This is a genomic window from Paraburkholderia elongata, assembly GCF_013177735.1.
GTDB classification, from domain to species: domain Bacteria; phylum Pseudomonadota; class Gammaproteobacteria; order Burkholderiales; family Burkholderiaceae; genus Paraburkholderia; species Paraburkholderia elongata.
The window spans coordinates 172865-230154 of the sequence record NZ_WOEZ01000043.1; the positions used below are offsets into that span (position 1 = coordinate 172865).

A 57290-nucleotide genomic window follows, 5' to 3' on the forward strand; every position below is an offset into this window, starting at 1 on the left:
GCTGGCGATACGCCTACGGTGTGAGCCGAACTGTGGCCCGGCATAACCGCAAACAGGCGTGTCGTCTGTTGATTTTAACCGTCATGGGGCCTGACGCCACCGTTATTGCGGGAATGCGAAGTACGTCCGCCGCGCCCATCAGATCCTTAACGGCAGCGCATCAGCTTTCTGAATGGTGGTGCGGGTTTTCAAGGTGTTTGAAACGCGATTCCGGCCGCGATCGCGATTGCTGGGAAAGTGGCCGGCGCACGACAGTAGATGATTCGCTCGCGCCTGGGCGACGCCGGTCGAAGGCCGTCGCCGCGGCGCACGCCGCTATCCGCTGCTATTTGGCGTGAAAGGTTGTGCCTGAAACATAGGATGGTGTAGTGTCGTGCCGTCCAAAACAAGGAAAGTTCGCCGGCCTTCGGGCGGCGCCCGCGGCGACAGAGGAGTCCGGCTTCGCGGTACCGGTCCCGGGCATGCCCCGAGGACACGTCCGTCACCGGTCTACGTGTCTCCAACGCTAACGATTTACCGCGCACACGCGTTTTGCCATGCCTGATTTCCGCTTTCCGGACCGATCTTCAGACTGCCGCGCCGAAGTTGCGGCCTCCTTTGTGCACTTGAACACCTGTAACAAAAGGGAGGGCGCCTGATGGACTTCAGTTTCGACCTGAAACGCACCGCCAATGCCTCGGCGTGGCGATTGCTACCTAACGGCTGGGATTTCGTCGCCTTCCCGTTGATCATCTGCGTGATCGCGATGGCCGCCATCGGCTTTCATCAGACGCTGGCGCCGATGTCGACATTGAAGACCCAGGTCATCTCGCTCGACCCGTCGAACCTGCCTGAATACGCGATGCGCACCACGCTGCGCATGCTTGCGGCGATGGTGGCGTCGCTGACCTTCACGCTGGTTTACGGGACGCTCGCCGCGAAGAGCCGCCGTGCGGGCCTCGTGCTGGTGCCGATTCTCGACATCCTGCAGTCGGTGCCGGTGCTGGGCTACATTTCGTTTACGGTCACGTTCTTCCTCGCGTTGTTCCCGGGGCGCGTGCTGGGCGCGGAGCTCGCGGCGATCTTCGCGATCTTCACGAGCCAGGCGTGGAACATGACCTTCAGCTTCTATCAGTCGCTGCGCACGGTGCCGCGAGATCTGGATGAAGTCTCGCGCGGCTTCCATCTGACGGGATGGCAACGCTTCTGGAAGCTCGAAGTGCCGTTCTCGATGCCCGGCCTCATCTGGAACATGATGATGTCGATGTCGGGCGGCTGGTTCTTCGTGGTGGCATCCGAAGCCATCACCGTGGGCAACAACACGATCACGCTGCCGGGGATCGGCGCATATCTGGCGCAGGCAATCTCCGATAAGAACTTGCACGCGATCGGCTGGGTGATTCTGGCGATGACGGTCGTGATTCTGGCCTACGACCAGTTCCTGTTCCGTCCGCTCGTCGCGTGGGCCGACAAGTTCCGTATGGAAACGACCAGCTCCGGCAATGCACCGGAGTCGTGGCTGCTCGACCTGATCCGCCGTACCCGCCTGATTCACCGCCTGCTCGTGCCGATGGGGTGGATCTTGGCGAACGCCGCGCGCGTGCCGATGCGTCTGCCGGCATTTGACCGCGTCCGCTTCGTGATTCCGCAGCGCCAGAAATCGTCGCGCGTGGGCGACATTGTGTGGGGGATCCTGGTGATCCTCCTCACCGTGTATGTCGTTTATAGCGTCGTGGCTTATGTGCGCACCGGCGTGACGCTAGACGAAGTGGGGCACGTGTTCGTGCTGGGCCTCATCACGCTGCTGCGCGTGGCGCTGCTGATTGCGATCTCGTCGCTGATCTGGGTGCCGCTCGGCGTGTTGATCGGGCTGCGTCCGGCGCTCGCCGAGAAGATCCAGCCGCTCGCGCAGTTTCTGGCGGCGTTCCCGGCGAACCTGCTGTTTCCCGTATTCGTGATCGTGATCGTGCGCTTTCACCTGAACCCGGATATCTGGCTGTCGCCGCTGATCGTGCTCGGCACCCAGTGGTATATCCTGTTCAACGTGATTGCGGGCGCCAGTTCCTACCCGAACGATTACCGCGAGGCGGCCACCAACTTCGGCATCCGCGGCTGGCAGTGGTGGCGCAGGGTGATGCTGCCGGGCATTTTCCCGTACTACGTGACGGGCGCGATTACCGCATCCGGGGGCGCGTGGAACGCGAGTATCGTCTCCGAGTTCGTTCAGTGGGGCGATACCAAAGTCGCCGCACACGGTTTGGGTGCGTATATCGCGCAGACTACCGCCGCCGGCGACTTTCCGAAAATTATTCTCGGCATTGCCGTGATGTCCCTGTTTGTGACCTTGTTCAACCGCCTACTGTGGCGTCCGATGTACGCCTATGCCGAGGCCAAGCTTCGGCTCGATTGACAGTAAATTTAAGGCAAACCGCGATGCAAAATCCTAAAGCTGCCATAACCGCTGCGCCGGTCCAGACGCCGCCGATGCCTCCGCGCCTGGGTGAAGAGATTCTGTGCGTCAAGGACGTGTGCAGAGGGTTCAACAAGACTCAAGGTGAGTTGCTCGTCCTCGACGATGTGAACCTGTCGCTGCGCGAAGGTGAGATCGTCGGCATGCTAGGCCGTTCGGGCTCCGGCAAGTCGACGCTGTTGCGTATCATCGCCGGTCTGATCGAGCCGACCGACGGCGAGGTGACGTATCTGAGCAAGCCGCTCGACGGTCCCGCGAAGGGCGTCGCGATGGTGTTCCAGACCTTCGCGTTGTTCCCGTGGCTGACCGTGCTGCAGAACGTGGAAGCGGGCCTCGAAGCGCAAGGCGTGGGTGCGCGCGAGCGCCGCGAACGCGCGTTGGCCGCGATCGACCTGATCGGTCTCGACGGTTTCGAAAACGCGTATCCGCGCGAATTGTCGGGTGGCATGCGTCAGCGCGTCGGTTTTGCGCGCGCGCTGGTGGTCGATCCGACGCTGCTGCTGATGGACGAGCCGTTTTCCGCCCTCGACGTGCTGACCGCCGAAACGCTGCGTACCGACCTGCTCGACCTGTGGACGCAGGGCCGCATGCCGATCAAATCGGTGCTGATCGTCACGCACAACATCGAGGAAGCGGTGTTCATGTGCGACCGGATTCTGGTGCTGTCGTCCAATCCGGGCCGCGTGATCGCCGAGATCAAGGTGCCGTTCAAGCATCCGCGTAACCGCCTGGACCCGGCGTTCCGCCGGCTGGTCGACGAGATCTACGCGAAGATGACCGCGCGTCAGACAGACGAAAAGACCAAGAAGGGGCTGGAACTGCACAGCTGGCTGCCGCATGTGTCGACCAACTTGATGGCCGGTCTGATCGAAACACTGGCCGCCGCGCCGTACCACGGCCGTGCCGACATGCCGGAAATCGCCCGCTCGCTGCATCTGGAAGTGGACGATCTGTTCCCGGTCGCCGAAGTGCTGCAGCACCTGGGTTTCGCCGACGTGCGCGAAGGGGATATTTTCCTGACGCCGCCGGCCCGTGTGTTCGCGGAATTCGGCACGCAGGAACGCAAGATGATGTTCGCCGAGCACCTGCTGCGCCACGTGCCGCTCGCCGCCCGGATCAAGAAGGTGTTGAACGAACGGCCGGGACACCGCGCGCCGCGCGTGCGCTTCGAGCAGGAGTTGGAGGATTTTCTGTCGGACAGCGCTGCGGAAGAGACGCTCGACGCAGTAATCAACTGGGGCCGTTATGGCGAGATCTTCTCGTACAACGACCAGACGGAAATTTTCAGTCTGGAAGACGTGGAGTCTTAAACCCGGTCGAGCGGATTAAGACGTTTCAGGCAAAAAGCGGCAGGGGAGACCCTGCCGCTTTTTTTATTGCAGATTGCCCCAGCGCTCGACCGCCGGTTCCGCCGACGCCCACTTCCAGCCCTTGTCCTGCCGGCACGCGCTCGCCGTGTACCAGTCTTCGTGCGCGGTCGGGCCGTCGCCGTCCTGAACCGAGAACACGAAATCCTTGCACAGCGCGAGCGCCGAGCTGAACGCGCGCGTCACGCGCACCTGGCCGTGGCCGTTCTCGATCGGTAGCGTGTGCTTGACCGCCCAGGGCCGCGTCTCGCCGACCGGCATCGCGCCCGCCAACGCGGCGATCAGGTTCTGCTGATCGGTGTGCATGGTGCGCATATAGCGGCCGACGGCTTCGTCGGTCGCGGCCTGCACGGCGATACCGACGCCGATGCCAACTGCCGGGTTGGAGGTCACGAGGCCCGACGCGACACCGGCTGCGGCACCGCTCGCCGCGCCGACCGACGAGCAGCCGCTCGTCAGGAGACTGGCGCCGACGCAGATGGCACCGGCCAGCACGAGCCGCAGCCGCTTGCCGGAAAGCACCGCCGCAGGCGTGCGCGCGACCAGGGCTGCACGCGCGCCATCGACGAAGCGTAGTCCGGACAGCGCGCGTTCATTCCGGGGACGTGGAAGCGTCAGCACCCTCATTGCAGCGCGCCCCAGCGTTCGGTGGCGGGTTCGGCCGACGCCCATTTCCAGTTGTCGCCGTCACGGCAGATCGATGCGACGTAGAACGCGCTGCTCGCCGGCACATTCTTGGTGGCGGTCTGATCGACCGAGAAGACGATTTCCTTGCAGTCGAGCGCGCCGGCGCTGATCGTGCGGCTGACGGTGACGCGGCCGTGTTCGTCGTCTTCGATCGGCACCGAGTGGGTCACGCTCCACGGTGCAATCGCGCCGACGTCGAGCGGCCCCGCGATTTTGGCGATACCGTCCTGCGTATTCTTGTGGACTACGCGCTGAGAGTACTGAACGCCGGCGCGCGCTGCGGCCACTGCGCCGAGACCGATGCCGGTAGCGACTGCCGCATTGCGGGTGACTTTGGCCGCGAGCGCGGCGCCTGCGATACCGGCGCCGGCGGTGGCGCCTTCCGAATAGAGCGAACTACATCCGCTCAACGCCGACGTGATCGCCACTGCCAACGCGACGAGCGCTGTTGCATTCGGACGTCCGCGTTTGGTTGCTGTAGACGCTTTGGTTGTTTGTTTTACCCCTTCGGCCCACACCATACTTTTTTGCATTTCCCTGTCTTTGCTCCTGCAAGTGCTTTTCGTTCACGCATCGTTCACAAACGCGAAGCACATGTTTGAACGATGCTTGAGCGAAAGGCACGTCTTTTTCATCGTTGTGCCGTGCGCTGCCGCATTTTGCAGGATGCTATTTGTAATTGGCAGTGGGAAAGTGCAAGCAATTGAAAAAGATGGTGCGAGTCAAATCGGTTTCTGGTGAGAAAAAGCCGATTTGATTGGTGGTGCGAAGGGATTAATTATGAGATGGCAGGTGCGCAGAACGAGCCGTTTCAGCAGAGAGGGAGCGCACAACTAGCGCACAAGAAGGGCGCAAAAAAGTAGACGGCGAGCACGCAGAAAACACACGCTCACGCGAACGAACCGCGTGAGCGCCTGGCACGGCTTATAGCTCGGTTTCTTCTTCCGCGCCATCGTCGCCGCCGTACACGCTCAAACGGTTGTACAGCGTTTTCAGACTCACGCCGAGCGCTTTGGCCGCGCGCCGCTTGTCGCCACCGCAATACTTGAGCGTGCCGAGAATGATCTGCTTTTGCGCATCGGCGAGCGGGGTACCGATCCACACGCTCATCGCGTCGCCCTGCGTCACCGGCTTTTTCACGCGCGACGCGAGATGCGGATGTGGCAGCTCGACCGTTTTCTCCGCGAGAATGAACGCGCGATACACCGCGTTCTTCAACTCGCGCACGTTGCCTGGCCACGACCAGGTCCGCAGTGTTTCGATCGATCGTTTGCTGAAGCTCTTGCTCGTGCTTTCCTGCTGATTCAGCAAGGCGAGAAAGTGTTGCGCGAGCAGTTCGCGATCGTTCTCGCGCTCGCGCAACGGCGGCGCGCGCAACGGGAAAACCGCGAGCCGGTACATCAGGTCTTCACGCAGACCGTTTTCCTTCACCGCTACCGCGGGGTCGCGATTGGTCGCCGCGATCACGCGCACGTCGCCGCGAATCAGTTCGTTGCCACCGACCCTGAAAAACGTGCCGGTCTCGAGTGCGCGCAAGAGTTTGACCTGGCGCACCGGCGCCATTTCAGTGATTTCGTCGAGAAACAGCGTGCCGCCGTTCGCATGTTCGAAGTAGCCGACCCGGCCCTGGATCGCACCGGTGAAGCTGCCTTTTTCGTGGCCGAACAATTCGGCTTCGATGAGTTCGTCGGGAATCGCGCCGCAGTTCACGGCGACAAACGGTGCGTCCCTGCGGCTGCTTTGATCGTGAATCGTGCGCGCAATCAGTTCCTTGCCGGTGCCGGATTCGCCGATGATCAGCGCGGTCGCGTCGGTGCTGGCGACGCGCTCGATCTGTTCGTACAGATCGAGCATCACCGGCGACGAGCCATACAGCAGCCCGTACGATTTCAGCCCCGCGACGCCGTCCGCGACGCGCTGCTTCGTCTGTGCGACGGAGACGGTGGGCGGGTCCAGATCGATTGACGCCATAAACGGGGAGTCCTGTGCAAATGGGATTCGGCATTGCGGCGCGCAGGCCTTGAAGCCCTTGGAGCAAGATGGACCAGTGCGGTCACTATCTCACAAAAGTCGATTTAACCACTTTGACCCCGCTTCCGGCAATCCATGCGACGGCCGGCGAAATAGCCCGGCGCACGCTCGGTCGAAAGTGACTGAGCCCGTACCGGTATTGAATGGGAGTGGCAAATTTACCGGGCACGGCGTTTGCGGAGTGGACTCGACATACGTGTGCTTTTGAGCGACTCTGTTCAAAGCGCGCCGACGGCGGATGTGGTTCTCCGATTGGTCGCTACGCGCCGGAAACAGGACGCAAAGCGCTACGTGCGGTGCAACCCGTGGCGCTCGATCGGCATTGCCGCGGGCGCCGGCTTCCTGCTCGGCGCTCTCAGCGCTCGCTAACGAGCAGTGCGCGACGCCGATCCGCTTGACGATAACAAGGAGAGTTCACGATGGCACGACCTAAAATTGGCATCTTCGGCGCGCTGGTGGCCCTCGGTGGGTTTCTGGCTGTGCGCCACATGCAGCGGAACCGTGCCGCGCAGGCTCAGGCGGCGCGTGAACTGAGCCGCTGGGAAGGCGAGGGCGGCACGGTGGCGACGCCGGCTACGCCGTCCGGCAGCGTGAGCGCGGCGAGTGCCGGCCCATCTACGCCAGACACCGCACATGGTGTAAATGGCTCGGCGCATCCGAACAGCCAAGGCGGCGCATGGCCGTTTCCGCGTAGCTGAGGGCTGCAATGGTGACCTTGCGTGCGCCGCTGCGCCGGCGTGCCGTTTCGACAAGCGGCACCTGGCACGCATTTCAAATTTGTCTCAATAAAGCCGTATAATAGACAACAATGTCGCACTTTGGTGGGGGATTTTCCCGTAGATTGTTGCGATATTGAATCAAGTCAGGGGTTCGGCGCTGTCGTGGAACGTTAGCGTGTGGTCACATCAGGGGCGTACACGCGACGCAGCGGCAAGCCGCCGGCCGGCAATTCAGCATTCGCTTTGCATGTTTCCCCATTCACGCTTTCGGACTTTCGAGACGCGATGCCACACGTACTGATTGTCGATGACGATGCCGGTACCCGCGAGACGCTTTCCGCCATCATCGGGGAAGACGGTCTGACTACCGCCACTGCGGGCGATTTGCGTGAAGCGCGCATTCAACTGGTCCGGCAGATGCCGGACGTCGTCTTTACCGATTTGAAGCTGCCCGACGGCAGTGGAGTCGATTTGTTTGAAGATCTCGATCCGCGCTCCGGCGTGGAGGTGATTGTGATTACCGGCCACGCCACGGTCGAGTCGGCGGTCAACGCGCTGAAGATGGGCGCTACCGACTACCTGGTGAAGCCGATCAACATGCAGCGCGTGAAGGCGATCCTGTCGCGCCTGCCGCGCGCCGGCGACCTGAAGGCGGAAATCGGCACCTTGCGTGGCGAGTTGCGGCGCATGGGCCGCTTCGGTTTGATGCTCGGCAATTCGCCGGCCATACAGGAGGTCTACGACCAGATCGGCCGGGTTGCGCCGACGGCGGCCTCGGTCATGCTGATGGGCGAGTCGGGCACCGGCAAGGAAGTCGCTGCGCAGACGCTGCACGCACTCAGCTTGCGTCGCAAGCATGCGTTTCTCGCGGTGAATTGCGGCGCGATCTCGCCGAACCTGATCGAATCGGAAATGTTCGGCCACGAGCGCGGCTCGTTCACCGGCGCGGACCGTCAGCACAAAGGGTATTTCGAACGCGCGAACGGCGGCACGCTGTTCCTCGACGAAATCACTGAAATGCCGATCGAGTTGCAGGTGAAACTGCTGCGCGTGCTGGAAACCGGCATGTTCATGCGGGTCGGCACGACCAAGGAAATCGAAACGGACGTGCGCCTGATTGCGGCTACCAACCGCGATGCTGAGCAGGCGGTGCTGGAAGGCAAGTTGCGGCTCGATCTGTACCACCGCCTGAACGTGTTTCCGATCAGTCTGCCGCCGCTGCGCGAGCGGGGTAAGGACGTCGAGTTGCTTGCGCAAGCGTTCCTCGACGAACTCAACGAGCGTCACAGTACGAAGAAGCATTTCCCGGCCGCGGTGAAGGAAATGTTGATGTCGTATCCGTGGCCGGGCAATGTGCGCGAGCTAAAGAACTATGTGCAGCGCGCGCACATCATGTCGGGTTCGGATTCGGATAGCACGGCGACGGTGCCGTTGCAGATCACGTTGTCGAAGCCTGCCGCCGGCACGGCGATCACGATTCCATTTGGCACTTCGCTTGCCGAAGCGGATCGTCAGTTGATTCTGGCTACGCTCGAGCAATGTGGTGGGGTGAAGACGCGGGCTGCTGAGATTCTTGGTATTAGTCTGAAGACGCTTTATAACCGGCTCGTTGAGTATGGGAATGACGCGCGTGATGATGGCGATGTTGCTGATGAATCGCGGGCTTTGGGGAGGGCGGACGCTTAAGGTGGGGGTTTAGCCTTTGGCGGTGGTTGTTGTCTGTACGCCTGCGGCGTTGGCCTTTCCTTGAATTCTTATTGGTTTATTAGCGTCGCCCCTGTGCGGGGCAGGCACTTACTTTCTTTGCCGCGGCAAAGAAAGTAAGCAAAGAAAGCCGCTTCACACCGCTAATTCTTAAGCGGGTCCCCTGGCTTGGAGGGGGCAGTGGTGCATCTGGAATCTGTGCCCTCGCGCATTCCGCGTGAGTGACAAGGCCGTCATACTTCCGGCGGCGCTGCGCGCGCCGACGCGGTAGTTCATCAAACCGCGTGCTGCTGCCGGCGCTTGGAGGAAATTCGGCAACCCACCAGCTATCGCCGCGCTCGCCGTTGCTTCACGAGGCCGTTAGCTGCTTCGGGTGTTAGGGGTGCGTAAGTGGCCGCTAGCCGCTAGTGCACCCGGCGGCACGCCCAAAGCCATCCGGCGTTTTCAGCACATCGCCGAGGCGAAGCCGATGGCTCCCACCCAAGCAAAACCAATCCGGCGGTTTTTAGCGGACCCTTCCGGCGAGCACGTAGTGCGAGGCGGGAAGTATGAGCGCCTTGTCACTAACGCCGAAGGTGCGAGGGCACAGATTCCAGATGCACCACTACCTCCTCCAAGCCAGGGGACCCGCTTAAGAATTAGCGGTGTGAAGCCGCTTTCTTTGCTTACTTTCTTTGCGGCAAAGAAAGTAAGTGCCTGCCCCGCACAGGGGCGACGCTAATAGACCACTAAGAAATCAAGGAAAGGCCAACGCCACAGGCGCACAGACAGAAAGCGCCGAGTAGGCCAAAACCCTAACCCCGGAGGGGCATATAATGTCGAACGCACTCGCCGTCCTCCCAAAAAATGCCCGATCTGCTAGCCAATCTAAACCCCGAACAACACGCCGCCGTCACGCTCCCCAACGAGCCAGCGCTCATCCTTGCAGGCGCGGGCAGCGGCAAAACCCGCGTCCTCATCACGCGGATCGCGTGGCTGGTCCAGCACGGTCTGGCGTCGCCCGCCACCATCCTCGCGGTGACCTTCACCAATAAAGCCGCCCGCGAAATGATGGCGCGTCTTTCGGCACTCTTGCCGATCGATACGCGAGGCATGTGGATCGGCACCTTCCACGGCCTGTGCAACCGCATGCTCCGCGCGCACCATCGCGACGCCGGCCTGCCCGCTACCTTCCAGATCCTCGATACCGCGGACCAGCTCTCCGCGATCAAGCGTCTTATGAAGGGCCTTAACATTGACGATGAAAAGTATCCGGCCAAAAATCTCCAGTACTTCATCAACAACTCCAAAGAACAAGGCCTGCGGCCGAAAGACGTCGACGCCACCGACAACTTCAACCGCAAATTCGTCGAACTCTACGAAGCCTACGACCAGCAATGCCAGCGCGAAGGCGTCGTCGACTTTCCGGAACTGCTGCTGCGCTGCTTTGAACTGCTCGCGCACAATCCGCCGCTGCGCGCCCACTATCAGGCGCGCTTCAGGCATATTCTCGTCGACGAGTTCCAGGACACCAACAAGCTGCAATATGCGTGGCTGAAATTGCTGGCCGGGCAGACCAACTCGATCTTCGCCGTCGGCGACGACGACCAGTCGATCTACGCGTTCCGCGGCGCGAACGTCGGCAACATGCGCGACTTCGAACACGAGTTCAACGTCCGGCACATGATCAAGCTGGAGCAGAACTACCGTTCGCACGGCCATATTCTCGACGCGGCCAATCAGCTGATCGCCAATAACTCGCGGCGTCTGGGCAAGAATCTGCGTACCGACGCGGGTCACGGCGAACCGGTGCGCGTCTACGAGTCCGCCACCGATACGCAGGAAGCCGGCTGGATCGTCGAGGAAATCAAGGCGCTGATCAGTACCGGCACGTCGCGCAGCGAAATCGCCATCCTGTATCGCAGCAACGCGCAGTCGCGCACGATCGAACACACGCTGGTCAATGCGGGCATCGCGTACCGGGTTTACGGCGGTCTGCGCTTTTTCGAGCGTCAGGAAGTCAAGCACGCGCTCGCCTATCTGCGCCTGATCGACAATCCGAACGACGATACCGCGTTTGCCCGCGTCGTCAATTTCCCCACGCGCGGCATCGGCGCGCGCTCGATCGAGCAACTTGCCGATGCGGCGCGTCTGTACAACTGCTCGATGGCTGCGGCGATTCCGTATGTCGCGGGTAAGGCGGGGTCGAGCCTCGCCAGCTTCGCGAACCTGATCGGTAAAATGCGCGCGGAAACGCAGCAGATGAGCCTGCCGGAAACGGTCGAATACGTGGTTCGCACGAGCGGTCTCACGGAGTTCTATCAGAACGAACGCGAAGGCCAGGATCGGCTGGAGAACTTGCAGGAACTGGTCAACGCGGCCGCTGCTTTCGTCAGCGAAGAAGGCTACGGCATGGATACGCCGGCGCGCTCGATTCCGCTGCGCCCGGGCGCAACCGCGGCGCCCGAGTTGGCCGTCGCCACCGACGATCCGAATACCGTCGTGCTGGACGCCCCCAGCATCGTCGATCCGGCGCAAAACCCGGACACGATGACGCCGCTCGCCGGTTTCCTGTCGCACGCTTCGCTGGAAGCGGGTGACAACCAGGCGCAAGCCGGTCAGGAAGCCGTGCAGTTGATGACGGTACACGCGGCCAAGGGCCTCGAGTTCACGGCGGTGTTCATCACCGGGCTCGAAGAAGGGCTGTTCCCGCATGAAAACAGCGCGATGGAGTCGGACGGCCTGGAAGAAGAGCGTCGTCTGATGTATGTGGCGATCACGCGGGCCAAGGAGCGTTTGTATCTGTCGTTTGCGCAGAGCCGGATGCTGCACGGCCAGACGCGCTACAACATCCGCTCGCGTTTCTTCGACGAACTGCCGCAGGAAACCCTCAAGTGGCTCACGCCGAAGGTCGAGGCGGGCGCGCGCTGGGGCGGACGCTCGGATAACGCCGGCTACGGTCGCGACTGGTTCGCTCGGCCTGGCTACACGGGTGCTTCGTCGTCGACACCGGCGCCGTTGCCGGCGTTCGCGAACGAACAGCGCGCGGCTGAAACGGGTTTTCGCGTCGGCCAGCAGGTGTTCCACACGAAGTTTGGGGAAGGCACGATCACGGCGCTGGAAGGCAGCGGCACGGATGCCAAGGCCCAAGTCAAATTCAAGCGGCACGGCGAGAAGTGGCTGGCGCTTGCGGTCGCTAAATTGCAGGCGGTTGAATGAGCACGGGCGGGCTAAACGCAGGGGTAGGGGCGGACGGCGCAGGCGCACTTGTCTCGCATCGTCCGCTCGGCATTCTGGCGGCCTTGCCGCAGGAACTCGGCGATCTGATCGAAGCGATGCGCGCGGAATCCGGCGTACGCACCATCACCCACGGTCAGCGTGACTATCACCTCGGCACCGTCCACGGCGCGCCTTGCGTCGTGACACTGGCGCGCGTCGGCAAGGTCGCGGCGGCGGCCACCGTCAGCGCCTTGATCCATGCGTTCGATGTCGAGGCGGTCGTGTTTACGGGTGTCGCCGGCGGCGTGGGGACTGAGGTGCGGGTCGGCGATATCGTCGTTGCCAACGCGCTTATGCAGCACGATCTCGACGCGTCGCCGTTGTTTCCGCGATTCGAGGTGCCGCTGCTCGGCGTGTCGCGCTTCGCAGCCGATGGGGCGCTTGCCGATCAACTGGCCGCGGCATGCGAGCGTTTTATCGCCGAAGAGGGCGGCGCGTCGGCGGCGCGCTTCGGCACGCACGAGCCGCGTGTCCATCGCGGCTTGATCATCAGCGGAGATCAATTCGTCGCGAGTGCAACGGGCGTCGAGGCCTTGCGCGATGCGCTGCCGGATGCGCTCGCGGTCGAGATGGAAGGCGCGGCGATCGCCCAGGTCTGTTACGAGTACGGCGTGCCGTGTGCGGTAGTGCGTACCATCTCCGACACCGCCGACGATCACGCGCCGCAATCGTTCGCGTCGTTTCTCACGGAGATTGCCGGGACGTATTCGAATGCGATTCTGAGGCGGTTTTTAGAGGCGCGTGGCGCGGTCTGACTCTTCGTGCGCGCAACAAGTTCACATTGCTCGCGCTTCGCGAGCTAACCCCGTCCTGAACCGCCCAGCGCCTCGCGCACCTGCTGCAATGCCGACGGATCCTCGATCGTCGGCAGATCGCCCGGTTCGCGTCCTTCCGCGAGTGCCGCAATCGCGCGGCGCAGCAGCTTGCCCGAGCGCGTCTTCGGCAGCATCGACACCACCACTACGCGCGCCGGCCGCGCAATCGCGCCGAGCTGGCGGTCGACCGTCGCGGTGAGTTCGGCTTCCAGCTTGGCTCTGGCCTTATCGTTCGCATAGGCTTGCGCGTCGCGCAGTACCACGAAGGCCATCGCCGCCTGACCCTTCAGCGCATCCGCTACGCCGACCACGGCCACTTCCGCGACTGCTGCGTGGCTAGACAACGCTTCCTCGATTTCCCGCGTGCCGAGCCGATGGCCGGCGACGTTGATCACGTCGTCCGTGCGGCCAAGGATCGTTACGTAACCGTCGTCATCCTGAATGCCCCAGTCGAAGGTCGAGTAGACCTGCTGGTTCGGAATGCTCGACCAGTACGTGCTGATAAAGCGCTTGTCGTCGCCCCACACCGTCGACATGCAGCCCGGCGGCAGCGGATATTCCAGCGTGAGCACGCCTTTTTCGCCGGGCGGGCAGGCCTCGCCCGTCAGTTCGTTGCGCAAGGTCAGATTGAAGCCGGCCGACGGCACGCCCGGCGAGCCGAGCTTGGTGGGCAGCGCCTCGACGCCGCGCGGAATCGCCAGCATCGGCCAACCGGTTTCGGTCTGCCAGTAGTTGTCGATCACGGGCTTGCCGAGCGCGTCGGTGATCCATGCGGCGGTCGGTTCGTCGAGCGGCTCGCCGGCGAGGAACAGCGTGCGCAGGCTCGATAGATCGGATTTTTTCAGCAGCGCCGGGTCCTGTTTTTTCAGCACGCGCAATGCCGTCGGCGCGGTGAACATCAGATTGATCTTGTGGTGTTCGACGAGGCGCCACCAGATGCCGCCGTCCGGACGAATCGGCGTGCCTTCGTACATCACCGTAGTGAGGCCCGCGATCAACGGCGCATAGACGATGTAGCTGTGGCCGACCACCCAGCCCACGTCCGATGCGGTGAACATCGTGTCGCCGGGTTTGCCCTGAAAGATGTGTTCCATCGATGCCGCCAGCGCCACCGCATAGCCGCCGACGTCGCGCTGCACGCCCTTCGGCTTGCCGGTGGTGCCCGAGGTGTACAGCACATACGACGGCTCGTTCGATTCGAGCCATTCGCATGGCACATGCGCATCGAAAAACTGTTCGCGCAGCGGCTCGTAGGCGACGAGGTAGCTCGCGTTCAGGCGCTCGGGCGCGAGCTGGCGGTCGATCAGCAGCACGTGCGGCGTCTTGTGGGTCGCGCGCGCGAGCGCCTCGTCCACCAGCGGCGTGTAGTCGATCACCTTGCCGCCGCGTGCGCCGGCGTCGGCGGTCACGATCAGCACAGGTTTCGCATCGTCGATGCGCGCCGCCAGGTTGGCGGCCGCGAAGCCGCCGAACACCACCGAGTGAATCGCGCCGAGCCGCGCGCACGCGAGCATCGCGAACAGCGCTTCGGGGATCATCGGCAGATAGAGCAGCACGACGTCGCCGCGCTTGACGCCCAGCGAGCGCATCACCGCGGCCATGCGGTTGATTTCGGCGTACAGCTCGGCGTAGGTGTAGCGCCGCTCGATGCCGGTTTCCGTCGACACATACACCAGCGCGTTCTGCTGCGCACGTTCGGCCAGATGCCGGTCTACCGCGTTATGGCACAGATTCGTGCGGCCGCCGACGAACCAGCGCGCGAACGGTGGATTCGAGCGGTCGAGCACGGTATCGAACGGCGTTTGCCAATGGATCCGCTGCGCCTGTTCACGCCAGAATGCTTCGGGTTGCTCGATTGAACGGCGGTGGAAGTCGCGGTAGCGGGTCATCGGCGGCGATCCTTCTGCTGCGTGAGTGAACGGATGGCGAGTGGTACGGCTTGGTACGGCTGCTGGGCGCGGCGAGAGAGCCGTGCGTACGTCCGCACAAGCATAGTGCACGCGTGGCTTCGCGGACAACGCGGGTTCACCATGAGCGCCACCGCACCCGGCGTAGCGCGACGCAGAGCCGACTCGACCCAAGCTGCGGCTACGGCAGCGCCGTGCGATCCACGCGAAGACCACCGGCAAACCCGCGAGGCCAAAGAAAAAGGCGCCGCAGCGCCTTTTCCCTCATTCATGTCCGGATAAGCGCATCACGCTTTCGCGCGCTTGCCTTCGACATCCGGCAGAAACACCGTCAGCACGCCGATGAGCGGCAGGAACGAGCAGACCTTATACACATAGGTGATGCTGGTGGCGTCGGCCAATTGCCCGAGCACGGCAGCTCCGATCCCGCCCATGCCGAACGCGAAACCGAAGAAGAGGCCCGCGATCATCCCCACCTTGCCGGGGATCAGTTCCTGTGCATAGACGAGGATTGCCGAGAACGCCGAAGCCAGCACGATACCGATGATCACCGTCAGCACGCTGGTCCAGAACAGGTTGGCGTACGGCAGCAGCAGCGTGAACGGTGCAACGCCGAGGATCGACACCCAGATCACATACTTGCGGCCGATCTTGTCGCCGATCGGACCACCGATCACCGTGCCTGCCGCGACCGCCGCGAGGAACACGAACAGATGGACCTGCGCGGCCTGCACCGGCAGATGGAACTTGTCGATCAGATAGAACGTGAAATAGCTGTTGATGCTGGCGAGGTAAAAGTACTTCGAGAACACCAGCAGCATCAGCACGCCCATCGCGAACATGACCTGGTTGCGCGACAAGGTCGCGTGACCGGTCTGGCTGCGCACTTTCTTCACAGCGGGATGCTGCTTGTACCAGCGGCCGATCTGCGTGAGCACGACGATCGCGACCAGCGCGGCCACCGAGAACCACGCGATGCTGCGCTGGCCGTGCGGAATCACGATCAACGCAGCGAGTAACGGCCCGAGCGATGAACCCGCATTGCCGCCCACCTGGAACAGCGACTGCGCCAGGCCGTGGCGGCCGCCCGACGCCATGCGCGCCACCCGCGACGATTCCGGATGGAACACCGACGAGCCGCAGCCGACCAGCGCCGCCGCTACCAGCAACACGCCGAAACTCGGTGCGACCGACATCAGTAGCAGGCCGGCAAGCGTGAAGCCCATGCCGACGGGCAGCGAATACGGCTTCGGATGCTTGTCGGTATAGCTGCCGACCAGCGGTTGCAGCAGCGACGCAGTGATCTGGTAGGTCAGCGTAATCAGGCCGATCTGCCCGAACGACAGCGAAAAGTTGTCTTTCAGCATCGGGTAGATCGCCAGAATCAACGACTGGATCATGTCGTTGAGCAGATGCGAAAAGCTGATCGCGCCCAGCACGGAGTAGACCGTGCGCTGAACCTTAGCGGGCTGCGCTGTGGCAGCGAGGTTGGCAGGACTGGCGGGAGAGGCTGAGGCGCCGGCGAGGGCGCTTTTATCGAGGCTCGTTTCCATACGCTAGATGAGAGAGAGGAGAGGGTGAAAGGTCATGATTTCAGGCTGCCGGCGCGTCGTCGTTCTTCATGTTCGCTTGCCTGTTCGACTGGTGCGGCATTTCGACGCGTCGTTCGGCGTTGTCAGCCATTTGTCGGAGTTTAATGTGGCTTCCATGAAATGTAAGGACAAGTTTTGTCGCGAATCGGACACCTGCGGGTCCGTCCGGGCGCCACGGCTGCGCGGAAATCGGGCGTCTGGTGCACCGCGGCGGTGCTCGCGGCGAGTGTGTTGCCATTACCACGCGTGGCTGGCAAGTCATCTGATAAATGCGGTTCGGGGATTTTTGGCCGTGTATAAAACGGTCGCGGGCGCGAAGCTTACAAAGTGACGCGTCGAGGACCGGGCGCGACGGTCGGCATGACGCGAGCGGCGTTAAAGATCGCAGACGTTTATGCCGTAGACCCGAAGAGATAAGCATTAATGCTGGAACCGACCTTTCCGGCAGTGCGATACGTGGGGACGAGGAATATGAAAGCAGTTTCACTGAGCGGCCAGACGGGCGCGGGGTTCGTACCGGAAGGGGAAGCGACGGGCAAGCCGTCGCCATCGCATGGACAGGGCAGCCGCTCGCGTGCCGTGCGGCTCAAGGGTTTGTCGGTGAAGGCCACGCTACGGCTTGCGTTTGCCGTGCTGTTGATCGGCACGCTCGCGATCGGCGTGTTTTCGCTGACCCAGATCAGCCGCCTGAACGCTTCCGCACAATCGATCTACGACCAGGGCCACGTGGCGAGCCGCGCTGCCGAAGAGGCGCGTGGCCACCTGCTGCGCGCAAGCCGCGCGCAAAAGATGCTGCTCACCGCCACCACCGCCAAGGAGCGGGACGATCTCGGCGCCGACATCGACAAGGGTTTGAGCGGTCTGACCACGGAACTCGGCACGTTGCAACGGTACGTCGACACGTCCGACGCGAAGGCGGTCGACCAGCAGAAGAAATTTGCCGCTGCCGTCGCGGTGTGGAGCGGCCACTTGCGTGACTTCGTGACGCTTGTGAAAGCGCAGCCGCTCGATCTTTCGCAGATGAACTGGCAGGTCGGCACGCAGGACGTCTCGCTGCTGGTCGAGACCGGCAAGCTCGAAAAACTCGTCGACGAACTCGTAGCACAGCGCGGCACGGCCGCGAAGGCGACCATCGAAGCGTCGGGTTTTATCTTCCATTCGTCGTTCGTGATGATCGCGGTAATGACGGTCGCGCTGATCGCGCTGGCGTTCGGCATTAGCGAGTGGGTGGTGCGACGCCTTGCCGGCCAGCTCGGCGGCGAGCCGGCGTACGCAAAGGAAATTGCCAGCCGGATTGCGGCGGGCGATCTGTCGAATCAGATCGCGTTGGGCCGCAAGGACAAGTCGAGCATGTTGTACGCGCTGCACGACATGCAAAGCGGCCTCGCGACGACCGTCTCCGATATCGCGTCCAGTGCGGACGCGATTGCAACGGCGTCGGGCGAAATTTCGATGGGCAATCTCGACCTGTCGCAGCGCACCGAGCAGCAGGCGATGGCGCTCGAGCGGACCGCGAGCAGCATGGAGCAGTTGACCTCGACGGTGCGGCAGAACGCCGACAACGCGAAGCAGGCGAGCACGCTGGCCAACAACGCCTCGGAGATTGCCGAGAAGGGCGGCGCGGTGGTGAACCGCGTGGTCGCGACGATGAACGAGATCAACGATAGCGCGCGGAGCATTGGCGACATCATCGGCGTGATCGAGGGGATTGCGTTCCAGACCAACATTCTGGCTTTGAACGCGGCGGTGGAAGCAGCACGAGCCGGCGAGGAAGGCCGTGGATTTTCTGTCGTCGCAGCCGAAGTGCGGAATCTGGCTCAGCGCAGTGCCGCGGCGGCCAAGGAGATCAAGGGCTTGATCAGTACTTCTGTCGAGCGCGTGAGCAATGGGTCGACGTTGGCGCAAGACGCTGGTCAGACGATGGATGAAGTCGTTAAGGCCGTGAAGCGCGTGACTGACATCATGGGAGAAATTTCAGCGGCTTCTTCCGAACAGAGTGCAGGGATTGAAGAGATTAATCTTGCAGTGACGCAGATGGATTCCGGGACTCAGCAGAATGCCGCGCTGGTGGAGCAGGCTACCGCGGCTGCCAGATCGCTGGATGATCAGGCTCGCGGGTTGAAGCAGATGGTTGGGAAGTTCAGGTTATAAAACGGTGAAGCACCGCGACTGACGGACCGCGTCGGCGCGCGCAGCGCCGCCGGAAGAATGACTGCTTTGTCACTAGCGCGGAGTGTGCGAGAGCACAGATTCCAGATGCACCACTACCGCAACTGTGCGAGGGACCCGCTTAAGAATTAGCGGTTTGAGCCGCTTTCTCTTGCTTACTTCTCTTTGCGGCCGGCAAAGAGAAGTAAGTGCCCGCCCCGCACAGGGGCGACGCTAATGAACCAATAACAAATCAAGGAAAGGCCAAAACCGTAAGCGCACAGAAAAAACGCGCGGAGTAGGCTAACAAATCAAGGAAAGGCCAACGCCGCAGGCACACAGCCAACAAGCGGCGCGAAGGCAAATTACTTAGCTTGGCTTAACAACAACAGTACAAGTAATCCCTGCTGCAAGCACAACCCCATCAGGCACAGAATCGATCCTCACCCGCACGGGTACGCGCTGCGCCAATCGAACCCAATTGAAAGTCGGATTCACATCAGCCAGCAGTTCGCGGCTTTCGGGATTGTCCCGATCATAGATCCCGCGAGAAATACTCTCAACGTGCCCCTGCAGCGTTCCGCCGCTCATCAACCGAACTTCAGCCTTATCGCCGACGCGAACATGAGGAAGCTTCGTCTCCTCAAAATACCCATAGACCCAGAATGAGTGGCTATCGACGATCGCCAGCTTGGCTGAGCCCGCAGTCGCGTAGTCGCCGCGAAACACATTCAGGTTAGTGACATAGCCATCAACCGGCGCGACGACCCGAGTCCGTTCGAGATTCAACTTGGCCGCATCGAGCGCGGCCAGCGCTTGCTGATACGAAGCCTCGGCAGCAGAGGCAGTATGCGTCGCATTCTCACGGCTCTCTTTGGACACGACCAAAGCATCCATATCGGCACGCCGCTGCGCATCATCCCGCTTCATCTGCAACTCAGCCTTGCGCGCAGCAACGGCAGCTTGCGCCTGCTCAACGGCAATCTGATAGTGCGACGGATCGATCTGCATCAACAGATCGCCTTTCTTGACCAGTTGATTGTCCTTAACAGGCAGATCGACCACCGCGCCTGAAACGTCCGGCGCCACATTCACGATTTCAGCGCGCACGCGCCCATCACGTGTCCATGGCTCATCCATGTAATGAACCCACAACGCGCGCCCAATCAAAATCGCGACGATAAAAATAATGGCTGTCGCGACAAAGCCAACAATATTTCGGATGGTCATTTTCGACTCTGATCAACGATAAACGGCGAGACCCAGCACGCCGCACACACACACGAGCAAGCTGGCCCGGAACAAGGACGGATGCCACACCACGTGATACAGGCCCGTGTAGGCAATCACGCGGTCCAACACCCAGGTAAGCGCGGCGCCCGCGATAAACAGCAGCACAATGGCCGGCACGTAGGCGTCGAAAACGGCGATATCACGTGGCATGACGAACTCCTTCTGACGCGTCGGCACGTCCGCTCATCAGCGGTTCAAGCGGCGATTGCGGATCGAGCAGCGCGGTACGAATGAAATGCAGTTGACTCAAAATGCGTTGCAGCTGATGCCGCTCTTCACGCGGTGGCGTGAAGGTGGCCAACATCTGTTGAACCGCGGCAATCGCATCGGTGGTGGCGGCGAGCGCGCGGTCGAAGCGGTCTGCGCGGGGCCGTTCGAAGAGCGTGGTCACCGCATCGCGCATTGCGCGCAATGTGACGCGCCACGGCATCGACTTCGCATAGCGCGCGTCGCGGGGCAGCGCCGCCACTTCGCGGCGCAGATCGATCATCGCGTTGCCCACTTCGAGCACCGAGAAGAGCCAGCGCAAGGTGTCGCGTTTGAGCTCGGGTTCGTTCTGCGCGAGCGCGTTGATCTGGAACATCAGATCGCGCGCGCCGCTCTCGAAGCGTGAACGCACCCGGCGCATGCCCGCACGGCTCGCCAGCGCAACCTGGCGGCGCAGATCCACCAGCAGACGGTTGCGCAGCCATGGCGTCGAAGGTGGCAGCAGCACGGCAAAGGCGATCGCGCACACCAGCATCGAAAGCACCAGCGCAATCGCATCGTTAATGGTGCCGCTCGGATCGTAGTGAATCAGGTTGTCCGGGCCGGCCAGGAAACAGAAGAAGATGCAGTAGCCGACACCGTAGCCGGCCAGTGCGGGCCGCGTCGTCATGAACACACCGAGCAGCAGGAATGGTGTGAGCGCGGCGCACAGGAGCGGAAAGCCGTCGATGTGCGGATACGCGCCGTACACCGCGATCATCCCCATCACCGAGGCGACCAGCGTTCCGCCGGCCATCTGGAACGCCGTGCGCTTCGGATTCGGCGACGACGAGGCCAGCGCGCACACCGCCGCGGCGTCCAGCGTCAAGGTCGAGCCGCTCGGCCACGCGGTGGCGATCCAGAATGCGCCGAGCACGATCATGACGATGGCCGCGCGCACGCCGGCGACACCGGCGGCGATCGCGTTGGTCTTCGGCTCGTAGCGCTCGATCCAGCGTTCACGTTCGTGCGTGTCGACGGCAAGAGACGCATAAGTGGCCGCGTACGCATGCAGATCGTCGATGAAGCGGTACAGCAGTTCAGCGCCGGTGTCGAAGTCGAGCAGCGGTGCGTCCGGTTGCGTTTCCAGTGCGGCGCGTGTCGCGCGCACCCGCTTGGGCAGTTCCGCTTTGTACGCATCGAGTTGCGCGGCGGCGTGGGCGGCGTCCGCGGCGCTCAACACCGGTTCGCCGGATTTCGCGAGCAACGGGGCGATTTCCTTGAAATACGGTTCCAGCGTTTCGACCGCGACGGTCGCGCCGCTCGTGTTCGTATCGCGCAGCCGGTTCATCAGCTGATGCAGCGCGTGAAAGCGCGTCGAGGCGGTCATGAACTCGCTGTTCAGACGCGCGAGACGGCCGCCGCGCATCCGCGAATCGGGGCCTTCGAACACGGCGACACTGCGCGCCGCTTCGAAACCGACGATGTCCGCGACAAAGCCCGCGTTAGTCGCTTCGATCTGCGCGCGGTCGTTGCGGCCGGCCAAAGAGGTCGACACATACTCGACGAACGCCGAGAAACGTGCGCGCACCGTGCCGCGCATCTGCAAGCCGGCGAACTGCGGAAACACCAGGCCGCTGACGGCGCCCGCGCAGACGATGCCGACCACCACTTCAGCCACCCGCGTGAGCGCGCTCAGAAACGCGCCGTCCGGATGCTGTGAAGCGGGGATGCCGATCAGCGCGGCGGTATAGCCGGCCAGCACGAAGCCGTACGACTTGAAGTTGCGATTGCGCGCGGCGCCCGCGGTGCAGATGCCGACCCAGATCGCGGTCGTGACGATGAACAGTTCCGGCTGCTGCGCGAACAGGCCGATCAACGCGAGCATCACGACGAGGCCGACCAGCGTGCCACAGATCCGGTAGAAGCTCTTGGCGAACACCATCCCGCTTTGCGGCTGCATCACGATGAACACGGTGGTCATTGCGGTGCGCGGCTGCGGCAGATCGAGCTTCATCGCGATACCGAGCGCGAGGAAGCAGGCGGCGAGCGCTTTGAACAGATAGACCCACGTGAGGCCGTCGGTGCGCGCCCAGTCGGCGGCGGCCGAGTAGAGCGCGGCAAACGACGCTGGGCGCGAGGGAGAGGGGGAGGCTGACATGGTCGGCTTCCTTACTCAGCCGCGGGCGCGTTGGCGGACGCCGCAGCGGTCGAACCTGCCGCCACCGCTTTGCCCTTCCCATGCGCCGGCAACGTCTCATTCGCCTGCGGACCATTGGCCGGTTCGTCGAGTCCGCCACCCAAAGCCGTGACCAGCGACGCATGCGCGGCGAGGCGCTCGGCCTGAATCTTCGCGACGCCTTCCTGCGCGCGCAGCAACTGGCTTTGCGCGATCAGGACATTCAGATAGTCGGTCAAGCCGCGCCGGTACCCTTCGCGCGCCAACTCGTAGTTCTTGCGAGCTGCTGCGACCGAACGGTCGGCGTCTTGTGCCTGAGTTGCGAGCGAACGGATCCGGATCACCTGATCGGAGATGTCCTTCAGCGCGCCGACGATCGACTGGTTATAGCGATCGACCGCCTCGTCGTAGCCCGCCGAGGCCGCGCCGAGCTGCGAGCGCAGACGTCCGCCGTCCAAGATCGGTAGCGACAGCGCCGGACCGGCGCTCCAGCTATGTGACGGGTCCTTCAGGAACTGGAACAGCGGCCCCATTGCCGCATACCCGCCGATCGACGCCAGCAGGTTGATGTCCGGATAGAAGCTGGCCTTGGCGACGTCGATGCCGCGCGCTTGCGCTGCTACCGTCCAGCGCGCCGCGACAACGTCCGGCCGATGGCCGATCAGATCCGCGGGCAGGGCGCTCGGCAGAGCGGCGGGTGCGTTGTCGAGCGAGAGCGTCGGACGCTGGATCGCGTCGCCCGCGCCCGGACCCTTGCCGGCAAGTGCGGCCAATTGATTGCGGCCGAGTGCAATCTGTTCCTCGATCGTGTCGATCTGGCGCTCGTATTCCGGCATCGGCGTTTCGGCCTGGCTCACTTCGAGCTGCGTGCCGATGCCGCCTTTCAGACGCCGGTTCGCCAGGTCGACGATCTGCTGCTGTTGCTGCAGCGTGGATTTGGCGATATCAAGCAGCGCGTAGTTCATCGACAACTCGATGTACGTGCGCACCACGTTGCCTTCCAGTTCGAGCTGGGCGGCGCGGAAGTCCGCCGCGCTCGCATGGGCGGCGTCGAGCGCGCTCTCGGCGGCGTTCTTATCCTTGCCCCAGAGATCGAGGTTGTACGACAGACCCAGTGTGCCGGTGTTGTTCCACGACTGCTGACCTGCGAGCGGGCCGGGGCCGTAATAGAGGTTGTCGGCCCATTTCTGACGCTGGATCGACAGGCTGCCGTTGACTTGCGGCGATAGCGCCGAACGGGCGACGCCCGCCATCGACAAGGCTTCGCGCACGCGCGCCTGAGCGACTGCGAGACTCGGATTGCTCGCCTGCGCGGCTTCGACCCATTCATTGAGCTGCGGATCGTTATAGGCGCGCCACCAGTCGGCAGCCGGCCATTGGGCGTCCGCATTGGCGGCCCGGATGGCGTTGCCTGCGTCGAGCGAGGAGGGCTCGATTCCGCGGTCTTGCGGCGCGATGCCTCCGGTACTGGCACAGCCGGCGATTGTTAATAGGATCGTAAGAACCACAGCTGTGGCGATCCCTTTCTGTACCGGAGACTGCACGATTTCCTCCAAAATTGACTATAGAAGCATGTGCGTTATTATATTTTTCGATTGATTGGGGAATAACCGGTAAAGATGCAAGGCATTTTTACGCGATATGAGACAATCGCCTTTGCGAATCGTGTAACAATCGCTACCGATCATGAGCAACTATGTTGCAACTATGTTGCATGGGACCGGAGTAAGTGCTGAAGCACTAACTCCGGATCGACAGGGAAAAGTATGGATACGCTTCAAAACATGCGCGTATTTGTCCGGGTCGTCGAAGCGGGCAGCTTCACGGGTGCCGCGCAGCACCTGAACACGACCACGGCGTACGCGTCGCGCGCGGTTTCCGACCTGGAAGCGCACCTGCGCACGCGTCTTTTGAACCGCACCACGCGCCGTATCGCGTTGACCGAGGCGGGCGAGCGTTATCTGCAGCGCTGTGAGCAGATCCTCGCGTACGTGGATCAGGCGGAAGCGGAGGCCGGCGATGCCCACGCGCGTCCGTCCGGCAAGCTCAAGGTCCACGCGATGACGAGCTTCGGCCAGCACTATGTGGTGCCGGGGGTGGGCCGCTATCAGGAGCGCTATCCGGACGTGCAGATCGAACTGACGCTCGCGCAGCGCATGCCCGATCTGCTCGACGAAGGTTTCGACGTGTCGCTGACACTGGCAACCGGCCTGCCGGATTCGGGGCTGGTGTCGCAGCGGCTGGGCAGCGCGTTCAGCATCGCGTGCGCGTCGCCGGCTTATCTGGAGCGGCACGGCGTGCCCCAAACGCCCTCTGATCTCGCGCGCCACACTTGTCTGCAAATGGTGACGCCGATATTCCCGACCGACAAATGGATCTTTGACGGCCCGAACGGCGAGGAAACCATCGCCCTCGGCCCGGCCACCTTCCAGGTGAATGTCGCCGAAGCGATGGCGGTCGCGGTGTGCAGCGGCATGGGGGTCGGACTGATTCCGATCTACTCGGCGATCAGCGGTTTGCGTAGTGGTGACCTCGTCTGGCTGTTGCCGGAATACACGTCGCAGGAAATGAATCTGTATGCGTTGTATCCGTCCCGGCAGTATCTGGACGCGAAAATTCGTACCTGGGTCGAATTCCTGCGCGACGAACTGCCCGCCACGCTGGCCGTCGATCAGGAAGAGTTGCGCCAGTTCGCGCGCAGCTGAAGCAGCGCCACGCGGGCGGTTGACTATTGTTGACGGTTCCGGGCCGAGGTGGCGCGACAGCCTGTTACATAAGTGCCGCGCCGCAACATTTCCTTACTTCTACGCCGCGGTCGATTTGCTAACGTGTGGTTCATGCGCTGCCGCATTCAGCCGGGCGCGTTCAATTAGCCGCCGTTCGGCAAATCGCAACAACCGCAACAATTGAAGGACGAGAAATCCATGGATACGCATCTGATGATCGGCGTGGCCGTCATGCTGGGACTGATCGGAATCGCCGCATCGCGCGATCTGCTGCGCCGCCTGCGCGACCAGCAGCCGCAATTGGTGCCGATCAAGGTCGAGCGTCCTGATTCGCAGGCGCAACGGCGCGATCGCTGAAGCTCTGAAGCTCGCTCGCACGCCGGATTGCCGACCGCGCGCAGATTGAGCTTGCTGTTTCATTTTTTCGGTATGTCTTCCGCGTTACGGCGCCGTTGTGCGCCGTTGTGTTCTGGCTGCCGATCCATTTCGATCCGCGCTCCGCAGTTTCAGTGCAGCGCTTCGATCAGCCCCGGCTCGTCGTTGAGCGTGCGGTCTACCTCCGGGCTCACCCGGTGCCAGCGAAACCGCGCGGCGGGCAGGCAGGCGCTGCGTGCGAGCTGCTCGAGTTCGTCTAACTGCAGGGCAGGATCCAGCCAGCGGCGCGCCGTCTCCGGCGCGAACACCAGCGGGCGTCGGCCGTGTACGTCGATCAGACCCGCGTCGGCGGTGGCCGTCACAATCACCAATCCCATACCTTCCGTTTGCGGTTCCGTGCCGCGTACGCTCGATAAGGCCGCGAGGTACATCGGTGCGTCGCTTTTCAGATGCACAAAGTAGGGCTGGCGGACCGTTGCGTCGGCTTCTTCCGTGTTATCCCCGCTTGATGTTCCGGGCGCCGCTTCCATGCGCCATTCGAACCAGCCGTCCGCCGGCACCAACACCCGGCCAGTTTTCCACAGGTCTTTGAAGTAGCGCGTATGCGGCGCGGTTTCGGCGCGCGCGTTGATGGTTTGCGGCAGATGTTGCTCGCGTGCCCACTCCGGGCAATAACCCCAGTGAATCGCGTGCAGCGTTTGGTCCGGGTAAATCGCCAGCGGATGGGTGCCCGGCGCGAGGTTGTAGCCGGGACGGCGATCGGCGGCGTCGAACAGCATCAGCGGATCGGCGAGGCCGAGCTGCTGTGCGTACAGATGGGGATCGCGGTACTGGCTGATTCGACCACACATGAGCGACCTCCGGAGATCACCGGCCTGGCGGGTTTGACCGATGCCAGAGCCGAACCCAGCAACAACAACAGCGTAGTGCGTGGCGCCTGGCCGCGCTACCCAGATCGGCCCCAAGCCGACGCTATATCTCGACGACCTTATCCCACGCGAACTGCGGATTCTCCGGCTGACGGGTGCGCCGGTCGAGATAGCCGCGTGGATTGCAGACCACGCGCGTGCCGTTCACGGTGTAATCGAACGACGTATGCGTATGTCCGTGAATCCACAGTGCAACGGGCGAGCGCACCAGCTCCGGCAAATGATTGACGAACCCGGCCGAGACGCGGTCTTCGGCGTAGCGCTCGGCCAGACTCAGCCGATGCGGCGCGTGATGCGTGACGACGATCGTCTTGCCGTCGAACGGCTTCGCCAGCTCGCTTTCGAGCCAAGCGCGCGCCCGGCGGTGCAGCGCGAGGGAATCGTCCGGGGTGAAGTCACGCGGCGAGTCCTGAGTGCCGTGCGGCCAGTTCATCTGGATCAGGCCGCGGAAATCGAGCATCGCCCGGCGCGATGCGTCGATGGACTCGGCGAGCGTGTCAGGATTCGCGCCGTATAACGCGAAGTCGGTCCACAAGGTGGTGCCGAGCACGCGCCAGCGGCCTTGCGGGTCGACCAGCGCGGCATTGTTCAGCACATGCACGTTGTCGACTTGCGCGGCTGCGTCGTAGAGGGCCGTTTCGAGTGCGCCGAATTCGCCGTCGTAGTACTCGTGATTGCCGGGCACGTAGACCACCGGCACGGCGCCGTCGAAGGTTTGCGCGGCCCAGCGCGGGCCGGCCGCATGATTGTGGATGTCGCCGGCCAGCACGATCAGATCCGCGTGCGCATGCGGGATCAGCTCGGGCTCGTCGTTCTCCAGATGCAGATCGGACAGCACTCGAATCTTCACGACGACGACTCCTGCAATGGGTCTCGCACCAAACGGCGAAGGCTTCAAACCCTAGCGTAGCACCTTGCCCGGATTCATCAGGTTCAGCGGATCGAGTGCGCGTTTGACGGCGCGCATCAAGTGCACCTCGACGTCCTGTTTGTAATGCATCGCCTCGTCGATCTTCAACTGGCCGAGACCGTGTTCTGCGCTGATGCTGCCACGATGCCGGTGCACGCTGTCGTAGACGATCTGGTTGATCGGGCTTTGCCAGGTCTTGAGGAACGCCTTCGCGTCGACGCCTTCGGGCGCCTGCACGTTGTAGTGCAGGTTGCCGTCGCCGAGGTGGCCGAACGTGACCATGCGCACGCCCGGCACGGCTTGCGCGATCGCCGCGTCGGTTTCCTCGATGAAATGGCCAATGCGTGAAATCGACACCGCGATATCGTGCTTGATGTTCAGGCCTTCCTCGGCCTGCGCGAGCGGGATGTGTTCGCGCAGATTCCAGAATGCCCGCGACTGCGTGAGGTTTTCCGCGACCACCGCGTCTTCAACCAGTCCTTCTTCGAGCGCGGTCTCCATCAGGCGCTCGAACAGTCCGCGCGCGTGCTCCTCGCTCTCGCTGTCCGATAGCTCCAGCAGCACGACTTGCGCATGCGGCTCGGCGAACGGATAGCGCATCTGCTCGAAATGCCGGCCCACCAGCCGCAGGCAGAAATCCGACATCAGTTCGAAGCCGGTCAGAAGCGGCCCCGCGACACGTTGCGTGAGCGACAGGAAATCGAGCGCCGCATGCGGCGACGCGAGCGCGGCGAGCGCTGTGACGCGCGCGGCCGGCTGCGGATGCAGCTTGAGCACGGCGGCGGTGATGATTCCGAGCGTGCCTTCCGCGCCAATGAACAGGTCGCGCAGGTCGTAGCCCGTGTTGTCCTTGCGCAGCCCGCGCAGGCCGTCCCATAGTTCGCCTTGCGGCGTGACCACTTCGAGGCCCAGGCACAGCTCGCGCGTGTTGCCGTAGCGCAGTACGCCGGTGCCGCCCGCGTTGGTGGCGAGATTGCCGCCGATCGTGCAGCTGCCTTCGGCCGCGAGGCTCAGAGGGAACAGGCGGCCGGCTTCCTCGGCGCGCTTTTGCACTTCGGCGAGGATGACGCCGGCTTCGACCGTGATCGTGTTGTTGTGGGGATCGATGTCGCGCACACGGTTCAGACGCCGCAGACTGATGACCGCCTGCGCGCCGCTTGCATCCGGCGTGGCGCCGCCGGCCAGACCGGTGTTGCCGCCTTGCGGCACCAGCGCGATGCGATGCTCGACGGCGAGTTTGACGAGCGCAGCGACCTCGTTAGGTGTGGCCGGGCAGAGTACCGCGCAGGCCGAGCCGGTGTAGCGGCGGCGCCAGTCGGTGAGGTAGGGAGCGGTGTCGTGCGGGTCGGTCAGCACCTGCGCGGCGCCGATGGCGTCGCGGCAAGCGGTGAGGAAAGCGGCTTGGGTCATGTTGGTCGGTCAGGATGTTCTGCGGATAGGTTACGCGGGGAGCGTTGTTCTCATCGTGTGCTTCCCTTGGCCTGCGCGGCGTTCTGCTGTGCGTTCTCTTTTGCTGCCTGCTTTGCTGCCTATTTCGCTGCCCGTTTTGCCGCACGCTTGAACGGTGCGACATACGCGAGCGCGCAGAGGAAGAAAACGACGGCGAGGGCGACTTCAAGCCAGCCGAGGCGGGCGCTCAGGCCGCGGTCGCTCCAGCCGCGGACGATGCCCTCGGCAAAATACAGGAGGATCAGCATCGACGCCCATTGCAGCGTGTAAAGCCGGCGCCGCCACACGCCGGGCAGGGCGAGCAGTAGCGGCACGGCTTTGAGCACCAGCGCCGAGCCGCCCGGACGCAGCGGCGCGAGCCACCATTCCCACGCGACGGACAAGACGATCAGCGCGAGCAGGGCGGCGGTTGCGCCGAATGCGGTAGCAAGTTTGGGCTGAACCGGCTCACTCACGGCCGTTCGCTCATGGAAGCCGCCGCGCGGGCAACGCGCGCGCCGAGGGCGATCGCAAGCGTCTTCTCGTCGGCGGAGATGCCCTGTTCGGCTGTGCCCGCGCGTGCGAAATGCGACGCGCCGTAGGGCGTGCCGCCGGTTTGCGTGGTGGTGAGCGCGCTCTCGGTGTACGGAATGCCGACGATCAGCATGCCATGATGCAAAAGCGGCAGCATCATCGAAAGGAGCGTCGACTCCTGGCCGCCGTGCAAGCTGCCGGTGGACGTAAACACGCAGGCCGGTTTGCCGGACAACGCACCCGAAAGCCACTGCGGCGTGGTGCCGTCAAGAAAATATTTCAGCGACGCGGCCATGTTGCCGAAGCGCGTGGGCGAACCGAGCGCGAGACCGGCGCATTCTTCGAGGTCGCGCAGTTCGACGTAGGGCGGCCCTTCAGCGGGAATATCCGGCTGGGTCGCTTCGCAGACAGTGGAAACCGCCGGCACGGTGCGCACGCGCGCCTGCATGCCGGGGACGCTGTCGACGCCGTGCGCGATCGCCAGCGCAAGCTCGCGCGTGGCGCCGTGACGGCTGTAATAGAGCACGAGAATGTCTTTCATAGGCCTCATCGGTGAACGGGTATTATAGGGGTTGGGTCCGCTGCACAGGCCACCCATAGCCATTCGGCCAGGCCTCGCGCACGGTCCTGAAACACCGTTTTATGAACCAAGGGGGTAACGAGGTGGGTTTGTTGTCCAGGGTGCGTTTCGATCTCGACACGCTCAAACGGCTCGCGCAGTTTGCCGCGAAGCGCAGTGGCGAAGACCGCATTCCGCAGGTGGCCGGCAGTCTCACGTTCACCACCATGCTCGCGCTCGTGCCGCTCGCCACGGTTGCGTTCGCGCTGTTCACCGCGTTTCCGCTTTTCAGCTCGTTTCAGATGTCGCTGCAGATTTTCTTGGCCGACCATCTGATGCCCGAGCAGCTCAACAGTCAGATTTTCGATTATCTGAATCAGTTCGCGGCGAAGGCCAAGGGCCTCACGACGATCGGCATGATTTTTCTGTTCGTCACCGCAGTGATGACGATGATGACCGTGGAATCCGCTTTCAACGTGATCTGGCGGGTGCGCAAGGCGCGGCCGATCGCGCAGCGCATCCTGGTCTACTGGGCGATCATCACGCTCGGCCCGATTCTGATCGGCGTGAGCCTGTCGATTTCTTCCTATCTGTTCACGCGGTCCATGGCGTTCACCACGGCCGTCCAGCATATTCCGCCGGTGATCGACTGGGCGCTGACCGGCGCCGCGCTACCATTGACGGCACTCGCCTTCACGATGCTTTATGTGTTTCTGCCGAACTGCCGGGTGGAGTGGCGCGACGCGGTGATCGGCGGGGTCGCTGCCGCGATCGCCTTCGAACTCGCCAAGCGCGGCTTTGGCTACTACGTGCGCCGGATTCCCACCTATACCACGGTGTACGGTGCATTTGCCGCTGTGCCTCTATTCCTGCTGTGGATGTATCTGTGCTGGTTCATCGCGCTGGCCGGCGCGATGATCGCGTCGGCGCTGCCGGCGATCCGCATTGGCCAGTTTCACCGGCCGACTTTTGAAGGCAGCGATCTGTTCGATTCGCTCGAACTCCTCGCGCGGCTCTCAGAAGCGCGCGATGCGGGCAAGCGTGGCTACACGGTGCCGGAGCTGTCGCGAATGCTTCGTCGCGAGATGGATACCACGATCAGGCTGCTGCAAAAGCTTGAGGAGATCGAGTGGATCGCGCGCTTGCAGGACGACGACACGCGTCCGCACTTCCTGCTGCTGGCAAATCTGGCGCAAATCACGGTCGAGCGTTTGTTCGACCTGTTCGTGATCGACCGCGCGGAGCTCGAATATCAGCTTGAACTGGACTCTACGCGCGTGGATGGCCAGACGCTGCTGGCGGCGCTGGAAAACGACAAGCTGAAAGTGACGCTCGCTACGCTGCTGGCGGCGCGTGCCGCCGCGCGGGCCGCGCGCGCCCAGGAAAGCGAACAGGGCACGTCTTCAATGCCGCATCAGGCTGCCTGAGCAGGCTGCATGAGCAGGCAGCCTGATGCGGCGGCAACCTACAGCGAAATCTTCCCCACACAGATGTCCTTGAACATCACCCAGTCGCCCATCAGGCTATAAAGCGGATGCCGGAAGGTAGCCGGCCGGTTTTTCTCGAAGAAGAAATGTCCGACCCAGGCAAAGCCATATCCGCAGATGACGGCAGCCGGCAGCCATAGCCAGTCACCAGTGGCGAGCGCCATGGCGAGGCAGCCGATCACGCCGAGCGAACCCACGAAATGCAGCCGCCGCGATACCGTGTTGCGATGCTCGCTCAGGTAGTACGGATAGAACTCCGCGAAACTCGCGAAGTGATCGGTGTGCGCGGTTTGAGCCATCACAGCCTCCGAATGTCGACACTACTTGTCGACGCTACTCGATTCCGTGCCCGTCGCTCCCAGGTTGTTTCGCCGCGCGCCGACATGCTCGGAACGCGCTCGAAACAGGACAGGCTTGACCCATTGTGCGGCTATCGGGTTATGCGCGCAACCTGGCCATTCGGCCGATGGCGCGCTTCTACCTGTGCGGTTATCGTGACGACTCGCAGCGACTATTGAACGGCGAATTGAACAGCGCCTTTGGCCTTCGAGGCGAAGCTGAACAGCGCGTCGAGCGTGGCATCGGGCTGTTCGGTCATCAGGGCATGGCCGGCTTCGAGCGCGACGGTGTCGACCGGTACGCCGGCTTGAGAGAGCGCGTCGGCAAGTGCTTTGGCCGCGCGCGGCGGCGTCATCGCATCGCGCCGGCCCACGATCAATCTCGTCGGGCAACGCACCTCGGCGGCGCGGGTGAGGCCATCCGCGTAGCTATTGCAGGCGGTGAAGTCGGTGTGGAACAGGTGCGGCTCGCCGCTCGCCGAGACACGCTCCATCAGCCGCTGGTTCATGCCGTGCAGCCAGAAGCCCGGGCCGGGGCACGACGGCTTGGCGGCGAGCGTCGAATGCGACCATTGATTGACCATGCCGATTGCCTCGGGCTCGCGATGCAGGGCGGCCTCGAGCAAAGCGTCAGAGACGGCCATCGGCACGGCGGTGGCGAGCAGCGCCAGGTGCGTCACGCGCTCCGGATAGCGGCCGGCGAAGTCGAGTGCGATCAGCGAGCCCATGCTGTGGCCGGCCACGAATGCACGCTGTACGCCGGCGGCGTCGAGCAGGGCGGCCAGCCAGTCGGCCATGGCTGTCACGGTGGTGAGCGCCGGGCCGGCGCTGCGGCAGTGTCCGGGCAGGTCGACTGCCAGTACGCCGAAGCCATGGTGCGCGAAGTAACGCGTTTGCAATGCCCACACGCTATGGTCATGCTCGGCGCCGTGGATGAACACGGCGGTCGGCAGGCTGGGGTCGAATGGTTTGCCGCCGGTGTACGCGTAGGCGGGCTTGCCTTGAACAGTAAGGATCATGCGGACTCCGGGCGGGGGTTGACCGCATCGGCGGGCGGGTCGGATGGGTTGCCTTGGGCTGGAGCGGCGGACGAACTGGAGAGTCCGCTCTTAGCCGAAGCAGCGGATGAGCTGGAGGGGCCGCCTTGGGTCGAAGCAGCAGATGAACTGGAGGGGCTGCTTTGAGCCGAAGCAGCGGAAGAGCTGGAATGGCTGCCTTTTGCCGTGCTGGACGGACCGGATGGTCCACTCCCAAGCGCAGTCGTCCCGCCCGCTTTCTGCGCGGCTTTCAGCGCGCGCTTGAGGTCGTCGATCAGATCGTCGGGGTCTTCAAGGCCGATCGACAGGCGGATCGTGCCTTCGGCGATGCCGGCTGCGGCGAGCGCGGCTGCGTCCATGCGGAAGTGCGTCGTCGATGCGGGATGGATGACCAGCGAGCGCGCGTCGCCGACGTTCGCAAGATGCGAGAACAGCGAAAGCGCTTCGATGAAGCTGCGTCCGGCGGCGCGGTCGCCGCGCAGATTGAAGCTGAATACCGCGCCCGCGCCGCGTGGCAGCAGACGCTTCGCGAGCGCATGGTCCGGATGCGACGGCAGTTCCGGGTAGGCGACGGCTTCGACGGCAGGGTGCGCGCACAGGAATTCGACCACCTTGCGCGTATTCGCGACGTGCCGTTCCATGCGTAGCGGCAGTGTTTCGATGCCTTGAAGCAGTTGCCAGGCGGCCTGGGGATGCAGGCACGCGCCGAAGTCGCGCAAGCCCTCGCGGCGCGCGCGCAGAAGAAACGGCGCGACTGTGCTTTCCTCGGCGAACACCATGCCGTGAAAGCCCTCGTACGGTTCGGTAAATTCGGGGAAACGGCCGGACGCGTTGAAGTCGAACGTGCCGCCGTCCACGAGTACGCCGCCGATCGTGGTGCCGTGGCCGCCGAGGAATTTGGTCGCCGAGTGATACACGAAGTCGGCGCCATGCTCGAACGGCTTGAGCAGGTAGGGCGTGGTGAAGGTGGAATCGACCAGCAGCGGCACGCGGTGCTCATGTGCGAGCTGCGCCACCGCGGCGATATCGAGCACGTCGAGCCCCGGGTTGCCAAGCGTCTCGCCGAACAGCAGGCGCGTGTTCGGGCGCAACGCGGCGCGCCACGCGTCGGGATCGCCCGGTTTGACGAAGGTCGTCTCGATGCCGAAGCGCCGCAGCGTGTAGTGCAGCAGGTTGTGCGAGCCGCCGTACAGCGCGCTGGAGGCGACGATATGGGAGCCGGCGCCCATCAACGTGGCGATCGCCAGATGCAGCGCAGCCTGACCGCTGGCCGTGCCGATCGCGCCCGCGCCGTTTTCCAGCGCGGCGACTCGCTCCTCGAACACGGCCACGGTCGGATTCGAGATGCGCGAATAGACGTGGCCGGCGCGTTCCATATTGAAGAGCGCCGCGGCGTGGTCCGAGTCGCGGAACGAAAACGAGGTAGTCTGGTAAATAGGCGTGGCGCGCGCGCCGGTGGTCGGGTCGGGTGCTGCGCCGGCGTGCAGCGCAAGCGTGTCGAAACGGTTGGCGGACATCCTGGGCGGCGAGGCCACGGACGGCCTCGCGAAAGGTGAAAGTGGCGGCCATCCTATCACCGGCGTGGATCGCTTCAAGCGCGGTTTTCCCGATGCGCGCGCACCAGTTGGCGCCGGACTAAGCTTGCAAACGCCCGTTGCGCCTTGGTGGGCGGGCCGCTTTCCTTTTATGGGCCTTTCCGCTAGGATCGAAAGTCATATCAGCTTAGCGGGTATCACGGAGACAGATCATGCGAGTCAGCGACATTCTTAAAGTCAAAGGCAACACCCTTTTCACGGTTACGCCGGATACCACGCTGCACGACGCAGTCAATACCATGGCCGAGCACGATATCGGCTCGCTGGTCGTGATGGAATACGGCGACCTCGTCGGCATGCTGACGTTTCGCGAAATTATTCTGACCTTGAGCAAGCACGGCGGCAGCCTCGGTACCTCCACGATCCGCAAGTTGATGGACGACCATCCGCTCACCTGCACGCCCGAAACGGACGTCAACGAGGTTCGCCGCATGATGCTCGAGCATCACGTGCGCTATTTGCCGGTGCTGGAAAGCCGCACACTGATGGGCGTGATCTCGTTCTACGACGTCGCGAAGGCGGTGGTCGAAGAGCAGGGCTTCGAAAACCGCATGCTCAAGGCCTACATCCGCGACTGGCCGGAAGAGCAACAGGACCAGCAACCGTCGCGCTAACGCGCGGTGGCTCACCGCGGCGCTCGCGCCGTTGCCGTGAGTGCGAAGATGCCGTCAAGGCGCGCGCGAAAGCGTGCGCTTTTTTTGTGCCCGGCCCTTGCCCCTTTGTTGCTCTTTTAGCCCGTTTTTGCCCGTTCCCGAATTTCATGAGAGCCCGTTCCCGAACTTCATGAGCGATCGCCCGTTACCTGCCGCCCGCCGTGCCGCCCGCTCTCACGAGTCGCACGAGTCGCAGTTCCGCCTGCTTGGCCAGCGCCGTTTCGCGCCGTTTTTCTGGACCCAGTTCCTCGGCGCGATGAACGACAACGTGTTCAAGATCGGCTTCACGTCGCTTGTCACGTATCAGGCGGCGCGCTTTTCCGGTGTCGACCCGAAAACGGCGGCGTTCCTGATCTCGGCGATTTTCATTCTGCCGTTCGTGCTGCTGTCGGCCACCTCCGGCCAGATCGCGGACAAGTACGACAAGGCGATGCTCACGCGCTTCGTCAAAAGCTTCGAAATCGTCGTGATGCTGATCGGCGGCGCGGGTTTCTGGCTGCATAGCGCGCCGCTGCTGTATCTGTGCACGTTTCTGATGGGCGTCCATTCGACTGTGTTCGGACCGGTCAAGTATTCGTACCTGCCGCAGCATCTGTCGAAGTCGGAACTGGTCGGCGGTAACGGGATGGTCGAGATGGGCACCTTCGTCGCGATTCTGATCGGCACGATCGTCGGCGGGGTGGGCGCGGGTTTCGTCGAGCATGGCGCCGTGGTGCTGGCCTGCGCATGTGTTGGGATTGCGCTGGTGGGGCGGCTGGTGTCGAACTTCGTGCCTGTCACGCCGGCGCCGCAACCCGATCTGCGCATCAACTGGAATCCGGTCAGCGAGACGTGGCGCAACCTGAAGCTCGCGCGCGAAAACCGGACGGTGTTTCTGAGCCTGCTGGGAATTTCCTGGCTGTGGTTCGTGGGCGCGACCTTTCTGTCTTCGTTTTTCAGCTTCGCGAAAAACGTGCTGTCCGCCGATTCGGATGTTGTAACCGTGCTGCTCGGCACGTTCTCGATCGGCATCGGCATCGGTTCGCTGATGTGCGAAAAGCTCTCGAAGCGGCGCATCGAAATCGGGCTCGTGCCGCTCGGCTCGATCGGCATGAGCGTGTTCGCGATCGATCTGTTCTTCGCGAGTCATACGCTGCCGGCCGCCGGGCATCTGCTGAGCGTCGGCGAATTTCTCGTGCGGCCCGCCCATTGGCGAGTGCTGGCCGATCTGTTTCTGCTGGCCATGTTCGGCGGCTTCTATAGCGTGCCGCTCTATGCGCTGATTCAGAGCCGCAGCCAGCCGAGCCATCGCGCGCGCATCATCGCAGCGAACAATATTCTGAATTCGTTGTTCATGATCGTCTCGGCGTTGATGGCGATGGGGTTGACCGCGGCGGGTTTCAGCATTCCGGCGATTTTCCTCGTTACCGCGTTGCTGAACATTGTCGTCGCGACGTATATCTATTCGCTCGTGCCTGAGTTTTTGCTGCGCTTTATCGCCTGGGTGCTGGTGCACACGTTCTACCGGATTCGTCTGGTCCATGCCGAACGGATTCCCGAAGAGGGCGCGGCCGTGCTGGTGTGCAACCACGTGAGCTTCGTCGATGCGATCGTCATCATGGCCGAGAGCCCGCGGCCGATCCGTTTCGTGATGGACCATCAGATCTTCAAGTCGCCGTTCGCCGGCTGGGTGTTCCGCCAAGCGAAGGCGATTCCGATCGCGCCCGCCCATCAGGATCCGGAGTTGCTGGCGCGCGCCTATGAGCGCTGCGCCGAGGCGCTCGCGGAGGGCGATCTGGTCTGCATCTTCCCGGAAGGGAAGCTGACAAAGACCGGCGAAATGAATCCGTTCCGCCACGGCGTGACCGAGATCATTCGCCGCACGCCGGCGCCGGTGATACCGATGGCGTTGCGCGGACTGTGGGGCAGCGTGTTTTCGCGCGCCAACGACGCGCGCTGGCCGCGACCGATCCAGAAGGGCGTGATGAGCCGGCTGACGCTGGCGGTGGGCGAGCCGATCGATCCGGCTGAGGCGTCGCCGGAGGTGCTGCAGCAGATCGTTACCGAATTGCGCGGCGCGCGGAAGTAGAGCGTCGCGCGCTGCGGCCCTAGCCCCTTGAGGGCTGGCATAATGGTGCCTTCCCCGCATTTCTTTGGACGACGCCCATGTCCGGCAACACGCTCGGTACGCTTTTCACTGTCACGACCTTCGGCGAATCGCACGGCCCCGCTATCGGCTGCGTGATCGACGGCTGCCCGCCGGGCATGGCGCTTAGCGAAGCCGACATCCAGCTCGAACTCGACCGCCGCAAGCCGGGCACGTCGCGCCACGTCACGCAGCGTCAGGAAGAAGACAAGGTCGAGATCCTGTCGGGCGTGTTCGAAGGCCAGACCACCGGCGCGCCGATCGCGCTGCTGATCCGCAATACAGACCAGCGCAGCAAGGATTACGGCAATATCGCCGACACCTTCCGGCCGGGTCACGCCGACTACACCTACTGGCAGAAATACGGCATTCGCGACTATCGCGGTGGCGGCCGTTCGTCGGCTCGTCTGACTGCGCCTACGGTGGCGGCCGGCGCGGTTGCGAAGAAATGGCTGCGCGAAAAATTCGGTACCGAGATCCGCGGCTACATGGCGGCGCTCGGCGAGATCGACGTGCCGTTCGTCGACTGGGCACACGTGCGTGAGAACCCGTTCTTCGTGCCGAATGCGGAGATCGTGCCGGAACTCGAAAACTACATGGACGCGTTGCGCAAAGACGGCGATTCGATCGGCGCGCGTATCAACGTCGTGGCTTCCGGCGTGCCGGTCGGGCTTGGCGAGCCGCTGTTCGACCGCCTCGATGCGGACATCGCACACGCCATGATGGGTATCAACGCGGTGAAGGGCGTCGAGATCGGTGCCGGCTTCGCCAGCGTCGCGCAACGCGGCTCGGTGCACGGCGACGAATTGACGCCGGAGGGCTTCGTCGGCAATCACGCGGGCGGCGTGCTCGGCGGTATTTCGACCGGGCAGGACATCACGGTGTCCATCGCGATCAAGCCGACTTCGAGCATCCGCACGCCGCGCCGCTCGATCGACAAGGCGGGGCAACCGGCCATCGTCGAAACGTTCGGGCGTCATGACCCGTGCGTCGGCATCCGTGCCACGCCGATCGCCGAATCCATGCTCGCGCTGGTGCTGATCGACCACGCGCTGCGCCACCGTGCGCAATGCGGCGATGTCGCCGTGAGCACGCCGAAGATCGCGGCGAGCGCGCCGTAAGCGGCGCTCTCTGAGCATCTTCGTACTGCGCGCGCAACATCGTCTCAATGACCGATCCGAACATCGAGCCGGCAGATAGCCAACTCGCGGACCTGCGTGCGCGTGCCGTCGCACCGCATGCCGGCGCGACCGACTGCCTTGCGTTCGGACAAGCGCTGCTGCAACACGCCGGGCGCGACAAAGCCGGTCAGCGCGAAGCGCTTGCAGCGCTCGTGCGGGCCTATCAACTCGATCCCTTTTGCGAACCCACACTGCTTCACACGATTGCGCAGACGGCGTTCATCGTGCGCGACTGGGCACTCGTCGACTCCTCCACTACGCTGCTTCTCGACCAGAACGCCAAAGACGCCAACGCGCTGATCTGGCGCGCCGCCGCCGTGCAACAACGCAACGACTTCGACACGGCCGAGCGGCTGCTGCGCGAAGCGGTGCGTGTCGTGCCCGGTAATCCGGTGGCGCTTCACAAGCTCGCGTTGTGCATCAAGGAGCAGGCGCGTCTTGCCGAAGCGGAAGCGTTGCTCAGGCAGGTGCTGGTGTTGTCGCCGAATAACGCGCATGCACTGTTCGATCTGTCGGAGCTCGAAATCCGCACCGGGCGTTTCGCCGAAGGCTGGGCGCATTACGAATCACGCGTCGCGTTCGGCGACGATTTGAACAACGCGCAGCATGCGCTCGCTGCGATCAGCGCGCATTGGCAGGGCGAATCGCTGGAAGGCAAAACGCTGGTCGTGTTCGGCGAGCAAGGCAATGGCGACTGTCTTTGGGCGGTGCGCTTTCTGCCGCTGCTGGCCGAGCGGGCGCGCCGCGAGGGCGGCCGGGTGATTTTCGGTCACGACGGACCGTTGCGGCATCTATTCGAACGGATGCTGCCGGCCGACTTGCCGCTCGAAACGAGCCTTGAAACGCGGCCTGATTTCCATTGCGGGTTGATGAGCTTGCCGCTGCGGCTTGGCGTCTTCGATGCAACAGGGTGGGGCGCGCCGTATCTGAGCGCCGAGCCCGCGCGCGTGCAGGCGTGGCGCGAGCGGGTCCATGCGCACACGGCCGGTAAGCCGGGCAATCGCAAAGTCGGTTTAGTGTGGAACGGCAATCCCGACCATATCCGCGATAGGCGGCGGTCGGTGCCCGTCGAGCAACTCGGGCCGCTATTGAGCGTGCCCGGCGTGACCTGGTTTGCGTTGTCGCCGGGTCGCAGCGAGACGGTCGCGCAGTGGTGGGCACAAGGTCTCCATGTTGTCGACTTGACCCACCATTTTCAGTCCGGATTCGACGACGTCGCTGCGTTGCTGGCGAATCTGGACCTGGTCGTCACGATTGATAGCGGGCCCGCGCATCTGGCGGGAGCACTCGGCGTGCCGACGTGTTTGATGATCGATCATGTGTCGGCATGGTTTTGGGGCGATGAATCGCGCACCACGGCCTGGTACGATTCTATTGAGCTCTTTCGACAGCCTGGGATTGGTGCGTGGGCGCCAGTGCTCGCTCAAGTGCGAGAGCGGATTGAAATGATGCGGGGCGCTTAAGCTTGTTGCTTTGCGGCGACGTTGGCAGTACGTCTGCAGTGGATGCCGCTTTGTTTTCTACCTGCTCGGAGCGATTGACTGCGTGCCGTGTGCGGACAGACAAACAAGCTCCGCGCACGGCAAACAAACACCGAATCACATATTCGGATAGTTCGGCCCGCCACCGCCTTCCGGTGTAACCCAGACGATGTTCTGCGTCGGGTCCTTGATATCGCAGGTCTTGCAGTGCACGCAGTTCTGCGCGTTGATCACGAGGCGCTCGCTGCCATCATCGTTCTTCACGAATTCATACACCGCGGCCGGGCAGTAGCGCGACTCCGGTCCCGCATAGGTCTGCCAGTTCACATTCACCGGCACCGACGGATCTTTCAGCGTCAGGTGAGCCGGCTGGTTTTCCTCGTGATTGGTGTTCGAAATGAACACCGAGGAGAGGCGATCGAACGTCAGTTTCCCGTCCGGCTTGGGATAAACAATCGGCTTGCACTGCGACGCGGGTTTCAGCGTCTCGTGATCGGAATGCTGGTGATGCAGCGTCCACGGTACATTGCCGCCGAGCACCTTCTGCTCAAGACCCACCATCAAGGTCCCGAGGTACAGGCCCTTGCTCATCCACTGCTTGAAGTTGCGCGCACGATGCAGTTCCGTGTGCAGCCACGAAGTCTTGAACGACTCCGGATAGGCCGTCAGCTCATCCGATTGACGTCCGGCCTGCACCGCTTCAAATGCCGCATCGGCCGCCAGCATCCCGGTCTTGATCGCCGCATGCGAGCCCTTAATCCGCGATGCGTTCAGGAACCCAGCATCGTCGCCGACCAGCGCGCCGCCCGGGAACACCAGCTTCGGCAGCGACAGCAGGCCGCCTGCGGTGATCGCCCGCGCGCCGTATGACACCCGCTTGCCGCCTTCGAGCACCGCGCGGATCGCCGGATGCGTCTTGTAGCGCTGGAATTCCTCGAACGGCGACAGGTACGGGTTCGTATAACCGAGACCCACCACGAAGCCCACCACCACCTGGTTGTTGTCCATGTGATAGAGGAACGAGCCGCCGTACGTGTCGTTTTCCAGCGGCCAGCCAGCGGTGTGCATCACCAGACCTGGCTTGTGCTTGCCCGGGTCGATTTCCCACAGTTCCTTGATGCCGATACCGTAGACCTGCGGATCGACGCCTTCGCGCAGCTTGAACCTGTCGTTCAGCTGACGGCCCAGATGCCCGCGTGCGCCTTCGCAGAACAGCGTGTACTTCGCGTGCAGTTCCATGCCGAGCTGGAAATTCTCGGTCGGCTCGCCATCCTTGCCGATGCCCAGATTGCCGGTCGCGACGCCTTTGACCGACCCGTCGTTGTTATACAAAATCTCAGCTGCCGGAAAGCCCGGGAAAATCTCGACGCCCAGCGCCTCGGCCTGCTGACCCAGCCAGCGCGTGACGTTCGCGAGGCTGATCACGTAGTTGCCGTGGTTCTTGAAGTTGTCCGGCAGCGCCCAGACCGGCACGCTCTTCGAGCCGGTTTCGGTCAGGAACAGGAACTTGTCTTCGGTCACGTCCACCGTGAGCGGCGCGCCTTTTTCTTTCCAGTCGGGGATCAGTTCGGTGATCGCGCGGGGATCCATCACCGCGCCCGACAGGATATGAGCCCCGATCTCCGAGCCTTTTTCCAGTACGCACACGCCAATCTCGACGCCTTTTTCAGCCGCCAGCTGCTTCAGGCGGATCGCTGCGGACAGGCCCGCCGGGCCGCCGCCGACGATCACGACGTCGTATTCCATCGACTCGCGTGGACCGTATTGCTCAATGAGACTTGCGGGGGTCATTGATGCTCCTCTTCTTACCGTTAGAATGCTTTTTTCGGGATCGTATTGTGGGCGATGGTCTCCGCCACTGCAACCAGATGAGCAGAGATTAGCACGATCGTTCTATTTCTGTGATACGGTATGACCCGCAGTGACGGTCCTGCCGCATCTGTCAACCGCGTCTGTAACAACAACCGAACAAGGAACGACAATGGGCCGTTCGATCAATCTGGAAGGCAAGGTCGCGCTGATCACCGGCGCCTCGAGCGGGTTGGGGAAGCGCTTTGCTCAAGTGTTGTCGCAGGCCGGCGCCAAGGTTGTGCTGGCGAGCCGCCGCACCGAGCGCCTGAAGGAGTTGCGCGCCGAGATCGAAGCCTCGGGCGGCGCGGCGCACGTTGTTTCGCTCGACGTCACAGATTATCAGAGCATCAAGTCAGCCGTTGCCCACGCAGAGACCGAGGCCGGCACGATCGACATTCTGGTGAACAATTCAGGCGTGTCGACCACGCAGAAGCTTACGGAAGTCACGCCGGCCGACTTCGAATACGTGTTCGACACTAACACACGCGGCGCTTTCTTCGTCGCCCAGGAAGTCGCCAAGCGCATGATCATGCGTGGCAATAGTGCGCAGAAGCCGTCATACCGGATCATCAATATCGCTTCGATGGCGGGCTTGCGGGTGATTCCGCAGATCGGCCTGTACTCGATGAGCAAGGCGGCCGTCGTTCATATGACGAAAGCCATGGCGCTGGAGTGGGGCAAGCACGGCATCAACGTGAACGCCATCTGCCCGGGTTATATCGATACCGAGATCAACCATCATCACTGGTCGACCGAGCAGGGGCAGAAGCTGGTGTCGATGCTGCCGCGTCATCGTGTGGGCAAGCCGGAGGATCTGGACGGGCTGCTGCTGCTGCTGGCGGCCGACGAATCGCAGTTCATCAATGGCTCGGTGATTGCCGCCGACGATGGGTTCGGGCTCGCCTGAACACGGATTTGGGGCGCCGTTGGGGGCTTCGTGCAATTTGTCATGTCTGCGCCGGCTCACTTGCCGGTTTCAGCCTCGTTTCAACCCGTTAAAGAAGTACGATGAGCGATTTTCACGCAGTTTTTGAGATGTCGATGCCGATCCGCTGGGGCGACATGGACGCATTCGGCCATGTGAACAACACGGTCTATTTCCGTTACATGGAGCAGGTGCGGATTTCCTGGTTCGAACAACTGGGTCTGGCCGGCAGCAACGCCGACGGGCAGGGGCCGGTGATCGTCAATGCGTCGATGGAGTTTCTCAAGCAGTTGCACTATCCCGGCGACGTGATCGGCCGCATGTCCGTGGCCACGCCCGGGCGCAGCAGCTTTGACACGGGGTTCGAGCTCGTGCGCGCCGACGATCCGAACACCGTCTATGCCCGTGGCGCTGCGCGTTGCGTGTGGATCGACTATGCCGCGGGCAAGTCGGTGCCGGTTCCGGATATGTTGCGCGCGACCATCGAGGGCGCGGCGCTGGTCAAGGCGGCTTGATCGCCCCCTCAATGCCCGAGCAATCGCTGCAATAGCTCGGTCGCGTTCCCGGTATCGTATTTGCGCATCAGCCGCGCGCGGTAGACATCGACCGTGCGCGGGCTGATATCCAGCGCCCGCCCGATCTGCTTGCTGGTTTTGCCCGTTACCAGTTGCGCGGCGATTTCCCGCTCGCGCGGCGTCAATTCGACCGCCACGCGTCGCGTCGCGCTCAAATCCTCGAAAGTCCAGATGCCGGCTGCGTGCGCGTCGGCGCGTTGCAGCGCGCGGCCTGTCACGTGGCACCAGAACAATTCCCCGTTGGCCCGCTTCATGATCCGGTCGTCCGCGTAGCTGCCTTGCGCGGTCATGATGGGCGGAATCCGCGCGCCGATCCGCTCGAATTCGTCCGTGGACGGGTACAGCACCTGGAACGACTGGCCGAGCAGCGCCTCGCGCGTGCAGCCGAATATCGACGCCAGCTCGTCGTTGCAGTCTTCGATGATCCGTTCGCGCGACAGCACGAGTCCGATCGGGGCGAGGTGAAACGCGGTTTGGTAGTCCAGTGCGGGCATGGGCAGGCGGCAAGTACTTATGTATTTTTGCGTATTGTGCCGTATGGCGCGTCCAGCGTACTCTTTCGGGCACATGACAACGCGGCGAAGCCGTCTGTGGCGGGCATTGGCGCAAGTGATCAGGTAACCCCGCAGGCAAACCTGACAGTCTGAGCGCACAGCCGGCCACGGATGACTAGAATGACGTGTCGGGCTTGCGCCCGCTAAACGTCATACCAGCCGTAACGATCCGGCGGCCGGCGTACCGGCGGCCGGCGATCCGATTTCGGGTTTCCATAAAGGAAGGGACAAACGATGAACAAGGTCTATCCAGGCGCGGCTGAAGCGCTGAAAGACATCGTCAAGGACGGGCAGACATTTGCCGTCGGCGGCTTCGGGCTGTGCGGCATTCCGGAAGCGCTGATCGGCGCGCTGCGCGATTCGAAGGTGCAGGGCATCACGTGTATCAGCAACAATGCGGGCGTCGACGGTTTCGGCCTCGGTCTGCTGCTCGAAACGCGCCAGGTCAAGAAAATGATCTCGTCGTACGTGGGCGAGAACAAGGAGTTCGAGCGCCAGTATCTGGCCGGCGAACTCGAACTGGAATTCACGCCGCAAGGCACGCTCGCCGAAAAGCTGCGCGCCGGCGGCTCGGGCATTCCGGCCTTCTTCACGAACACCGGCTACGGCACGCTGATCGCCGAGGGTAAGGAAACCCGCCAGTTCGGCGAAAACCACTATGTGCTCGAACATTCGCTGACGGCCGACGTCGCTTTGGTCAAGGCGTGGAAAGCCGACAAATCGGGCAACCTGATCTATCGCCGAACCGCGCGCAACTTCAACCCGATGTGCGCGATGGCCGGCAAGATTACCGTCGCGGAAGTCGAGGAAATCGTTGAAGTGGGCGAACTCGATCCGGATGCGATCCATACGCCGGGCATTTTCGTGCAGCGCATTGTGCTCAATGCGCATCCGGAAAAACGCATCGAACAACGCGTCGTCCGCGCGAAAGGAGACTGATCATGGCATGGACTCGTGACGAAATGGCCGCACGCGCGGCGAAGGAATTGCAGGACGGTTTCTACGTGAACCTCGGCATCGGCTTGCCGACGCTGGTGGCGAACCACGTACCGGCGGGCGTCGAAGTGTGGCTGCAGTCGGAGAACGGCCTGCTCGGCATCGGCCCGTCGCCGACCGAAGAAGAAGTGGATGCCGACCTGATCAATGCCGGCAAGCAGACGGTGACCACGCTGCCGGGTTCGTCGATTTTCTCGTCGGCGGATTCGTTCGCGATGATTCGCGGCGGCCACATCAACCTGGCGATTCTCGGCGCAATGCAGATCAGCAAGAAGGGCGATCTGGCCAACTGGATGATCCCGGGCAAGATGATCAAGGGCATGGGCGGCGCGATGGATCTGGTCGCGGGCGTCAAGCGCGTGGTCGTGCTGATGGAGCACGTCGCGAAGGGCGACCAGCACAAGATCCTCGAAGAATGCACGTTGCCGCTGACGGGCGTGGGCGTGGTCGATCAGATCATCACCGATCTCGGCGTGATCGAAGTGACGGAAGACGGTCTGAAGGTGACTGAGCTGGCACCGGGCGTCAGCGTCGAGGAAATCAAGGCGAAGACGGGCGCGCCGCTGGACGTAAGCGCGGTGAACTGAGCGGCCTTGTGAGCCGCCCGCGGTTTCGGTCCGTATGACCGGCACGTGGTGGCGAAGCAGGACCCTGAGCGGGCGAGGCGTGAGTCTCGCCCGCTTTGTTTTGCTCGGTGGGTGTTCGTTCTGCACAATCTTGGACCGTCATAGGTTGTCCTAGGCGGTTTGGCCGATCCTTGCCGCGCGGCAAAGCGGTTTACAATCTTTTGAAGATTGGACGCTTATTGATCCCTGCTGTGCCCAGGCCGAATCCGCAGCGTTTTCGCAAGGAACCCAGATGACCGAAACGTCCGCTTCCACCGCCGAGCGGCCCGCGCCGCGCCAACGTTATGTGCAGTGCGCGAGCCCCGGTGGCTTGCACCGTATCGCCTACACCGAGTGGGGCGACCCGGCCAACCCGCGTGTGCTGCTGTGCGTGCACGGCTTGACGCGCTCGGGGCGCGATTTCGACCGTCTCGCGGCGGAATTCGCCGGCACTTACCGCGTGGTGTGTCCGGATGTGGCGGGGCGGGGCTTGTCTTCGTGGCTCGCGAACCCCAACTTCTATGGCGTGCCGCAGTACGTCGCCGACATGGTCACGCTGATCGCGCGCCTGAACGTCGAAACGGTCGACTGGATCGGTACCTCGATGGGCGGTCTGATCGGGCTCGCGCTGGCCGGCCTGCCGGAAACGCCGATCCGCAAAATGCTGTTGAACGACGTCGGCCCGCATCTGGAGCCGGTGGCTGTAGAGCGCATCGGCGATTACCTCGGCAAGCCCGTGCGTTTCGAAACACTGCAGCAGGGCATCGATTACGCCGCGTTGCTTGCGCAAACGTTCGGTCCGCTCACGCCAGAGGAATGGCGTGAGATCAATACGCCGCTCTTGCACGAGCGGGATGGCGCATGGCTATTGCGCTACGACCCCCGGATTGCGCAGCCATTTGCCGCGACGTCCGAGGAGGCGACCAAACTCGGCGAGGCCGCGCTGTGGCATTCGCTGGCTGCGTTTCAGGGGCCGGTGCTGGTGGTGCGCGGCGAGCAATCGGATCTGCTTTCGCGGGAGACCGTCGCGAAGATGGTCGAGACTGGGCGTGCTGTATCGAGCGCGGAAATCGCGGGCGTCGGGCATGCGCCGGCGTTTCTGTCGGCCGATCAGATCGATCTCGCGAGGCAGTTCTTTATCGGGCCGGCCGCTCACGCGTCATAATATAGAGTTCCGCGCGGCGTCCCTGACGGGGTGCAATGCGGAACGCATCTTCGATCAACTTTCAACCAACCTCAGGATTCTTCATGGCAGTCATTCGTCATCACGTCGGCAAGCGCCTCTCGGAAATCGCCGTCCACAACGGCACCGTGTACCTCGCAGGCCAGATCGCCGAAGACGCGGATCAGGACATCACGGGTCAGACGCGCGAAGTGCTCGGCCATATCGACCGTCTGCTGGCTGAAGTGAACAGCGACAAGTCGCACTTGCTGTCCGTGCAGATCTACATCTCGGACATGGAGCATTTCGCCGGCATGAACGCAGTGTGGGACGAGTGGGTCGCGCAAGGCGCCACGCCGCCGCGCGCTACCGTGGAAGCGAAGCTCGCGAATCCGAAGTGCCTCGTCGAAATCGTCGTGGTCGCGGCGCAGCGCGCTTAAGTCTGGCTGAGCCTGGTCTCGCAGTTGTTGTTGAAATTCCGTTGATCCGTCTGGCCCGTTGGGCCGTCGCACCATGACTACCGAAATCGTTACGAGCGCGCCGCATCCCATCCCTTCCTTCGACGAAGCGATGGCGTTCGTGCGCGAACACGCGGGCGAAGTGCGGCTCTCTTCGGGCGAGTTGCTGGCGGATCACGCGGCGGGTACGGCGTCGATCATGCGCACGCTCAACGTCGATCCGCCGGCTGTGCTGGCGGCAGCCTTGTTCGCGCTGACGCCGCATCTGCAAGATCCGGAACGCGTGATCGCTGATAACTTCGGTGAAGAAGTCGCGCAACTGGTTGGCGACGTACGCAAGTTGCTGCGCCTGGGTACGGTGAGCTTGCGCGCCGCGCAAAATGCGATGCCTGAAGCTGGGCGCGATGCACAGGCCGCACGCCGCGCCCAGGTCGAGGCGTTGCGCAAGATGCTGCTCGCGTTCGCCCAAGACATTCGTGTCGTGCTGATACGGCTCGCGTCGCGCTTGCAATCGCTGCGTTATTACGCGGCGGCGAAACTCACACCGTCGCCCGACGTCGCGCGTGAGACGCTCGATATTTACGCGCCGCTCGCCAACCGCCTGGGCATCTGGCAACTGAAATGGGAGCTCGAGGATCTCGCGCTCCGTTTCGAAGAGCCGGTCACTTACAAGCGCATCGCCAAGCTGCTCGACGAGAAACGCGTCGAGCGCGAAAGTTATGTTGCGCAGGCGATCGAGCGGCTGCAGCAGGAGTTGGCTGCGGCGAATGTAGAGGCCGAAGTCAGCGGCCGGCCCAAACATATCTATAGCATCTGGCGCAAGATGCGCGGCAAGGAGCTGGACTTCGCCGAACTGTATGACGTGCGCGCGTTTCGCGTCATCGTGCCGGACATCAAGGATTGCTACACGGTGCTCGGCATCGTGCACAACCTGTGGCAGCCGGTGCCGAAAGAGTTCGACGACTACATCTCGCGGCCGAAGCCGAACGGCTATAAATCGTTACACACGGTCGTGATCGGCGACGACGGCCGCGCGTTTGAAGTGCAGATCCGCACGCAGGAAATGCATCAGTTCGCCGAGTACGGTGTGGCGGCGCACTGGCGCTACAAGGAAGCGGGCACACGGGGTTACGGCGGCCAGTTCAGCGCCAATGAGAAGTACGACGAGAAGATCGCGTGGTTGCGTCAACTGCTCGCGTGGAAAGATGAGGTGTCGGAAGGCGAGCACGGCGAGAAGCGCGCCGCGCAACCGTGGGAGCAACTGCGGCAGGCTACGCTCGACGACGACCACATCTACGTGCTCACGCCGCAAGCGCGCGTGATTCCGTTGCCGCACGGCGCGACACCGGTGGACTTCGCGTATCACCTGCATAGCGAACTGGGGCATCGCTGCCGTGGCGCGCGTGTCGACGGCGCGATGGTGCCGCTCAACACGCAGTTGCAGAACGGTCAGACGGTCGAGATCGTCGCGGTGAAAGAGGGCGGTCCGTCGCGTGACTGGCTCAACCCGCAACTCGGGTATCTGCAGAGCCATCGGGCGCGGCAAAAAGTGCGCGCGTGGTTCAACGCGGTCGAAGTGCAGGAGCACATCGCGAGCGGCCGTGCGATGGTCGAAAAGACGCTGCAGCGCGAGGGCAAGACGTCGGTCAATCTCGATCAGCTCGCCGCCAAGCTCGGCTTCAAGACCACCGACGATCTGTTCTCGGTGGTCGGCAAGGAAGAATTCAGTTTGCGGCTCGTCGAGCAGGCACTGCACGATGCGCCGCCACCCGAGCCCGTAGTCGAAGCGCCGGAACAGTTCGAGAAACGCAGTAGCGGCGCGAGCGTCGCCCGCGGGGCTTCCACGGGGGTGCTGGTGGTCGGCGTCGACGCGTTGCTCACGCAACTCGCGCGCTGTTGCCGTCCGGCACCGCCCGACGACATCAGCGGCTTCGTCACGCGCGGCAAGGGCATGTCGATTCACCGCAGCGATTGCCCGACCTTCCTGCGCATGGCCGATCGCGCGCCGGAGCGTGTGTTGCAAACCGCATGGTCGGCAGATGTCATGAGCGGCCGCGGCCAATCGGTCTATCCCGTCGACCTCAGCATCGAGGCAACGGATCGGCAAGGTCTGCTGCGCGATATCTCCGAAGTTTTCGCGCGCGAGAAAGTGAATGTGATCGGCGTGAAAACGCAATCGCGTCGTAATGCCGCGTTTATGCAATTCACTGTCGAGGTCTCGAGCGCGGCGCAAATTCAGCGTGCGTGTACCTTGCTCGGCGAAGTAACAGGCGTGGTGCGCGCTTCGCGCAAGAATTGACGTGCGGGCGAGGCGGCGGGTGCCGACAGGCATCCGTTCGATGCGCCCGAGCATGTGAGTAGAAATTTAAAGTCGGTGCATAAAAGTACTTGCCAAGCGGTGTGGCGCTCCATATAATCTCGTTTCTTCAGGCTCGTAGCTCAGCTGGTTAGAGCACCACCTTGACATGGTGGGGGTCGTTGGTTCGAGTCCAATCGAGCCTACCAACGAAAGAGAAATTCCGGTTTTACCGGGGTTTCGCAAACTGCAGTAAGCGCCTCGGCGCAAAAGGCAAATACGGTTATGGCACCGCGAACGTTGACCGAAACTACTTCGGAGCGACGCTAGTCGAGGACCACTTTCGCCAATGTAGTTTGCAGGAAATGTGAATGCGGCCCCTCGAAAGCGGGGCCGCATTTTTTTTGGCTTTTTGATCTGCTTGCATGTGCCGCCGCCGGTCGGCATCACGGAGAACGCAATGGTTTCGATACGTCTGCCTGACGGTTCTGTTCGACAGTACGAGCATCCGGTGACCGTCGCCGAAGTGGCCGCGTCGATCGGCCCCGGCCTCGCGAAGGCCGCGCTCGGCGGCAAGATCGACGGTGAACTCGTCGACACGTCCACGCTGATCGATCGCGACGTGGCGCTTGCCATCGTCACCGAGAAAGACGCAGACGGTCTCGATATCATTCGCCACTCCGCAGCGCACTTGCTCGCGTACGCGGTGAAGGATCTGTATCCGGAAGCGCAAGTCACGATCGGTCCGGTGATCGACAACGGCTTCTACTACGACTTCGCCTACAACCGTCCCTTCACGCCCGAAGATCTCGAGAAGATCGAAAAGCGCATGCAGGAGCTCGCGAAAAAAGACGAGCCGGTCTCGCGTCGCGTGGTGACGCGCGGCGAAGCGGTCGACTATTTCAAGAGCATCGGCGAAAAGTACAAGGCTGAGATCATCGAATCGATTCCGGCTACCGACGAAATCAAGCTGTATTCGCACGGCGGCTTCACCGATCTGTGCCGTGGCCCGCACGTGCCGTCCACCGGCAAGCTGAAGGTCTTCAAGCTGATGAAGGTGGCCGGCGCCTACTGGCGCGGCGATTCGAAGAACGAGCAGTTGCAGCGTATCTACGGTACGGCCTGGACGAAGAAGGAAGACCAGGACGCCTACCTGCACATGCTCGAAGAGGCGGAAAAGCGCGATCACCGCAAGCTCGGCAAGCAACTCGATCTGTTCCATATGCAAGACGAGTCGCCGGGCATGGTGTTCTGGCATCCGCGTGGCTGGACGCTGTGGCAGCAGGTCGAGCAGTACATGCGCCGCCGCGTGAACAATGCCGGCTACCTCGAAATCAAGACGCCGATGATCATGGACCGTTCGCTTTGGGAAGCGTCCGGCCACTGGCAGAACTATCGTGAAAACATGTTCACGACCGAGTCGGAAAAGCGCGACTACGCGATCAAGCCGATGAACTGCCCGGGTCACGTGCAGGTGTTCAACCACGGTCTGCGCTCGTATCGCGATCTGCCGCTGCGTTACGCGGAATTCGGCTCGTGCCACCGCAATGAATCGTCGGGCGCGCTGCACGGCCTGATGCGCGTGCGCGGTTTCGTGCAGGACGACGCACACATTTTCTGTACCGAAGACCAGTTCATCAGCGAATCGATCGCGTTCAACACGCTGGCGATGAGCGTCTATAAGGACTTCGGCTTCGACAATGTCGAGATCAAGCTGTCGCTGCGCCCGGATGCGCGTGCCGGCACGGATGAGACATGGGATCGTGCGGAGCAGGGCCTGCGCGAGGCGCTGACGGCGTGCGGCGTGACGTGGGAAGAGTTGCAGGGCGAGGGTGCGTTCTACGGCCCGAAGGTCGAGTACCACATCAAGGACGCACTCGGCCGCTCGTGGCAGTGCGGCACGTTGCAGCTCGATATGGTGCTGCCGGAGCGCCTGGGCGCCGAATACGTCGCCGAAGACAATAGCCGTCGCCGCCCGATCATGCTGCACCGGGCAATCGTCGGATCAATGGAGCGCTTTCTCGGTATTCTGATCGAGCACCATGCTGGTGCAATGCCGTCGTGGCTCGCGCCCATGCAGGTTGTGGTGATGAATATCGCGGAAAGTCAGACCGAATATGCGCAGTCTCTAGCCCAATCGTTGCAAAAACAAGGGGTTAGAGTAGAGGCCGATTTGCGCAACGAGAAGATTAGCTATAAAATACGGGAGCACACGCTAGAAAAGGTGCCGTACCTGCTCGTGGTCGGCGACAAAGAGCGTGAAGCCCAAACGGTAGCCGTGCGTGCCCGTGGTGGTGTCGATCTAGGCGTGATGCCTCTCGATACCTTCATTGAGCGTCTGCGCCAGGACGTGCAGTCGTTCAACTGAGCCACTTGGCAGCCCGGCTCGTTTTTTTAATTTTTAGAGGAAACGTAACATCGCTACTGATAAGTCTGCGCACCGCATCAACGGTGAGATTACAGCACCCGAGGTGCGTCTGGTCGGCGTCGAGAACGAACCGCTCGGCATCGTGAAACTCGCTGATGCGTTCCGTATGTCGGAACAGCAAGACGTGGATCTGGTCGAAATCGCTCCGCAAGCGGTTCCGCCGGTTTGCCGATTGATGGACTACGGCAAGTTCAAGTACTCGGAAGCGAAGAAGCAACACGAGGCCAAGCTGAAGCAGAAGATTGTCCAGGTTAAGGAAGTCAAATTCCGCCCGGGCACCGATGACGGCGATTACAACGTCAAGCTGCGCAACCTCATCCGCTTCCTTGACGACGGCGACAAGACGAAAATCACGTTGCGTTTCCGTGGCCGCGAAATGGCTCACCAGGAAATCGGTATGCGCATGCTCGAGCGCCTGCGCACGGACCTCGACGAAGTCGGTCAGGTCGAGCAGATGCCGAAAATGGAAGGGCGCCAGATGATCATGGTGCTCGCGCCGAAGAAAAAGAAGTAAGCGATTGGAGTGGCGGCGCGCCATGTGGCGCGTGCTCCGGTTGTGAAAGATAGAACGATGCTGTGCCGGGTGTCCGGCGTGGTATCGGCAAGTTTCGGATCGGTGCCTATGCAAATGGGCGCTGTTTCCTGAAAAGCGGCTGCCGGCGGTATCGGCAGTCTGCATACCAAGTGGAATGGGTTTCGAAGGGCGGGTAATGGCCATCTGGCCGACCGCACACCCATATCCATCTAATAATGGAGTTGTCATGCCGAAGATGAAGACCAAGAAGAGTGCTGCAAAGCGCTTCGTGGTGCGTCCGGGCGGTACCGTCAAGCGCGGTCAAGCCTTCAAGCGCCACATTCTTACCAAGAAGACCACCAAGAACAAACGCCATCTGCGCGGTTCCACGTCAGTTCATGAAGCAGATATGAACTCCGTGCGCGCAATGCTGCCGTTCGCTTAACCCTTAACCGAAACTCATAGGAGCGAAATATGCCTCGAGTAAAACGTGGGGTTACCGCACGGGCCCGTCACAAGAAGATCATCAAGCTGGCCAAGGGTTACCGCGGCCGTCGCAATAACGTCTATCGCATCGCCAAGCAGGCGGTCATGCGCGCAGGCCAATACGCCTACCGCGATCGCCGCAACAAGAAGCGTGTGTTCCGTGCATTGTGGATCACGCGTATCAACGCGGCGGTGCGTCAGCACGACATGACGTACAGCGTGTTCATCAACGGCCTGAAGAAGGCTTCGATCGAACTCGACCGCAAGGTGCTGGCCGACATGGCTGTGTTCGACAAGGCTGCTTTTGCTGCGATCGTTCAGCAGGTGAAAGCCGCCGTTGCAGCCTGATTGCGCTTTGGGCAATTAAACTGCGTGGTTCGTTGCAGCGAACATCCGGTAGTCTCGGTGACGCTGCAGCAAAAACGGGGCTCCTCACCGAGCCCCGTTTTTGTTGGTCGAACCAGTTTTGCATCGATTGAACACTGACGTTGAAATGATGGGATCAATGGATCTGGACCAGATTGTCGCCGACGCGCAAAAAGCCTTCGCAGAAGCCTCCGACGTCACCTCCCTCGAGAACGAGAAAGCACGCTTTCTTGGTAAATCGGGTGCGTTGACCGAGCTATTGAAGGGCCTTGGCAAACTCGATCCCGAAACGCGCAAGACCGAAGGCGCACGGATCAACCTCGTCAAGCAACAAGTGGAAGCCGCGCTGACGGCCCGCCGTCAGGCGCTGGCCGACGCGTTGCTGAACCAGCGCCTCGCCGCTGAAGCCATCGACGTCACGCTGCCCGGCCGCGGCACCGGTGCAGGCAGCCTGCACCCGGTGATGCGCACGTGGGAGCGCGTCGAACAGATTTTCCGGTCGATCGGATTCGACGTGGCCGACGGCCCCGAAATCGAAACCGACTGGTACAACTTCACCTCGCTGAACAGCCCGGAAAACCATCCGGCGCGTTCGATGCAGGACACCTTCTACGTCGACGGCAAAGATGCCGACGGCCGCCAACTGCTGCTGCGCACGCACACCAGCCCGATGCAGGTGCGTTACGCGCGTACCAACACGCCGCCGATCAAGGTGATCGTGCCGGGTCGCACGTATCGTGTGGACAGCGATGCGACTCACTCGCCGATGTTCAACCAGGTTGAAGGCCTGTGGATCGACGAGAACATCAGCTTCGCGGATCTGAAGGGCGTCTACTCCGACTTCCTCAAGAAATTCTTCGAGCGCGACGACATTCTCGTGCGCTTCCGTCCGTCGTACTTTCCGTTCACCGAACCGTCGGCTGAAATCGACATGCTGTTCGAAACGGGTAAGAACGCGGGCAAGTGGCTCGAAATTTCGGGGTCCGGCCAGGTTCACCCCACGGTGATCCGCAACATGGGCCTCGATCCCGAGCGTTACATCGGCTTTGCTTTCGGCAGCGGCCTCGAGCGGCTCACGATGTTGCGTTACGGCGTGCAAGACCTGCGTCTGTTCTTCGAAAACGACCTGCGTTTCCTGCGTCAATTCGCGTGAACCGGCGCGTACGAACGCGACTAGCATAGAGCGCGGCACTGCACACAGTGCGTGCCGCCAGCAGCGTCCCCGGCAGTGCCCAATGAATCAATGGGCCGCCTGCCGGACGTGGACCTAACCTGATCAGAACGTACACAGAACCATGCAATTCCCGGAATCCTGGCTGAGAACCTTTGTCGATCCGCAACTGACGACCGATGAGCTGTCGCACGCGTTGACGATGGCGGGTCTCGAAGTCGAAGACCTGCGGCCGGCCGCGCCGCCGACCTCGAAGATCGTCGTCGGCCAGGTGCTGGAAGTCGTCAAGCACCCGGACGCAGACAAGCTCAACGTGTGTCAGGTCGACGCCGGCACGGGCGCCACGCTGAACATCGTGTGCGGTGCGCCGAATGTCGCGCCTGGCATCAAGGTGCCGGTCGCGCTGGTCGGCGCTCAACTGCCGCCGGCCGAAGAGGGCGGCACGCCGTTCGCGATCAAGCTCTCGAAGCTGCGCGGCGTGGAAAGTCAGGGCATGCTGTGCTCGGCACGCGAACTGAAGCTCTCGGAAGATCATAGCGGCCTGATGATCTTGCCGGAAGATACGCCGATCGGCCAGGACATCCGCGAAACGCTCAATCTCGATGACACGGTTTTCGAAATCAAGCTGACGCCGAACAAGGCGGACTGCCTGTCGGTGTTCGGCGTGGCGCGCGAGACTTCGACCGGTTTGATCTCGAGCGGGTGCAGCGTCTTGAGCGTTCGGGTCAGCGCAGCATTTCCGCGCTCGTCGACATCTCGAACTATGTGATGCTCGAACTCGGCCGTCCGTCGCACGTGTTCGATCTGGACAAGATCCACGGCGGCATGGACGTGCGTTGGGGCCGCAAGGGCGAAACGCTCAAGCTGCTGAACGGCAACACCGTCGAACTCGATGAAACCGTCGGCGTGATCGCCGATGAACAGCACATCGAAAGCCTCGCCGGCATCATGGGCGGCGACAGCACGGCCGTTACGCTCGACACCACCAACATCTATCTCGAAGCGGCGTTCTGGTGGCCGGATAGCATTCGCGGCCGCTCGCGCAAGTACAACTTCTCGACCGATGCGGGTCATCGTTTCGAGCGCGGCGTCGATTACGCGACCACCGTCGAACACATCGAACGCATCACGCAATTGGTCCTCGATATCTGCGGCGGCGAAGCCGGCCCGGTCGACGATCAGATCGTCAACGTGCCGAAGCGTGAGCCGGTGAAGATGCGTGTCTCGCGTGCGAACCGCATCATCGGCATCAAGGTCGAAGCGGACGAAATCGCGCAGATCTTCACGCGTCTCGGCCTCACGTTCGAACGCGATGGCGACACGTTCTCGGTCATGCCGCCGTCGTACCGCTTCGACATCGAAATCGAAGAAGACCTGATCGAAGAAGTCGCGCGTATCTATGGCTTCGAAAAGATCCCCGCGCGTCCGCCGGTCGCGACCAGCGAAATGCTGTCGACCAACGAAACGCAGCGCTCGATCCACGTGATCCGTCACGCGCTTGCCGCGCGCGATTACGCGGAAACGGTCAACTTCAGTTTCGTGGACGCCGAGTGGGAGCAGGACTTCGCCGGCAACGACAAGCCGGTACGTCTGTTGAATCCGATAGCGAGCCAGTTGTCGGTGATGCGCACCACGCTGTTCGGTAGCCTGATCAACGTGTTGCGCACGAACCTGAACCGTCGCGCGGCTGATCGCGTGCGCGTGTTCGAAGCCGGCCGCGTGTTCTTGCACGATCCGTCGATCAAGGCAGGCGAGCTGACAGTAGAAGGTTTCGCGCAGCCGAAGATGATCGGTGGCCTTGCCTATGGTCCCGCGTTCGAAGAGCAATGGGGCGTGCAAACGCGCGTAGTCGACTACTTCGACGTGAAGGGCGATCTGGAAGCCGTGCTTGCGCCGGCCGTGGCGCGTTTCGTGAAAGCGGAGCATCCGGCATTGCATCCGGGCCGCAGCGCGCGTATTGAACTGAATGGCCGCGCAGTGGGCTGGATTGGCGAATTGCATCCGCGCTGGATGCAAAAGTATGATTTACCGCATGCACCGATTCTGTTTGAAATCGAAGCGGAAGCATTAATGCAGCGCGTATTGCCGACTCCGACGGACGTGTCTAAATTCCCGCCGGTGCGTCGTGATATTGCGGTGGTCGTCGATCAGAAAATCGAGGTGCAAGCGCTGCTCGACGAGCTTCAGAAGGCTCAGTCCGAAGAAGCCTGCAAGACTGTTCAGAAGGTTGCGCTTTTTGACGAATTCCGTCCAAAATCAAACACTTCCGGTGGTCTGGCTGCTCACGAGAAAAGCCTTGCGTTCCGTGTGACCTTGCAAGATACTGGCGGGACCCTTCAGGATGAAACGGTCGATTTGGCCATTCAAACTCTGGTGGAACGTCTGGCTCGAGTATATGGCGCAAGGTTGCGTGGATAACCCGCATTTAACATTTGCACGGCATTTTTCCGCAACTTCCGTTTCTGCTTGGCGCGCCATTTGATAGATATGAATGAAATGAACTCGAGTGATTTCGAAGCCCTTCTTACGGCGCAACGCAGCGCCATGATTCGCGAAATTCCGACATCACCCGCGGCCGTTTCCACCGAAACGCCGACGCTGACCAAAGCTGAACTTGCCGAGTTGCTGTTCGACAATGTCGGGCTCAACAAGCGGGAAGCGAAAGACATGGTCGAAGCGTTCTTCGAGGTGATCCGCGACGCGCTGGAGAGTGGCGATAGCGTGAAGCTGTCGGGGTTCGGCAACTTTCAGTTGCGCGACAAACCCCAGCGTCCCGGCAGAAACCCGAAGACCGGCGAGGCGATTCCGATCGCCGCGCGCCGCGTTGTGACGTTCCATGCAAGTCAAAAGCTGAAAGCGCTGGTTGAGAACGGCGCTGAAGCGAGCTTCGCGCGCTGATTGACTGGCGCGTTCCTGCGCAACCCACCACGACGGCTAACTGACGATGACAGCGACGATCGAAAAAGTCGTCTTGCCTCCGATTCCGGCGAAGCGCTACTTCACGATTGGTGAGGTCAGCGAACTATGCGGCGTGAAACCGCATGTGCTGCGCTATTGGGAACAGGAGTTCACGCAGTTGAGGCCGGTTAAACGGCGCGGCAATCGCCGGTACTACCAGCATCATGAGGTGCTGTTGATCCGGCGGATTCGTGAGTTGCTGTATGAGCAGGGCTTCACGATCAACGGTGCGCGCAATCGGCTTGAGTCGCA

48 protein-coding genes, 1 tRNA gene and 1 pseudogene (1 of these 50 cut by a window edge) are annotated in these 57290 nt (G+C 62.4%); 31 read left to right on the forward strand and 19 right to left on the reverse strand.

The genetic code is table 11. From position 1 onward, the window contains the following. The first annotated feature begins 637 nt into the window (after positions 1 to 637). A complete protein-coding gene (locus GNZ13_RS09235; protein WP_172162541.1) occupies positions 638 to 2389 on the forward strand; it encodes an ABC transporter permease in 1752 nt (583 codons plus the stop codon). A 23-nt stretch (positions 2390 to 2412) separates the two neighbouring features. Continuing rightward, complete coding sequence (locus GNZ13_RS09240) at positions 2413 to 3759, forward strand: ABC transporter ATP-binding protein (RefSeq protein ID WP_172162543.1); 1347 nt, start codon at positions 2413 to 2415, stop codon at positions 3757 to 3759. Positions 3760 to 3822: 63 nt separating this feature from the next. Here the strand turns inward: GNZ13_RS09240 and GNZ13_RS09245 are convergent, their stop codons facing one another. The 3 genes from GNZ13_RS09245 to GNZ13_RS09255 form a co-directional block, all read right to left on the reverse strand. Then, positions 3823 to 4362, reverse strand: a complete 540-nt coding sequence (locus GNZ13_RS09245; RefSeq protein ID WP_172162706.1) for a hypothetical protein — start codon at positions 4360 to 4362, stop codon at positions 3823 to 3825. A gap of 77 nt (positions 4363 to 4439) precedes the next feature. Further along, complete coding sequence (locus GNZ13_RS09250; protein WP_172162546.1) at positions 4440 to 5036, reverse strand: hypothetical protein; 597 nt, start codon at positions 5034 to 5036, stop codon at positions 4440 to 4442. A gap of 391 nt (positions 5037 to 5427) precedes the next feature. Next, a complete protein-coding gene (locus GNZ13_RS09255; protein WP_172162549.1) occupies positions 5428 to 6474 on the reverse strand; it encodes a sigma-54 interaction domain-containing protein in 1047 nt (348 codons plus the stop codon). Positions 6475 to 6825: 351 nt separating this feature from the next. Here GNZ13_RS09255 and GNZ13_RS52145 point away from each other — a divergent pair, with 351 nt between their 5' ends. From GNZ13_RS52145 to GNZ13_RS09280, 5 genes are all read left to right on the forward strand, one after another. Further along, positions 6826 to 6903, forward strand: coding sequence for a glycine zipper domain-containing protein (locus tag GNZ13_RS52145; RefSeq protein WP_407945617.1), 78 nt, complete (start codon positions 6826 to 6828; stop codon positions 6901 to 6903). 50 nt (positions 6904 to 6953) lie between these two features. Further along, a complete protein-coding gene (locus GNZ13_RS09265) occupies positions 6954 to 7232 on the forward strand; it encodes a hypothetical protein (protein ID WP_172162552.1) in 279 nt (92 codons plus the stop codon). A gap of 306 nt (positions 7233 to 7538) precedes the next feature. Continuing rightward, positions 7539 to 8939 carry a sigma-54-dependent transcriptional regulator gene (locus GNZ13_RS09270; RefSeq protein WP_172162555.1) on the forward strand — a complete coding sequence of 467 codons (1401 nt, stop codon included), beginning with the start codon at positions 7539 to 7541 and terminating at the stop codon, positions 8937 to 8939. Between the two features lie 864 nt (positions 8940 to 9803). Continuing rightward, a complete protein-coding gene (locus GNZ13_RS09275; protein ID WP_172162558.1) occupies positions 9804 to 12155 on the forward strand; it encodes a UvrD-helicase domain-containing protein in 2352 nt (783 codons plus the stop codon). After that, positions 12152 to 12970 (forward strand): 5'-methylthioadenosine/adenosylhomocysteine nucleosidase, encoded by an 819-nt coding sequence (locus tag GNZ13_RS09280; protein WP_172162561.1) that lies wholly within the window; start codon positions 12152 to 12154, stop codon positions 12968 to 12970. The genes GNZ13_RS09275 and GNZ13_RS09280 overlap by 4 nt, the downstream gene beginning before the upstream one ends. Positions 12971 to 13014: 44 nt before the next feature. Here the strand turns inward: GNZ13_RS09280 and GNZ13_RS09285 are convergent, their stop codons facing one another. Further along, positions 13015 to 14919, reverse strand: a complete 1905-nt coding sequence (locus GNZ13_RS09285) for a propionate--CoA ligase (protein ID WP_172162563.1) — start codon at positions 14917 to 14919, stop codon at positions 13015 to 13017. 305 nt (positions 14920 to 15224) lie between these two features. Further along, entirely contained in the window at positions 15225 to 16490 is a 1266-nt protein-coding gene (locus tag GNZ13_RS09290; RefSeq protein ID WP_172162565.1) for an MFS transporter, read from the reverse strand. Between the two features lie 510 nt (positions 16491 to 17000). Between GNZ13_RS09290 and GNZ13_RS09295 the strand changes: the two genes are divergently transcribed. Next, positions 17001 to 18680, forward strand: coding sequence for a methyl-accepting chemotaxis protein (locus tag GNZ13_RS09295; RefSeq protein ID WP_172162567.1), 1680 nt, complete (start codon positions 17001 to 17003; stop codon positions 18678 to 18680). A 366-nt stretch (positions 18681 to 19046) separates the two neighbouring features. Here GNZ13_RS09295 and GNZ13_RS09300 read toward each other — a convergent pair whose 3' ends face one another. Genes GNZ13_RS09300 through GNZ13_RS09315 form a run of 4 tightly spaced genes read right to left on the reverse strand, consistent with a single transcriptional unit; the run spans position 19047 to position 23879 of the window. Then, a complete protein-coding gene (locus GNZ13_RS09300; RefSeq protein ID WP_172162569.1) occupies positions 19047 to 19907 on the reverse strand; it encodes an efflux RND transporter periplasmic adaptor subunit in 861 nt (286 codons plus the stop codon). A 12-nt stretch (positions 19908 to 19919) separates the two neighbouring features. Continuing rightward, a complete protein-coding gene (locus GNZ13_RS09305; protein ID WP_172162571.1) occupies positions 19920 to 20120 on the reverse strand; it encodes a DUF1656 domain-containing protein in 201 nt (66 codons plus the stop codon). Next, entirely contained in the window at positions 20110 to 22317 is a 2208-nt protein-coding gene (locus GNZ13_RS09310; protein ID WP_172162573.1) for an FUSC family protein, read from the reverse strand. Before GNZ13_RS09310 ends, GNZ13_RS09305 begins: the two co-directional genes overlap by 11 nt. An 11-nt stretch (positions 22318 to 22328) precedes the next feature. Continuing rightward, positions 22329 to 23879, reverse strand: a complete 1551-nt coding sequence (locus GNZ13_RS09315) for an efflux transporter outer membrane subunit (protein ID WP_172162575.1) — start codon at positions 23877 to 23879, stop codon at positions 22329 to 22331. A gap of 222 nt (positions 23880 to 24101) precedes the next feature. On the opposite strand from GNZ13_RS09315, the gene GNZ13_RS09320 reads away from it, so the two are divergent. Both GNZ13_RS09320 and GNZ13_RS09325 read left to right on the forward strand, forming a co-directional pair. Continuing rightward, on the forward strand, positions 24102 to 25040 hold the full coding sequence (locus GNZ13_RS09320; RefSeq protein WP_172162577.1) for a LysR family transcriptional regulator: 939 nt from the start codon (positions 24102 to 24104) through the stop codon (positions 25038 to 25040). Positions 25041 to 25259: 219 nt separating this feature from the next. After that, entirely contained in the window at positions 25260 to 25418 is a 159-nt protein-coding gene (locus GNZ13_RS09325; RefSeq protein ID WP_172162580.1) for a hypothetical protein, read from the forward strand. Positions 25419 to 25567: 149 nt separating this feature from the next. Here the strand turns inward: GNZ13_RS09325 and GNZ13_RS09330 are convergent, their stop codons facing one another. The 5 genes from GNZ13_RS09330 to wrbA form a co-directional block, all read right to left on the reverse strand. After that, positions 25568 to 26287, reverse strand: a complete 720-nt coding sequence (locus tag GNZ13_RS09330) for an SOS response-associated peptidase (protein WP_172162583.1) — start codon at positions 26285 to 26287, stop codon at positions 25568 to 25570. 121 nt (positions 26288 to 26408) lie between these two features. Then, entirely contained in the window at positions 26409 to 27215 is an 807-nt protein-coding gene (locus GNZ13_RS09335) for a metallophosphoesterase (RefSeq protein ID WP_172162586.1), read from the reverse strand. Between the two features lie 51 nt (positions 27216 to 27266). After that, complete coding sequence (locus tag GNZ13_RS09340; protein WP_172162589.1) at positions 27267 to 28685, reverse strand: FAD-binding oxidoreductase; 1419 nt, start codon at positions 28683 to 28685, stop codon at positions 27267 to 27269. A gap of 119 nt (positions 28686 to 28804) precedes the next feature. Further along, positions 28805 to 29179 (reverse strand): DUF2069 domain-containing protein, encoded by a 375-nt coding sequence (locus tag GNZ13_RS09345; protein WP_172162592.1) that lies wholly within the window; start codon positions 29177 to 29179, stop codon positions 28805 to 28807. Next, positions 29176 to 29778, reverse strand: coding sequence for an NAD(P)H:quinone oxidoreductase (gene wrbA, locus GNZ13_RS09350; protein WP_172162595.1), 603 nt, complete (start codon positions 29776 to 29778; stop codon positions 29176 to 29178). Before wrbA ends, GNZ13_RS09345 begins: the two co-directional genes overlap by 4 nt. A gap of 101 nt (positions 29779 to 29879) precedes the next feature. Here wrbA and GNZ13_RS09355 point away from each other — a divergent pair, with 101 nt between their 5' ends. Next, positions 29880 to 31223 (forward strand): YihY family inner membrane protein, encoded by a 1344-nt coding sequence (locus GNZ13_RS09355; RefSeq protein WP_216674770.1) that lies wholly within the window; start codon positions 29880 to 29882, stop codon positions 31221 to 31223. Positions 31224 to 31261: 38 nt separating this feature from the next. Here GNZ13_RS09355 and GNZ13_RS09360 read toward each other — a convergent pair whose 3' ends face one another. The 3 genes from GNZ13_RS09360 to GNZ13_RS09370 form a co-directional block, all read right to left on the reverse strand. Beyond that, the gene (locus tag GNZ13_RS09360; protein ID WP_012433756.1) at positions 31262 to 31582 is read right to left on the reverse strand and encodes an Mpo1-like protein; all 321 of its coding nucleotides are present in this window, start codon (positions 31580 to 31582) and stop codon (positions 31262 to 31264) included. A 212-nt stretch (positions 31583 to 31794) separates the two neighbouring features. Continuing rightward, positions 31795 to 32640: an alpha/beta fold hydrolase gene (locus GNZ13_RS09365; protein WP_172162598.1), complete on the reverse strand. Its 846-nt coding sequence runs from the start codon at positions 32638 to 32640 to the stop codon at positions 31795 to 31797. Next, positions 32637 to 34175 carry an O-acetylhomoserine aminocarboxypropyltransferase gene (locus GNZ13_RS09370; RefSeq protein ID WP_172162601.1) on the reverse strand — a complete coding sequence of 513 codons (1539 nt, stop codon included), beginning with the start codon at positions 34173 to 34175 and terminating at the stop codon, positions 32637 to 32639. The genes GNZ13_RS09365 and GNZ13_RS09370 overlap by 4 nt, the downstream gene beginning before the upstream one ends. A gap of 230 nt (positions 34176 to 34405) precedes the next feature. On the opposite strand from GNZ13_RS09370, the gene GNZ13_RS09375 reads away from it, so the two are divergent. The 4 genes from GNZ13_RS09375 to GNZ13_RS09390 all read left to right on the forward strand — a co-directional run bounded on the left by GNZ13_RS09375 (position 34406) and on the right by GNZ13_RS09390 (position 39675). After that, the gene (locus tag GNZ13_RS09375) at positions 34406 to 34867 is read left to right on the forward strand and encodes a CBS domain-containing protein (RefSeq protein ID WP_172162604.1); all 462 of its coding nucleotides are present in this window, start codon (positions 34406 to 34408) and stop codon (positions 34865 to 34867) included. A gap of 169 nt (positions 34868 to 35036) precedes the next feature. Next, entirely contained in the window at positions 35037 to 36974 is a 1938-nt protein-coding gene (locus tag GNZ13_RS09380; RefSeq protein WP_172162607.1) for an MFS transporter, read from the forward strand. 77 nt (positions 36975 to 37051) lie between these two features. After that, on the forward strand, positions 37052 to 38152 hold the full coding sequence (gene aroC, locus GNZ13_RS09385; protein ID WP_172162610.1) for a chorismate synthase: 1101 nt from the start codon (positions 37052 to 37054) through the stop codon (positions 38150 to 38152). 47 nt (positions 38153 to 38199) lie between these two features. Then, positions 38200 to 39675, forward strand: coding sequence for a tetratricopeptide repeat protein (locus GNZ13_RS09390; protein ID WP_172162613.1), 1476 nt, complete (start codon positions 38200 to 38202; stop codon positions 39673 to 39675). A 135-nt stretch (positions 39676 to 39810) separates the two neighbouring features. On the opposite strand, the gene GNZ13_RS09395 is transcribed toward GNZ13_RS09390, so the two are convergent. Beyond that, positions 39811 to 41484 carry an electron transfer flavoprotein-ubiquinone oxidoreductase gene (locus tag GNZ13_RS09395; RefSeq protein WP_172162616.1) on the reverse strand — a complete coding sequence of 558 codons (1674 nt, stop codon included), beginning with the start codon at positions 41482 to 41484 and terminating at the stop codon, positions 39811 to 39813. Between the two features lie 190 nt (positions 41485 to 41674). On the opposite strand from GNZ13_RS09395, the gene GNZ13_RS09400 reads away from it, so the two are divergent. After that, positions 41675 to 42451, forward strand: coding sequence for an SDR family oxidoreductase (locus GNZ13_RS09400; RefSeq protein ID WP_172162619.1), 777 nt, complete (start codon positions 41675 to 41677; stop codon positions 42449 to 42451). 101 nt (positions 42452 to 42552) lie between these two features. After that, positions 42553 to 42984, forward strand: a complete 432-nt coding sequence (locus tag GNZ13_RS09405) for an acyl-CoA thioesterase (protein ID WP_172162622.1) — start codon at positions 42553 to 42555, stop codon at positions 42982 to 42984. 8 nt (positions 42985 to 42992) lie between these two features. Here GNZ13_RS09405 and GNZ13_RS09410 read toward each other — a convergent pair whose 3' ends face one another. Further along, entirely contained in the window at positions 42993 to 43538 is a 546-nt protein-coding gene (locus GNZ13_RS09410; RefSeq protein ID WP_172162625.1) for a LuxR C-terminal-related transcriptional regulator, read from the reverse strand. A gap of 294 nt (positions 43539 to 43832) precedes the next feature. Here GNZ13_RS09410 and GNZ13_RS09415 point away from each other — a divergent pair, with 294 nt between their 5' ends. The 14 genes and pseudogenes from GNZ13_RS09415 to GNZ13_RS09480 form a co-directional block, all read left to right on the forward strand. After that, positions 43833 to 44537, forward strand: a complete 705-nt coding sequence (locus GNZ13_RS09415; protein ID WP_028200192.1) for a CoA transferase subunit A — start codon at positions 43833 to 43835, stop codon at positions 44535 to 44537. 2 nt (positions 44538 to 44539) lie between these two features. Then, positions 44540 to 45181 carry a CoA transferase subunit B gene (locus GNZ13_RS09420; RefSeq protein WP_115780510.1) on the forward strand — a complete coding sequence of 214 codons (642 nt, stop codon included), beginning with the start codon at positions 44540 to 44542 and terminating at the stop codon, positions 45179 to 45181. A gap of 271 nt (positions 45182 to 45452) precedes the next feature. Continuing rightward, positions 45453 to 46364, forward strand: a complete 912-nt coding sequence (locus GNZ13_RS09425) for an alpha/beta fold hydrolase (protein WP_172162628.1) — start codon at positions 45453 to 45455, stop codon at positions 46362 to 46364. Between the two features lie 83 nt (positions 46365 to 46447). After that, positions 46448 to 46801 carry a RidA family protein gene (locus GNZ13_RS09430; RefSeq protein ID WP_172162631.1) on the forward strand — a complete coding sequence of 118 codons (354 nt, stop codon included), beginning with the start codon at positions 46448 to 46450 and terminating at the stop codon, positions 46799 to 46801. 73 nt (positions 46802 to 46874) lie between these two features. Beyond that, positions 46875 to 49118: a RelA/SpoT family protein gene (locus GNZ13_RS09435; protein ID WP_172162634.1), complete on the forward strand. Its 2244-nt coding sequence runs from the start codon at positions 46875 to 46877 to the stop codon at positions 49116 to 49118. Positions 49119 to 49247: 129 nt separating this feature from the next. Further along, positions 49248 to 49324 (forward strand) — tRNA-Val (locus tag GNZ13_RS09440). A 251-nt stretch (positions 49325 to 49575) separates the two neighbouring features. Next, on the forward strand, positions 49576 to 51483 hold the full coding sequence (gene thrS, locus GNZ13_RS09445) for a threonine--tRNA ligase (protein WP_172162636.1): 1908 nt from the start codon (positions 49576 to 49578) through the stop codon (positions 51481 to 51483). Between the two features lie 49 nt (positions 51484 to 51532). Next, on the forward strand, positions 51533 to 52057 hold the full coding sequence (gene infC / locus GNZ13_RS09450) for a translation initiation factor IF-3 (protein WP_074263967.1): 525 nt from the start codon (positions 51533 to 51535) through the stop codon (positions 52055 to 52057). Between the two features lie 247 nt (positions 52058 to 52304). Further along, complete coding sequence (rpmI, locus tag GNZ13_RS09455) at positions 52305 to 52502, forward strand: 50S ribosomal protein L35 (RefSeq protein WP_097389908.1); 198 nt, start codon at positions 52305 to 52307, stop codon at positions 52500 to 52502. A 29-nt stretch (positions 52503 to 52531) separates the two neighbouring features. Further along, on the forward strand, positions 52532 to 52891 hold the full coding sequence (gene rplT, locus GNZ13_RS09460; protein WP_006052502.1) for a 50S ribosomal protein L20: 360 nt from the start codon (positions 52532 to 52534) through the stop codon (positions 52889 to 52891). A 157-nt stretch (positions 52892 to 53048) separates the two neighbouring features. After that, positions 53049 to 54062 carry a phenylalanine--tRNA ligase subunit alpha gene (pheS, locus tag GNZ13_RS09465; RefSeq protein WP_172162637.1) on the forward strand — a complete coding sequence of 338 codons (1014 nt, stop codon included), beginning with the start codon at positions 53049 to 53051 and terminating at the stop codon, positions 54060 to 54062. 142 nt (positions 54063 to 54204) lie between these two features. Next, a pseudogene (pheT, locus tag GNZ13_RS09470) lies at positions 54205 to 56498 on the forward strand (phenylalanine--tRNA ligase subunit beta). A 69-nt stretch (positions 56499 to 56567) separates the two neighbouring features. Next, a complete protein-coding gene (locus tag GNZ13_RS09475; protein WP_063496729.1) occupies positions 56568 to 56978 on the forward strand; it encodes an integration host factor subunit alpha in 411 nt (136 codons plus the stop codon). Between the two features lie 46 nt (positions 56979 to 57024). Beyond that, on the forward strand, positions 57025 to 57290 hold the 5' portion of the coding sequence (locus GNZ13_RS09480; protein ID WP_172162638.1) for a MerR family transcriptional regulator. 139 nt of this gene lie beyond the right edge of the window; the window shows 266 of its 405 coding nt (coding positions 1-266); its start codon is at positions 57025 to 57027; the stop codon falls past the right edge of the window.

What these genes read in the sequence shown, in the direction of transcription:
- GNZ13_RS09360 (WP_012433756.1), bottom strand. Translation starts at nt 31,582, where the DNA reads ATGGCTCAAACCGCGCACACCGATCACTTCGCGAGTTTCGCGGAGTTC.
- GNZ13_RS09380 (WP_172162607.1), top strand. Translation starts at nt 35,037, where the DNA reads ATGAGCGATCGCCCGTTACCTGCCGCCCGCCGTGCCGCCCGCTCTCAC.
- GNZ13_RS09285 (WP_172162563.1), bottom strand. Translation starts at nt 14,919, where the DNA reads ATGACCCGCTACCGCGACTTCCACCGCCGTTCAATCGAGCAACCCGAA.
- pheS (WP_172162637.1), top strand. Translation starts at nt 53,049, where the DNA reads ATGGATCTGGACCAGATTGTCGCCGACGCGCAAAAAGCCTTCGCAGAA.
- GNZ13_RS09475 (WP_063496729.1), top strand. Translation starts at nt 56,568, where the DNA reads ATGAATGAAATGAACTCGAGTGATTTCGAAGCCCTTCTTACGGCGCAA.
- GNZ13_RS09235 (WP_172162541.1), top strand. Translation starts at nt 638, where the DNA reads ATGGACTTCAGTTTCGACCTGAAACGCACCGCCAATGCCTCGGCGTGG.
- GNZ13_RS09375 (WP_172162604.1), top strand. Translation starts at nt 34,406, where the DNA reads ATGCGAGTCAGCGACATTCTTAAAGTCAAAGGCAACACCCTTTTCACG.
- GNZ13_RS09275 (WP_172162558.1), top strand. Translation starts at nt 9,804, where the DNA reads ATGCCCGATCTGCTAGCCAATCTAAACCCCGAACAACACGCCGCCGTC.
- GNZ13_RS09365 (WP_172162598.1), bottom strand. Translation starts at nt 32,640, where the DNA reads ATGATCCTTACTGTTCAAGGCAAGCCCGCCTACGCGTACACCGGCGGC.
- GNZ13_RS09325 (WP_172162580.1), top strand. Translation starts at nt 25,260, where the DNA reads ATGGATACGCATCTGATGATCGGCGTGGCCGTCATGCTGGGACTGATC.
- GNZ13_RS09425 (WP_172162628.1), top strand. Translation starts at nt 45,453, where the DNA reads ATGACCGAAACGTCCGCTTCCACCGCCGAGCGGCCCGCGCCGCGCCAA.
- GNZ13_RS09305 (WP_172162571.1), bottom strand. Translation starts at nt 20,120, where the DNA reads ATGCCACGTGATATCGCCGTTTTCGACGCCTACGTGCCGGCCATTGTG.
- GNZ13_RS09405 (WP_172162622.1), top strand. Translation starts at nt 42,553, where the DNA reads ATGAGCGATTTTCACGCAGTTTTTGAGATGTCGATGCCGATCCGCTGG.
- GNZ13_RS09320 (WP_172162577.1), top strand. Translation starts at nt 24,102, where the DNA reads ATGGATACGCTTCAAAACATGCGCGTATTTGTCCGGGTCGTCGAAGCG.
- rpmI (WP_097389908.1), top strand. Translation starts at nt 52,305, where the DNA reads ATGCCGAAGATGAAGACCAAGAAGAGTGCTGCAAAGCGCTTCGTGGTG.
- GNZ13_RS09295 (WP_172162567.1), top strand. Translation starts at nt 17,001, where the DNA reads ATGAAAGCAGTTTCACTGAGCGGCCAGACGGGCGCGGGGTTCGTACCG.
- GNZ13_RS09355 (WP_216674770.1), top strand. Translation starts at nt 29,880, where the DNA reads ATGAACCAAGGGGGTAACGAGGTGGGTTTGTTGTCCAGGGTGCGTTTC.
- GNZ13_RS09370 (WP_172162601.1), bottom strand. Translation starts at nt 34,175, where the DNA reads ATGTCCGCCAACCGTTTCGACACGCTTGCGCTGCACGCCGGCGCAGCA.
- GNZ13_RS09250 (WP_172162546.1), bottom strand. Translation starts at nt 5,036, where the DNA reads ATGCAAAAAAGTATGGTGTGGGCCGAAGGGGTAAAACAAACAACCAAA.
- GNZ13_RS09400 (WP_172162619.1), top strand. Translation starts at nt 41,675, where the DNA reads ATGGGCCGTTCGATCAATCTGGAAGGCAAGGTCGCGCTGATCACCGGC.
- thrS (WP_172162636.1), top strand. Translation starts at nt 49,576, where the DNA reads ATGGTTTCGATACGTCTGCCTGACGGTTCTGTTCGACAGTACGAGCAT.
- GNZ13_RS09310 (WP_172162573.1), bottom strand. Translation starts at nt 22,317, where the DNA reads ATGTCAGCCTCCCCCTCTCCCTCGCGCCCAGCGTCGTTTGCCGCGCTC.
- GNZ13_RS09420 (WP_115780510.1), top strand. Translation starts at nt 44,540, where the DNA reads ATGGCATGGACTCGTGACGAAATGGCCGCACGCGCGGCGAAGGAATTG.
- wrbA (WP_172162595.1), bottom strand. Translation starts at nt 29,778, where the DNA reads ATGAAAGACATTCTCGTGCTCTATTACAGCCGTCACGGCGCCACGCGC.
- GNZ13_RS09255 (WP_172162549.1), bottom strand. Translation starts at nt 6,474, where the DNA reads ATGGCGTCAATCGATCTGGACCCGCCCACCGTCTCCGTCGCACAGACG.
- GNZ13_RS09390 (WP_172162613.1), top strand. Translation starts at nt 38,200, where the DNA reads ATGACCGATCCGAACATCGAGCCGGCAGATAGCCAACTCGCGGACCTG.
- GNZ13_RS09410 (WP_172162625.1), bottom strand. Translation starts at nt 43,538, where the DNA reads ATGCCCGCACTGGACTACCAAACCGCGTTTCACCTCGCCCCGATCGGA.
- GNZ13_RS09430 (WP_172162631.1), top strand. Translation starts at nt 46,448, where the DNA reads ATGGCAGTCATTCGTCATCACGTCGGCAAGCGCCTCTCGGAAATCGCC.
- aroC (WP_172162610.1), top strand. Translation starts at nt 37,052, where the DNA reads ATGTCCGGCAACACGCTCGGTACGCTTTTCACTGTCACGACCTTCGGC.
- GNZ13_RS09340 (WP_172162589.1), bottom strand. Translation starts at nt 28,685, where the DNA reads ATGACCCAAGCCGCTTTCCTCACCGCTTGCCGCGACGCCATCGGCGCC.
- GNZ13_RS09265 (WP_172162552.1), top strand. Translation starts at nt 6,954, where the DNA reads ATGGCACGACCTAAAATTGGCATCTTCGGCGCGCTGGTGGCCCTCGGT.
- rplT (WP_006052502.1), top strand. Translation starts at nt 52,532, where the DNA reads ATGCCTCGAGTAAAACGTGGGGTTACCGCACGGGCCCGTCACAAGAAG.
- GNZ13_RS09300 (WP_172162569.1), bottom strand. Translation starts at nt 19,907, where the DNA reads ATGACCATCCGAAATATTGTTGGCTTTGTCGCGACAGCCATTATTTTT.
- GNZ13_RS09280 (WP_172162561.1), top strand. Translation starts at nt 12,152, where the DNA reads ATGAGCACGGGCGGGCTAAACGCAGGGGTAGGGGCGGACGGCGCAGGC.
- GNZ13_RS09415 (WP_028200192.1), top strand. Translation starts at nt 43,833, where the DNA reads ATGAACAAGGTCTATCCAGGCGCGGCTGAAGCGCTGAAAGACATCGTC.
- GNZ13_RS09395 (WP_172162616.1), bottom strand. Translation starts at nt 41,484, where the DNA reads ATGACCCCCGCAAGTCTCATTGAGCAATACGGTCCACGCGAGTCGATG.
- GNZ13_RS09435 (WP_172162634.1), top strand. Translation starts at nt 46,875, where the DNA reads ATGACTACCGAAATCGTTACGAGCGCGCCGCATCCCATCCCTTCCTTC.
- GNZ13_RS09270 (WP_172162555.1), top strand. Translation starts at nt 7,539, where the DNA reads ATGCCACACGTACTGATTGTCGATGACGATGCCGGTACCCGCGAGACG.
- GNZ13_RS09290 (WP_172162565.1), bottom strand. Translation starts at nt 16,490, where the DNA reads ATGGAAACGAGCCTCGATAAAAGCGCCCTCGCCGGCGCCTCAGCCTCT.
- GNZ13_RS09330 (WP_172162583.1), bottom strand. Translation starts at nt 26,287, where the DNA reads ATGTGTGGTCGAATCAGCCAGTACCGCGATCCCCATCTGTACGCACAG.
- GNZ13_RS09240 (WP_172162543.1), top strand. Translation starts at nt 2,413, where the DNA reads ATGCAAAATCCTAAAGCTGCCATAACCGCTGCGCCGGTCCAGACGCCG.